Raw genomic sequence first — 57,671 nt, forward strand, 5'->3', positions numbered from 1 at the left:
ATCTTTAAACCCTGCTTTCAGGCCAGCTAAAAAAGCATCGGCACTTTGCCCGGTACGCACCTCTTTGGTAATGCCCACCCTTAGCTTTGGCGCTACGCTAAAAACCTGCGGGTAATGTTTAAACATCCGCTCGCCTATGCCCTGTAATTCGGTACGCCCCTCGGCCGATATGGATTTTATCTGGCCGCGTTCAACCTTATCCAGCGCCAGCACCATTTGTTTTAACTTTTTACCATCATTGGTTAAAGCCTTTGCGCTATCGGCCTGCATTAACAGCCTATAGGCGTAGGCGGTAGTTACATCCTTAGTTAAATGCCTGGCGCCATGCCTGCCCACATAGTTAATAAATACCGGCGCATAACCTGCGGGGGCCGCCTTTACTTTATCAGAGGGGGCTTCGTAAAGCGTTTTGGTACCTAAATAATTGTAGCCACACTTTTGCGCTTTACCGGCAAAGGGCAAAAGCAACAGGCAGGCAAAAGAGCTTAGTTTAATATATCTGGACATCATAAGGTATGATACAAACAAACTCAGGACGGCAAAACCATCCTGAGTTACGTTTTTATTTGTACGGATAAACCTTAGTGTTGGTTACCGGTACCATCACTTTGGTAAGCACCTATATCTTTACCCGGCAGCATAACATTGGCCCCTAAGGCACCGGTTGAAGTTACCGCTTTTAAGGGTGCAAAATCGGTTTTGCCTTTACCTATGGCCGGAGAACCTGGCTGCAGGCGGAAGTTAGATGCACCAACAGTTAACAAATATAAAGGCTGCGCCGTATATGATACCGCCCCGGTTTGTGTACTGTAATCAAACTTATCTACATCAAAACCATAAAATAAGGGATTGTTTTGCTTGGCGGTGCCATGTATATCGTTAGCTTTAAAAGTAGATACCCCATCGGTTGCCCTAAACTGGGCTACAATACCGGCCGAGTTGCCATAATCGTAATTATTATTGTAGGCAATGTTAGGCAGATCGGCATCGGTAGTAACCCGCAAGCCAAAACGGCAGTTTACCATCAGGTTATTGTAAACCAGGCCACGTGCCCCCTGCTCGTAATTGATAGAGCCGCCACGGCCGGTTTTGGTTTGGCGCCAGCCACCGTTAATGATGGTATTGTTATACATGTTTACGTTACACTGTATTACCGTGGTACTGGTGTTGGCCGCCTTAAGCGAGTTGGTAGCCGCGCCTATACAAAGGTTATAAGCTAAATCGCCTACGGTACCGCTTTTCATGTTAAAGAACTCGCCGCCGGCTTGCCCGCACGATTCAAACGTGTTGCGCATAATACTGATATTGCCGCCGGTAGTACGTATGGCATCATCCTTACTGCCGTAGATCCAGCAATCTTCCATAATAAAGTTTTTGTTCAGGTTGGCAAACAAGATCAGGTAACGCGGATCGCCTGATGCATATGGCGGGTTACCAATGCCCGACGGGCCGCCGGCGAACTCGATGTGCGTCCATTTTAAAATCAGATCGCCGCCCTTATATGGGTTGGGCTGATTGGGATCGGGTGCGGGTGCCGGGGCGCAAACTATACCACCCCAAAGGCCGGCAAAAGCGTTAGCCTGTATGCGTTGCGCATCGGGCACTGTTATCCAGTTTGGGTCGGTTTGTGTACCTAAACTAATAAAGGTGCCGTAAATAGTTAATTGCGGGCTTTTAGCCGCCGATGTACCATCGCCTATGGCAATAAGCTTCACGCCGCTTTGCATTAGCAGGGTATCGCCGTTGTTTACGGTTACATCGCTTTTAAAATAATACGTTTTACCGCTTACCATGGTGCCTTTTACACTGCCTTTCAGTGTGTCGGATGTGATAGCCGCGCCGGCTTCAACCGTAGGTTTCGAGATATTTACAACTTCCTTTTGATGGCAGGCCGACAGCAAATACATGCTGCTGATAATAAGTGCCAGGTTAATAATTCTTTTCATATCAGTATGGGTATATGAGTGTAATACTTTTATAATTTATAGCGTAAACCAAGCAGGTAAGTCTCTCCGTACCTATCGCGGCGCACAAATACGTTTTTACCGGGCGTTTGCAGTTCAACAGGCAATACGGTTGAAGCCGGATTGTATGCCCTGTGTAGTTCTAACTGAAAAGGTGTATTTAACAGGTTGGCCGCTTTTACATAGCCGTAAAAATGCTTGAACAGTTTTTTCTCCACCGAAACATCCAGCTGCGTTGATGCCTTTTGCCAGATATCATTATCCAGATAAGGCGATACCGAGTTAATGCGCGAGCCGGTGTATACCACTGCTATCTGCGCATCTAAACCTGCCTTGGCGCTTTTGTATAGTAAGGATATGTTGCCGATGTTTTTAGATTGGCCTTGTAACGGACGGGTTTGCATTTCAGCGCGTTGGGTTAAAAAGCCGCTGGCATCGCGGTAACGCACATATTTTGAGGTAGTGATCTTTGAGTTAGTGAACGTATAATTTGCCCTGATACCAAAGTTGTGTACATACTTGGTAAAATCCAGCTCGAAACCATAGTTTGTGCCGGTACCAAAATTATTGGCCTGTAACGAATAACCGGTAGCGCCGCCTGTATTTGATGTAATGGCAAACTCAATAGGATTATTAATCTGCTTGTAAAAAGCGCCTACTAATAATTGATCGAGCCCTTTAGGGAAAAACTCGTAACGCAGATCGTAGTTATCGGCGGTTACGCGTTTCAGATTGGGGTTACCGATCTCGGTATAATCGGCATCCGGGTCGCCGCCGGTATGTGGCACCAACTCGTAAAAACCAGGGCGACTGATACCCGAATAATAGCTTAGGCGCAGGTTTTGCTTATCATCCAGCTTATATTTAAAGGCAAGGCTTGGCAGCACATCATAATACTGGATATAGCCTGTTGTACCTGCCAGTTTTTGCGACGCGCCGGTTTGCCAGCTTTGGCGGGTATACTCGGCACGTACGCCGCCAACCGTTTGCAGTTTACCTATCTGAAATTTAAACTGGCCATAATAAGCGCCAACTTTCTCGTTAAACACATAGTTCAGTGCATCGTCCGATGTACCCTGGGTATTGAAGAGCTGGAAGGTATTATTATCAATATTATCAGCTACGGTTTGGGTTGATGGCACCGGCCTCAGGCTGTAGCTATCGTAAATGCTGGTACGGTCTTTATCGCGAAACATGCCGCCCGCGCTAAAATCTACATCGGTGCTGAATAATTTTGGCGTGTAGGTAAAGTTTAAATAAGCTGCTTTATCCCTGTCCGAGTTTTTGGCCCAAACATGTTGCTGCCCGCCCAAAGCATCAAAGGTAGGGGCTATCTGGGTGCCGTTAGGCAATACACCGGTTGATATTTCCAGGGTAGCACGGTCGGGCTCGTTAGCTTCGGCTTTTGAATACACCAGCGACCAATCGGCACGCAGTTTATCCATTAAAGTATGGTTACCTTTCAAAGTCAAGTTATAGATCTGCTGAACGCTGCGCGCGCTCCGTTCGTTGATCTTTACACGGCCTACCCCCATGCCGGTACGGCCCAGCACCAAATCGGTATCTGATGCAAAACGGTATTGGTTTTGGGTAAGGTTAAGGTATGCGGCATACAGGTCTATCTTGTTATTACCATCAAATTTGTAATCAGCCTTGGTATGGATACCAGTACGCTGTTGTTGGATGCTATAAACGCGGCTTTCAATATCCGAGACCACGGGCTCGTTATTGGTACGGTCTACATCGGTACCAAAATAAACGCTGTTGTTACCACGGTAGGTGTTTTGGTAGCTTAATGCTGCCAGCACACCCAGTTTTTTATCGGCGGTACGCCCACCCACGGTTAAGCCCAATATAGTTGATAGCGGCTTGTTTGAGTTTACTTTATAACGGTTGGTACTAAAATCGGCATTGGTTGCCAGGTAGCTATTGCCGTTGGCTATACGTGGCGATGAATTGGCTGATGAGTGGTTAAAGTTAATAAAGTTCTGATCAAGCACAATTTGTGAATAACCCGCACCAACATTAGCATTAACGGTAAAATTATCTGGCGCATCTTTTAATACCAGGTTCACCGCGCCGCCAATAGCATCAGCCTCCATATTGGGGGTAAGTGATTTGTAAATCTCCAGGCGGTCAATAATATCTGCCGGGAAAATATCCAGTGGTACATAACGGTTCTTGTTATCAGGACTGGGGATTTTAACGCCATTGATCAGCGTACTGATATAACGCTTCTCCATCCCGCGGATGATGGGATACTGGGCTTCGCCATTGCTGCTGCGCTCAACCGATACGCCCGATACACGCTGCATTACGTTGGCTACCGTAATATCCGGCGATACCTCAATGGTACGGGCCGATACGGCATTCAGCACCTGGTCGGCACGCTGTTCAATACGGCGGGCAGCCTGGTCGCTTCCGCCGGCACTGCGACCGCCAATTACAACTTCCTTTAAATCGTTCCCTTTGGCTTCCAGTTGCAACCTTACAGTGACGATAGCACCATCGGTTACAGTTACATCTTTATCTTCATCCTTATAGGAGATGTATTTAGCCTCCACCTCGTACTGGCCGGCGGGGATGTTTTTAAAAGTAAAACTGCCATCTAAACCAGTGCTGGTTGCAGCCTTAAAATCTGTTTTTTTGTTTTTGATATGTACAGTGGCGCCAATGAGTGGTTCGCCACTTTTTTTATCGGTAACATTTCCTTTAATGATACCACCGGCATAGGCAAAGCCGGTTAACAGGAAAAGTATAAAAAGTGGGGTAAAGATTCGCTTCATATTATACGGTTGAATTTCCCAGCAAAGGAAAACTAACAGTATAATCAAAACATCAAATAGCGATTAAGCTATTGTTAGATAAACTTTAAAAGCAGGTTTAAAACCAGCTGCTAATTAACATTAAAATAAAGTATCGGTTAAGGCAGTGTTAACTACCAGCCTTCCTGACCGCGATTGGTTAAATGTTACGTATACCGACAAATAAATCCCCCGTGCAATTTATTCAACCGAAACGGTTAAACCTTCCTGCTGAAGGATCTTGCGGTAGATCTCTACTTCGGTGAACGAACCTTCCAATATGGCGCACTTGCCCTCGTTATGTACCTTCCAGGCAATTTTTTGGGCCTGCGGTTCAGAATAGTCCAAATATTTGATCATACAATGGATCACATGGTCGAATGTGTTATGATCATCGTTCCATAATATCAGGCGGTGCATCTCCTTTAGCCCCGCCAGTACTTCCTCAAGCGTGAATGTTTCTTCTTGTACCTCTGTTGGCATATGTAAAAGCAAAGTTACTTAAAAAGCAACAATAAATATGTTAAAATAGTGTTGATACAGCGCATAAACAACGATTTTTTTGTTCAGCAGAAATTAAACTAAATACCCCAAACCCACCCCGACATGAAAATGCCCTTATCTTTTATTTGTACGATCAGCCTTTTCTTTTTAATGGCCGCTTCGGTTAATGCGCAATCAAAAACACAAGCCAATACATTACAGCCGCCACCTGCTGGTGTTAAAATAGACGGCGACCTGAAAGACTGGGGCGATAGCCTGCGCTATTATAACGAAGAGAAAAAACTAAACTACAGCCTGGCTAATGACAATGAAAATATTTACATGGCTATCCGCATCAGCGATCATACCGAACAGGTCCGCATTTTAGGCGCGGGTTTAACGCTGAGCATTGATACTAAAGGAAAAAAGAAAGCCGCCTATACATTAACCTTCCCCGTAGCGGAAACAGGTGCAGACAATAAAACGGCGATGGAGGCTCTGGCCCGCCGCAAGCCCGGCGAAGAGAATGTTACCCAGGAAGACCGCGACGCGCTGTTACGTGCCCGCTTAACCAAACTGCGCGATATTAAAGTAAGCGGGTTTAAGGATATAGAGGGTGAGATGATCACCACTACCAATACCTACGGTATCCGTGCGGCTATTAATTACGATGCCGATGGTTACCTGATTTATGAAGCATCCGTCCCGTTAAAATTCTTCGGCGATTTTAAGGCTGATAAAGACCAATGGGCCTTTAACTTTAAAATAAACGGCCTAACCAAACCCGAGCCCGGCCAGGGTGGCGGCGGACAGCGTGGCGGTGGCGGCCCCGGTGGTATGGGCGGCGGAATGGGCGGCGGCGGAATGCGTGGCGGCGGCCGACGTGGCGGCGGTGGTGGCGGCATGCGCCCTTCAGGCGGCGAAAACCAATCAACCGACAGGGCCGAACTTTTTAAATCAGTTGATTTTTGGGAAAAGTATTATATCAACGCCGCCCGTTGAAAATAAGCAATGCATAGCCCACTAAAGGAGTAGCGGGCTATTGCATTGCTTTACCTGTCCTGGTGTAAACTCAGGCGGTTTCCGTCAGGGTCTATCACCGCGGCAAATTTACCCCATGGGGTTTGGTCTATCTTGCCCACAGTAATTCCCTTAGCCGTCAGTTCTTCGATTTCCCTGGCCAGGTCATCCGTTTTAATAACCAATCCGTTAATGCAGCCCGGCGGCATATTATCAAACCAGGTTACCAGCGTAATGCTCACATCACTGCCGGGAAGGCCAAGCTGCACCCATTGGCTTCCTCCTCCAAACGGCGCCTCTACCAACAGGCTGAACCCTAATTGCAAATAAAATTCTTTTGAGCGGGCCTGGTCGGTCACCGGGATAGAGATAATTTCAATTGATTTCATGGTATTAGTTTCGGATGATTTACTCTACTTTATATCTAAAAACCTGCCGGCCTAAATTACCATCGCTGTCTATTCCCTCTATTACTACCCTGTAGGTGCCTTTGCCATCGGCGTTAAAAAACGCAACGGAAGCATTGCCTTCCTTATCGGTAACGATATTGGGTTTCCAGTAAATGGTGGTGCGCAGGTCGGCTACATTGGCATTGGTTTTGGGGTCGTCATACTTGGGCGCATAAAACTCCCTTGAACGGTAGTACCCTTTAGGCGCGTAGGTAACAATGCCCGGCGCGTACCGCACCAGGTCTGAACTTGACCCGCCCCTTTTTGTGGTGATCACCAGCACGCCGCCGCTGCCCCGCATTCCGTACATGCTGGTGTAGGCAATGGTACGTAATACTTCCACGCTTTCCACATCCATCGGACTAATATTATCCAGCGTAAAATCTTCAGACATGGTCATCCCGTCGAGCACAATCTGCATTGGCTTGTTGGGGCTCCGGGTAGAGTATGCCATACCCTCTCTGAATATGACAAAGCTTGCCCGTCCCTGCAGGCACATTTCCAGCGTTGGGCAACTGGATAACTGGTCGCTTTTGATAACCTGGTCGGCATTGCCGGGCCCATTAAGGTTGCTGGAATTTTCAATAGGCAATTTCTTTTTCTCGGTAATCACCACCTCTTTTAAAGCGGTTACATGGTTACCCAGGCCGTACTTTAACTGTTCCTGATACTGACTTTTACTGTTTTTCAGGTAGCTGCTTAATACACTGCTGGTACTTACCTGTATATCGGGCGCGTTTTTATTTTTGGTAACAATGGGGATGCCTGCGTTATCCAGCTCAATCTCAACATCCTTGCTGTTTTTAGCTGTACGCGCCTGCACCACAAACTTGATACTATCTTTAAACACCAGGTTCTTAAATGCGAAACGGCCCTGGTCGTCCGCAAGGGAATCCATTAAAAAGAAACCTCCCGAAGTGGTAAAGATGGTCACCTTAGCCTTAGGCACCGGCTTGCCCCCGCTGGTTTTTATAGTGCCGGATATGCTGAGCGATTTTTCGGGCTGGAAAGCCTGCGCCGGGAAGGCATCGTTCAATACCTGTTTCCATACAAAGCGGCGGTATCCCTGAGTAAGCATCAGCGCGTCCAGTTCGGCCTGTGTTTGTTCGGTTGGGTTTGTAAAGTAGTAATTAGGCTTTTCTACATAGCCTTTCAGGTCGGATGTAAGCAGCAGATGGCTAAGTATGGTGGTTTCCGCGCTTTCATCAACCGGCACTTTTGTTTCATCCGTTACCGCTACCGAAAAACTGCCCACTATGGGCTTGTCTGCCGCGTCTTTTGCACTAAGGCCCAGTTTTACCTGCTGGCGCGGACCATAGCTTTGCTTTTCGGTTGTTATAGCCAGTTTAAGCAGATCGGGGTTTTGTATAAATATAATACGTTCGGCCAAAGGCTCGCCTTTGCCCGAGAATAAGGTAAACTGCACGATGCCACTGGGGAAACGGCTTTTTGGTATCACGGCCGCGAAAGAACTCTTGGTAATTTTGGTTTTTGCCGCGTAATAAACTTTCCCGCTTTGCTGTGCCACCACGCTAATCTCGTCGCCCTGGTCCACCAGGGTTTGGCTGGCCCCTATCCTCATCATTAAATTGGCGGCATCAGTGCTGATCACGCTGAGCGTATAACCCACATCGGCCGCCACGGGTAAGGCTACCGTGCTTTCCGAGCCATCGGCCATCGTTAATACCGCCTTGTAGGTTTTACCACTCTCGGGCGCAAACACTACATAACCCATACCAAAATGCGATGAGCCTAACCTGGCTACATCGGTATTGGTATTATCCTTCACAATCCCTTTAATATCAACACCCAACCCATCGGCCCCGGTAGCTTTAAACGCTACTTTACCGCGCAATCCGTTCACCATATTACCGCCTTCGGGGAAAAACTGCACATCTACTTTATCCGATGCCGCCTTTATGGCCAGTGTTTGTGTACTTGTTTTTTTATCGTCGTATTTTATGCTGGTGATAATACGGCCGGCCTTTAACATGCCCGGCATGTTATTTACAAAGCTTACGTTCAGTACGCCGTTAGCATCGGTTACGCCCTTGCCCTTGGCTATGCTCCTGAAATCCAGCTGAACATCATAACTCACCTCCTTATTGGCATAAGCAATCCCATTTAAATTGGTATAGGTAATAGCAGCGTTTATTTTTGGCTGCCCGTTTTGCGTAGTATACTGGTAGTTTACATTGGTAAAAATATTATTGTTTACCGAATTGCCGATGACAAAGGTTTTATCAAAAAAATACTCGTCGCCGGCGTTGCGCATATAATTGGTATAGGCGCGGATACGGTAATTACCGGCTTTCAGGCTATCGGGCAGGGCAAAATCGCCCCAGGTTACGCCGTTAGATACGGGCAGTTTTACCGATTGCTTAACCGAGTCCTTTTCGTTAATAAGTTCTACATTCAGCACCGCGCTCAGGGCCGATAGCTGATGCTTTTCGCCAATAGTGATATAGGCTTTAAACCAGATATCCTCGCCCGCGGCGTAAAAAGGCTTGTCCATATGCAGGTACACTTTTTCCTGCGGATCGGTATCGGTCCATTTACTCAGTTGGGTAATGATCTTTTTAATGGGATCGTCGTCCGCGCGGACAAAAGCAAACATTACCGCAACACACAAAACAGCAATAATGCCGGTGATTATTTTTTTAGGCTTCATTGGTAAAAATAAATACTAATCTACGCAAAAATTAGGGTAAGAAGTTACAGGAAAGCTTTTGATACTGAACGAATTCATTAATTCTTCATGCGCCTCTAATATTCGCCCGCATAGGGTTAACACAACTTAACACAATTCGGCAATTTTTCGACTCAAACATTTGACAATCAGAATATTAACTTTTTATCGTGTTAACCCTAAATAAATCATTATTTTATTCATGATAACTTGGCATAAGTTACTCATTTACAAATAATTAACACAGATCAAGCAGTCGCAAGGTGGTTTGTGGTAACGCCGGGGTGGTTATACTGTGTTGCTCTGCTGATCGGGGATTGTTCGCTATCGCTCACCATGACGGGGTGTTCATACACACGCTTAAAGTCCCGACGGGATTTCATAACTCAGAATGACAAACTATATAATATAATAAACGATAAGCACGCATCAGTGATTTCCTAAAACTTATTCTTCCACATCATACTCTCAACCGGACGGGTGGTAGGGTTATTGTATTTGGCGTTATCCTTACTGTTGTACAGGGTCTCAATATCGCCCTCCACCACAAAATAGATCAGCTGACCAATGGGCATACCGGCGTAAATGCGTACGGGTTGCGCGCAGGAGATCTCCAGCGTCCAGGTATTGCAAAAGCCTACATCGCCCTTGCCGGCGGTAGCGTGGATATCTATCCCCAAACGGCCCGTGCTCGATTTGCCTTCTAAAAAAGGTACGTGCTTATGGGTTTCGGTGTATTCCACCGTTACGCCCAGGTATAGCGTACCCGGTTGCAGCACAAAACCATCCTTAGGGATCTCGAACGAGTCTATCTCGTTATGCACTTTGGCATCCAGTACGCGGCTGCGGTAATTGGCCAGGTATTTGCCTAAATGCACATCGTATGAATTGGTTCCCAGGCACTCGCGTTTAAACGGTTCGATGATAATATTACCCTTATCAATCTCTTCTAAAATGCGCTTGTCTGACAAAATCATATTCCTTGGCTTGTGCTGACTAAAATAGAATTATTTGGAGTAATTTTGCCATGCTAATTGTAATTAATATTTATGGCTATAGCCTACAGCAAACAGATAGATGACGATACCGAATTCGCCCTGTGGAAAATAGAGGAGAATGCTGAAGACCTGTACGCCCAACTGCAATTAGATGAGGGCGAAAAAGCCTTTGTAGAGCAACTGCGCCACGGCAAACGCTTTTTACACTGGCTGGGTACCCGCGTATTATTACGCACCATGTTGCGTACCGACGAATATATCGACTGTAAGATTGATGCCCATGGCAAACCTTACCTGGTTAACCTGCCCTATCATATCTCGCTCAGCCATTCGTTTGATTACGCCGCGGTAATGATCAGCAAAAAAGCCCCTGTTGGGATTGATATTGAACAGATCCAACAAAAGGTAGAACGCATTGCCCCCCGCTTTTTAAACCCGGGCGAACTGGCTGCCGCCATGCAGGATACACATCGGGTAAAAGCCCTGTACGCCTATTGGTGCGCTAAGGAAGCGGTGTATAAATGCTATGGCCAAAAAGAGGTTTCATTTGCCGATAATATCAGTTTGCAGCCATTCGGCTTCACGCCGGAAGGCAGCATACAGGCACGATTAGAAAAAGGGGATATAAAGTTAGATTACACCGTGCGGTATTTACAGTACCAGGATTATATAGTGGGCTACGTTAAGGGAGAATGATATGAAAAACAAACAGGTATTTTTCCACGATTGGGGGATGGTTGATTACCAGGAAGGCTGGGATAAACAGGAGGCTATTTTCAGCGAAACTGTAAACCTGAAGATTGCCTTGCGTAACCAGGCCTTAGCCATAGCCGGTGATGAGCCTGCCGAAGAAACGCTGACGCCCAATTATTTGATATTCTGTGAGCATCCGCATGTTTATACCTTAGGCAAAAGCGGCCACCCCGAAAATTTATTGCTGGACGAGCAGGGCCTGAAGGAAAAGAAGGCCACCTATTACCAAATTAACCGCGGCGGCGATATTACCTATCACGGGCCGGGGCAAATTGTGGGTTACCCGATACTGGACCTGGATAACTTTTTTACCGATATCCACCTGTACCTGCGCACGCTGGAAGAGGCTGTAATACTAACTCTGGCCGATTATGGCCTGCAAGCCGGCCGCTATCCCGGTTATACCGGTGTTTGGTTTGATGCTGATAATGACCGTGCCCGCAAGATCTGCGCGCTGGGCGTACGCTGCAGCCGATGGGTAACCATGCATGGTTTCGCCTTTAATGTAAACCCCGATCTGGATTATTTTAAAAACATTGTACCCTGCGGTATTGATGATAAGGCCGTAACCTCCATGCAAGCCGAGCTGGGCCGCGAGGTAGATATAGATGAGGTTAAAAAAATCCTAAAGCACCATATTTCCGTACTTTTTGGTATGGAGATAGCAGGATGAAAACTTTATTTTTAATATGTATAGGGATAGGCACTTTATTGTCCTGTTCAAAAACCATAGCGCCAATACCCGAGGATATTACCAACGCACCTGTTAACATACCAATTATGCCTGCTGTAACACCTAATACCATCAGTTATCTTGCCCTGGGCGATTCCTATACCATTGGCCAGTCGGTTGATCAAAAAGATTCGTTCCCATACCAGTTGAGCGCTAAACTAACTAACTATGGCGTACAGCAACCCACTATTATTGCCCAAACCGGCTGGACCGCCGATAACCTGATAGCTGCCATTAACAGCAGCGGCATAACAGCCAATAAATACGATATCGTTACCCTGTTGATTGGGGTGAACGACCAGTACCAGGGCTTAAGCCAGGCCAATTACCGCATTAAGTTTGTGCAATTACTCAATACTGCCATAGGCTTTGCTAAAGGCAATAAAAACCGCGTGTTTGTAGTGTCCATTCCCGATTATGGCGTTACGCCATTTGCCAACGGCGCCGGGGCAACCATCGGTCCGCTGATCGATCAGTTTAACGCGATAAATAAAGAGGAAAGCGATAAGGCGGGCGTAAATTATATCAACATTACCCCCATATCCAAACAAGCCGCTACCGATAAAACCCTGACCGCTATTGACGACTTACATCCGTCGGCAGCCATGTACGCGTTGTGGGTAAATGCGATTGCGCCGGTGGTGATTGAGAAGATTAAGAGTTAGACTGCTAAAATTGCTACCCCATATTACACTTTTAACAATAAAAAACTTCCTACTAACAGGGCTATGCTTAACCCAATTAATATTTTCATTGTTAATCTATCTTTAGTGCCTCCAACCCTGTCTTCGATTTTACTACGGTATCTATAAAGAACGCCTTTACCGGCAGTAAGAGGAATAAATTCCGGTAATTAATTACAACGCTGACCAAGAAGAGAATTGAGAGAATGCAACAAAGCACCTAACAAGCACTGGTGCTATATGGTATCAAGGATAAGAATAAAACACCTGTAAAAAGCTAAATTATTTAAATCCCTTAAATGCTTTTTTTAAAGAATCTGTTATGGATTTCTTAGCTTCTTCTGCAAAGACCACTTTGGCTTTATTTAAAAGTGTTGCTCTAAATTCCTCACAGCAGCATTTAAAATCAAGTTTTGAGCCGTTTACGGCTATTACTGAATGCTTGTGATGCATTGGACAACTCAATCTTTCTAACTGAGTTTTAATTGATGATAATGATAATCCCATACTCTAATATACAGGAATTGCTAATATAAGTAGCTAAATGTTTATGACTTACCCCGTTGTTAATAAGTTCTCTGTAGTAACTAATACTATTAGTACTAAATTTACATCAACCAATTAGCAATGTTGTTGATTGTAATTAAACGCCCAATGAGTGTAGTTAGAAAAGTCGGTAGAGATTCAGGCAATGGTCAATTTGTCCCTATTAAGGAAACAGTTAAACATCCTCGGACAACAGAAGTTGAAAAGATAAGATACCCATCTCCTAAGAAATAAGCTGGTATTCTTTCAAACTAAATTTTATGGAAATTAATTAACTGCCCCTCACGAAGAGTAAGGGGCTTTTTTTATGCTAATTACTTGCCATGTAGAGCGGATAAAAAATATGTTTGTCAGGGAATACCAATGTGAGTTTACCGCTTGTAAATGAAAAGAAACCATCCCCGCCTACAATTTCCAAATTGTTATTATTTAATTTGCAGGTAAAAGTTTCGTATAATTCATTATCCGCGTAACACTTAACCTTTATCGGAGAATACCGAAAACATTTAAATCATAATTATGGAAACTATTACTATAAATATACCTGCACCAGATTTTGACTTCTCAGAATTAACTGAAAGAAAAGCACAAGAGGTTTGCCAAGACGACTTAGATTCATACGCATTATTATGCTTTGGTAACCAGAATTCAGATGACTATCGTAAACTCAAATGGAGACTTGAAAGTTATTTTATTGAGTTGCCCGATGATTCACAACGATTGAATTATTTATCATTTATATTAACTCATTTAATGGATGAAACAAACGAACTTAAAAGTCAATTTGAACAGAAGCAGATGAATGAGCCAACCTATAAAGATTTACTTAATCAGTTAAATGCAGCTAAACTATTCTTCTATATTCAAGCTAAAAGTATTGGTTATAATTTTAATAAAGATGCTTTCTCAATCGAAGAAATTGCTAATATCAAAACTAAGCTAACTCAAATAGTTGATACATTAGAACAATTGAAGATGGGTCAAGAAATCATTTACGACAGATTTGATGAATTTGAACACGAAATCACTTCGTTAGAAACAGATTTTATATTTGGCAAGAAAAAATGGTATCAAAGGTTAACGGGGGTTTTAGTAGATTATTTGGGGGAAGAAACAGCCAAACAAATTTTAGATGCATTAAAGCCTTTATTGAAAGACCTATTTGTTACCAAATTACCAAAGTTATTATCTTCACTTTAGTTCAAAGGCAAATATGTCCCCGCCTGTAGGATATTCAACGATATAACCCTGTTTTTCCAATTCAATCAAAGTCTCGTCTAATTCCTCGTTGGTTAGATTAGTTTCTTTTTTCAATGTGATGAAGCTGGCAGAACCCTTATTATTATTACCTGCAAGTAATTCGAGTTGGCTTAACACTTTACCTAAATTGTCCATATTCATATCAAATAACAAAACTAATAACAAATAATAAGTTTTTGCAAATTTACTTTATCGTAACTCTTAATTCTCTTCTTGGTCAGCATTGTCATTAATTACCTAAATTCCCTATCATTTATATACCAAAATGCTAACCTGATGATGTGATACAGGAAGAACATCAATAAAGGAAAAACTGATAAAAAGTTTATATTGTTAATTAATAAAGCTAAACTCAAAAGTAACCATACAATAGAAAAATAAATACTTCTAAACCTTAAACCAAAATGTGTAGTTCCGATAAAATTAAAATTTAGGAGAGCTATTATAATTGTTAAAGTCTCTCTCGTTTTTTCAACCTTAACCATGTTTTGTGCAATCACTAATCCGGTAAATGCTACAATGTATAGTAGATCTTGCCAACTTAGTTTTCTTATTTCTAAATGAAATATGGTAAATCGGCGCATTTTATTAAATTATTCGAAGTAATAGAAGATGCTCAAACAACTTGCTCTGTAGCAGCATCTTTAGTGTCGGCCTGCAATGCCTTCTTGATCTCTTTTAGATCGGTCTTGAGCGTATTTAGATCAATAGATAGTTCATTCATAATTTCACCGCCCGATTCTTTAAGCAGGATAAGGTCGTACATCAATTTTTGCCGGTTAGACAATAGATTGAACCGGGATTTTGCCGGTTTCTTCGATTTACTTTGCTCAATTTCCTTTATCCAATCATCAACCCTGGCCATTTTCAGCCTCACGCTGGCAGACAGGCATACTAAAATAAGGATCACTAAGGTTAATACCCCTAACGAATAGTTGCTCCATAACCATTTAGGTTTTAACCCATCAATGGTGAAAGCAATTGAAAAGCACAATAATAGCACGGCCGCTAAATCCAGCTTCCTGCGATGTCGATATAATCTGTTATTCATTGTTTATCCTTTAACACTCCCTGCTATTTCCGTTATCGCTTTTACCAGCTTATCCAAATCGGCAATGGTAGTGTACACGTGCGGGGTAATGCGCACGCAGCTAATGTTTTCTAATACGATGGTGGTGGTATGGATCTTATACTTGCTAAACAGCGCGCTATCCAGGTCACCGGGTTTCATGCCATCAATACTTACGCCGCAAATAGCGCATGAATACTCGGGCTTTAACGAAGTGTGCAGCTTTACACGCGGTACTTTTTGAACCCTGCTGGCCCAATAATTTTTGAGGTAACGGATCCGGTCTTCCTTGCGTTTGCTGCCAATAGCCAGCTGAAAATTAACAGCTTCGCCTATCCCCTGTTCTATCGGAAAGCTGCGGGTACCGATGTTCTCGAACTTGCGGATATCGCCGCTAAGCGGATTATCATCGCACAACAAAGTCCACACCTTGCTGATCTTCTCTTTTTTGATCCACATCATCCCGCTGCCAATTGGGGCCGACAGGAACTTATGCAAACTGGTGCCAAAGTAATCGCAATTGAGGTCGGGGATCTTAAAATCCAGCAGACCGAACGAGTGCGCGCCATCTACAATTACCTCAATACCTTTGGCATGGGCCATATCGCAGATCTTACGCACCGGCATAATTTGCCCTACCCAGTTAATAATATGGGTTACGTGGATCAGTTTAGTCTTGGGTGTAATGGCATCGGCATAGGCTTTTACTATTTGCTCATCATTCTCAATCGGGAAATCAAAACTGATCTGCTTGTAAACAATCCCCTCGCGCATTTGGCGCTGCAAATAAGCCTGCCGCATGTGCGGGTAATCCTGCCGGGCGCCTATCACCTCGTCGCCCTTTACCAGCGGCAACCCGAAAATGATGGTATTGAGTGCCTCGGTGGCGTTACGGTTTACGGCAATTTCTTCGGGCGATGCACCGGCCAGCAGGGCCAGTTTCTCGCGCAGGGGTTCGCGGCCCTGATCAAGGATGCGCCACATATAGTACGATGGGCCCTCGTTAGCCAATTTATTATACCGCTCTACCGCCTCCTGCACCACAATGGGCGATGGCGATACGCCGCCGTTATTGAGGATCATGATATTAGTGCTTACGCTGTAAGCCCGCTGGATCACACCCCAAAAGTCTTCATCCTGCGCTACCTGTTCGGGTGTAAGGTGGGCAATCCGTTGTTCGGCATTGCGCCAGGCTTCAGCGTGGGCCTGGTTAAACAAGCTGGTAGCCGAAAAAGCGCCCGTAAGCACGGCGGCCTGTTTAATAAATGAGCGGCGGTTGTTGGTCATGTGAACGAATTTAGGATATTGCCCGGTATAAAACAAGTGCTGCCGGTCAGGCCAACAAATGGTCATACAGGAATCATCAACTCCACAGGTTCGTTCGAAATATCATCGCGTTTAATTATCAGTGCCCGTTTAACCATACTCCCTTACTTTTTAGCTAAAGTATAGGTAGCCTTCAGATCGGTAGGACTAAATATATCGCTTCCAACAGGCGAAACACTGATACTCGTAAGGCCACCGCCGCCGCCACCACTAAGTGATGAGCCACCTACAACAATAGTCCCCTGTGGTAATTTTTCACCGTTCACAATAATGCTGTAATCAAACGCTGAGTTTTCATCCAGCAAATGTTTAATATATTTTAGCGGCAGGCAGTATTCAAACGTCATGGTACGCGTATTATCGGTTAATACGGCGGCTTTTAGTCCAAATTCGTTGTAGATCGAAACATCCGGATCGGTTATGTCGGTAAAGCCTTCTATCGCTATTTTCTTGGCCGATTTACCCAGCCATTGGTTAACTACAGCAACTACGCTATCGGTATTATTATTTTTATCGCGCAGCGGAAGCACAATTTCTGTCCGTTCGTTTAGGGTAACCAGCGGGTAGGTCATTTTAACAGGCTTTATTTTTTTATCCTTGTGGCTTTTAATAACCAGACTAATCCCGCCGTAAAATATTTTACCAATGCCGTGGGTAGGATCAGCCTGTATGGTTAAGTAAAGGTTCTCCTCATCGTTGGCCATTACGTAGGTGAGTAATGTTGCCGAATTATAAGCCTGGAATTTACCAGCCCATTCGGTAGGTTTGCCATCTGTTTTCACATTAGCCGGCGCATATATCGCTCCCTTTTGTTCGGATGGCAGTTTTTGCGCGGTAACATTTAATGTAATGCCCAGCAGCAGGGCGGTAAACAGGTATGGTTTTAAATAATTAATCTTCATGATAAATTGATTTTAATGGTTAATAAAATAGCACGAAGCTAAACTACGAAACATTCGTAATAAACTACGAACTTTTCGTAGTTTATTACTGTAACAATTTTATGGGGTATAGGGCTGGGGAGCAACAGGTATAGTTACCGTGCGTATTGTTCTACCATTCCCGCTACAATCCGGGCGGTTTCATCGGGAAAGTTTACTTTGATGTTGTTATCGGCAGCGAGCCAGTTGTTTAATGCAAGGCCAAAATGATCGTTAATTTCATGCACAACCGGCACGCCCAGCTTTGAAGCTGCCAGGGCATTGCATTGTTGCTCGTACTGGCCCTTCATGGGTATCATCATTACTTTTTTACCCAGGTAAAGCGCTTCGGCCGGGCCTTCAAAGCCGCCGCCGGTAAGCAGGCCGCTGCAACTGGCCAGGCTGTTATTAAAGCTTTCGTTATTTACGGGCATAATATGCACATTGCCATCGCGGTAAGCGGTTTTCTGCCGCTTGCTGAACACATGCCACTCTACATCCGTTTTTTTAAGGTGATGGGCTAAAAACTTATCATCATAAGCGGGCAGGTAAACCGTGTAGTGGCCTTTATCGCTGGTTTGCATAGCTCGGATCTCGCTGCGGATAACCGGGGTATGGATAAAATCAGCATAGCGGTCGAAATGAAAACCGATATGATAGGTAGTGGGCGAATAATGCTTAAAAATAAACTCCGCGAAGCCTGATTTACCCACGCGGGGCGTATTTGGCGATACAAACGAGCATTGATGGCTTAAAGATACCGATGGGATCCCCCTTAGCTTGCAGGCCCAGGCGCTCACCGGTTCAAAATCGTTGACGATGAGATCGTATTGTTTTAGCGGCAACTGGTACATATCTTTAAACAGGCGTGGTAGATTCATCAGCTTAAAGGTGGCCCAGTTATCAACCCCGCCGGTAGTACCAAACACAAAGCTAAAGCCATGAAATTTATATTTAAGCGGTTGCGATAAGGATACTTCTGCCTCGGTACCGCTTACCAGCAGGTCAACATCGCCATACTGCTGTAGCAGCGGCACAATTTCGCGCGCGCGGCTGATATGCCCGTTTCCTGTACCCTGTATGCCGAATAGAATTTTCATTGGTTGATATAGTGGGGCAATATAGGAAAGAATTTGTTTGGGTTTGATGATGATTTAACCACAAAGGGCACAAAGTTTTTTCGCAAAGGTCACAAAGAAAAACAGGTAAATGATTTAAGTAATGCCTTTGTGAACTTAGTGTTTATATTCTTTGTGGGCTTTGTGGTTAAATTGCCCACACTGTTCCTATCTACACCTCCTGCCTGAAGCGCTCCAGCAGGATATTTACATCCAGTTTGGCTTCCAGGTCTTCGGTGTCGGTTTTATCGTCCTCGTCGGGTTCGGTGTTAAAATCTTCGGGGCGATAATTGAAGATCTTCCATTCCTTGTTATGATATTCCAATGCGCTCAGGCTTTCCACCCAATCGCCCGAGTTAAGGTAAAGTACGGATCCGGAATCTTCTGTCGACTGTATGGTACGGATCTCGGCGTGATGGATATGCCCGCAGATCACATAATCGTAACCTTTATTTACGGCCAGGTCGGCGGCGGTTTGTTCAAAAGCGTTGATAAATTTTACGGCGTCCTTAAATTTAGCCTTTACCTTTTGCGAGAAACTCATTTTAGGCCTGCCTATTTTAGTCAGCAGCCAGTTGGTCAGGCTATTGATCAGGATCAGGGTATCATAGCCTACGGCCCCCATTTTGGCCAGCCATTTGGAGTGCTGCATGGTTACATCGAACACATCCCCATGGAAGATCCAGGCTTTTTTGCCATCCACATTCAGCACCAGCTTATTCAGTAACTGGAAGGTGCCCAGGTTAAAATCGGCAAACTTGCGCAGCATTTCATCGTGATTGCCGGTTAGGTAATATACAGGGGTGCCTTCGGTAATAAACTTCATAATGCGGCGCATTACTTTCATGTGCGCCTCGGGCCAGTACGATTTGCTGAACTGCCAGATATCAATAATATCCCCGTTAAGGACGAGTATTTTGGGCTTAATGCTTTTCAGGTATTTCAGCAGCTCTTTAGCGTGGCAGCCGTAAGTGCCCAGGTGCACATCGGATAGGATGACGATATCTACTTCGCGCTTCGCCATTAAAATTGAGGGGGTGTTTGTCCGCCCGGCTTAAAAAACCGGTATAAATAAATATGGGGTATTTGCTGCCGACTATTCGTCTTCGTCGTCCTCATTGGTTTTAAACTCATATGGGCTGGCGTAAAACAGGAGTACAAACAACAGCAATCCTACAACAAGCAGATAATCAAAATGCATATCTAACAAATTTTAACAAAGTTCTTATTCTTAAATTATTATAGTGTTAAGACTGTGTTAAATGTTAAAAGTAACACTAATGCGAAAATTTATTTTCGATCCGCTGTAATTGTTTTAAATGATGTTGCAAATGGATGCGGATAAACTTAAGCCATTGCCCGGCATTCAGCATCCCCAGGCGCGGGTGCTTAATACGTCCGTTGTTTTCGGCGCCGCGCATTAACGGTATCATATCATCCAGCCGCTGGCGGCATTTAATGATCATATTGCGGGCTTCTTCCTTACTGATCTTAAGCGCCGGCATTTTTTCGGTCATTTTGTTAGGTTCTTTAAGCCGCGCTCCCGGTGGAAACATCCCGAAGAACAACACCAGTTTACCTAACCAGTTAGCTTTATCGGTAGTAGGCTTGCAATTACTTTGCGTGCACCGCTCTAACGCGATAGTTGATGCCAGGGTAGCCTGCATAATATGCGAATACACCTCGGCGTATGACCAGCCGCCGCCTGGCGGGGTTTCCGTAAACCGTTCATCGCCCACCTTATCTATCCAGGCACGATAGGTATCTAAAACAGCTTCGGTCTTTTTACGCTCGGCGGCTATCTTCATAATATCAAAGTTAACTCCTTTAAATGAGTTATTTGCAAAGGCACTTCATCGGGTTTTTCTAACCCCATCGGGTTAAAATAAATGGCATCTATGCCAAAGTTAAGGGCGCCCATTACGTCGGCTTCCAGGCTGTCGCCTATCATCAGGCTTTCGGCTTTGGTGGCCCCGGCCAGGTTAAGCGCGTACTGAAAAATGGCCTGATCAGGCTTATTGGCCCCCACCATTTCGGATACCACCACATGCTGAAAGTATTTGCCGATACCCGTGTTATTGATCTTTACCGACTGCGATTCCTTAAACCCGTTCGAAATTAAGTGCAGGGTATATTTAGCCTGCAGATATTCCAGTGTTTCGTGCGCGTGGGGGAACAGGTTGGTTTTAGTGGGGCAAAGCTGCACATAGGCATCCTCAAAGCCATGCGGCATTACATCAGGATGTACGCCCAAATCAAGAAAAGTTTGTTTAAAGCGTGCCTCGCGCAAGGTTTCTTTAGTGATATTGCCCAAATGATATTCGCGCCAAAGCTTGTGGTTATTGGCGGTATAGGTTTCGATAAATATATCGGCTGAGGTTAGGCCGATATCATTGAGCCGGTGGATCACAAAAAGCTCATGCAGGGTTTCCTCGGCGTTTTTATCAAAATCCCAAATGGTATGGTCAAGGTCGAAGAAGATGTGGGTGTATTTTTTCATTTCGGGTATCAAAACCCTGTCATTGCGAGGTACGAAGCAATCGCACACCCAAAGAGCGGTTTTGCATCGTTCGCGATTGCTTCGTACCTCGCAATGACAGGGTGGTTATTTCAAGACAAAATTGCGAAAACAATTTCGCAATTGACATTCCGACTTCCGCATTTTCCTACACCTTCTCCCCAAACGCCAGATCTCCCGCATCGCCCAAACCGGGGACAATGTAGGCCTTGGATGTCATTTCTTCATCAACCGCGCAAACCCACAGGTGGGCTTTGGGCAGGTTGGCACGCACGTGGTCAATCCCTTCGGTGCTGGCAATAACGGCGGCTATGTGCAGGTTTTTAATATCGTAAGTGGCCAATAGTTCTTTGCATACCTGTACAATACTTTGCCCTGTGGCCAGCATGGTATCGGCTAATATCAGGGTACTGTCATCTAAATTTGGGGTGCTGATATGGTCTATCTGGATCACAAAATCGCCGCTCTTTTTCACCTTACGGTAAGCCGTGATAAACGCCCCCGGCGATTGATCGAAAAAATTCAGAAAGCCTTGCTGAAAGGGCAGCCCGGCACGCAGAATGGTACCGATAACCGGTTGCTCGGCCGGGACGTTTACATTGGCAATACCCAGCGGGGTTTGCACTTCAACTTCGGCATATTTTAGCTTTTTGCTGATCTCGTAAGCCAGGATCTCGCCTAACCGTTCCTGGTTGCGCTTAAAGCGCAGGCGGTCCTGCTGGATGTTTACATCGCGCAGCTCGGCCAAAAATTTGTTGGCTATGGTATTGGTTTTATTTAGGATGAAAAGCATTTGTTTGTTTATCAGTGATTAGAGATTAGTTAATTAGTGATTGGTGTGCCCATATAACATTATCTGCAATTTAATGTTCAATACAAAATAAAGACAATACTACTGACATAGGGTTGTCGTTAGCTATCGCTTTATTTGTAAGGTGATACGAAATGGTGTTTAACAGCAATGTAAAACTAATCACTAATTAACTAATCTCTAATCACTAAACCGTATTTTTGTTTAATACATGGATTTTAAGCTCACCTCGATATATAAACCCACCGGCGATCAGCCCGAAGCTATCCGCCAACTGGTGGAAGGCGTTAATAATGGCGACCCGTTTCAAACCCTTTTGGGCGTTACCGGATCGGGTAAAACCTTTACGGTGGCCAACGTGATACAGCAAACGCAAAAGCCAACGCTGATATTAAGTCACAATAAAACCCTGGCCGCCCAGCTATATGGCGAAATGAAACAGTTTTTCCCCGACAACGCGGTGAATTACTTTGTATCGTACTATGATTATTATCAGCCCGAAGCTTTTATCCCCAGCAGCAATACTTATATTGAAAAAGACCTGCAAATAAACCAGGAGATAGAGAAGCTGCGTTTGCGCACCACTTCGGCATTAATGTCGGGGCGCAGGGATGTGATCGTGGTATCGTCCATTTCGTGCATTTATGGTATGGGTAACCCCGAGGATTTTGCCAACTCGGTATTTAAATTTGCGGTAGGCACGCGCATTAGCCGCAACGCCTTTTTGCACCGTATGGTAGAGATATTATACGCCCGCACCACCGCCGATTTTAAACGAGGTACTTTCAGGGTAAAGGGTGATAACGTAGAGATCTTCCCGGCCTATATGGATTATGCTTACCGCGTTTCCTTTTTTGGCGATGATATTGAAGAACTGAGCACCTTTGACCCGGCCAACGGTAAAACCATCGAAAAGATGACACACATGGTGGTTTATCCCGCTAACCTGTACGTTGCCCCGCGCGAGCGTTTTACGCAATCTATCTGGGCCATACAGGAAGAACTGGAGATGCGCAAAAAGCAATTTATTGCCGACGGCCGTTTCCTGGAAGCCAAGCGATTGGAAGAACGAACCAATTACGATCTGGAGATGATCCGAGAGTTAGGGTATTGCTCGGGCATCGAGAATTACTCCCGCTTTTTTGATGGTCGCGAGCCGGGTGCAAGGCCTTTCTGCTTATTAGATTATTTCCCCGAAGATTACCTGATGGTGATTGACGAAAGCCACGTAACCGTGGGACAGATCCGCGCCATGTACGGCGGTGACCGGTCGCGTAAGATCGCTTTGGTTGATTATGGCTTCCGCCTGCCTGCCGCGCTGGATAACCGTCCGCTTAACTTCCAGGAGTTTGAGCGGCTGGCCCCGCAAACGCTGTATGTGAGCGCTACCCCCGGAGATTTCGAACTGGAAAAATCGGGCGGTGTGGTGGTTGAGCAGGTGATCCGCCCGACGGGATTATTAGACCCTGTAATTGATGTGCGCCCGGTGATTAACCAGGTAGATGATCTGTTAGACGAGGTTGATAAAACCATTAAAATGGGCGACCGTGTGCTGGTAACCACCCTCACCAAACGCATGGCCGAAGAACTGGCTAAATACATGGACCGCCTGGGTATCAAATGTCGCTATATCCACTCGGAGGTGAAAACCTTGCAGCGTGTAGAGATTTTGCGTGGCCTGCGTTTAGGCGAGTTTGATGTATTGATAGGGATCAACTTACTACGCGAAGGTTTGGATTTACCCGAAGTATCGCTGGTCGCGATTTTGGATGCCGATAAAGAAGGCTTCCTGCGGTCGGAGAAATCGCTGATCCAGACCATTGGTCGCGCTGCCCGTAACGACCGTGGTCGGGTAATTATGTACGCTGATAAGATAACCGACTCGATGCGCATTACCATGGACGAAACTAATCGCCGGCGCGATCTGCAAATAGCTTATAATACCGAACACGGCATAACCCCAATGACGGTAGGCAAATCGCGCGAGGCTATCATCGAGCAAACATCGGTGATGGACTTTATAGGCGGGGTACAAAAAGCGTATGTGGAGGCCGATTCGGTAATCAACGCCCTGGCCGCCGACCCGATCGTTCAGTACATGAGCAAAAAGGACCTGCAAAAATCTATCGATAATACCAAAAAAGAAATGATGGCCGCGGCCAAGGATATGGACTTTTTATTAGCCGCCAAACTGCGCGATGAAATGTTCGCGCTGGAAAAAATGATGCTGGAAAAATTTTAATTAATGTGCAAATATGCAGATACGAGGATGTGCAGATGATTCTTTCATACGCACATATGCATATTTGCACATTCGCACATCAAGAACACATTTGCACATCCTTAAATATCACATTTGCACGTTTAATTCGTTAATAACTTATATTTGCACACAAAACTAAAATCAGATGATACTTATCCGCTTTCTGATCATATCCATTTGTATACTTTACATTATACGCAGCCTGGTACGCTGGTTTTTACCATCCATACTACAAAGCGTAATTAATAAAGCCGCGCAGCAACAGGGCCATCAGCAAAATTACCAGCAGCAACAACAGCGTAAGCCCGCCGAGGGGTCGATTAAAATTGACCATATCCCGCAAAATAAAAAGAACTCGGTCCCCGATTCTGAAGGCGATTTTGTAGATTACGAGGAAATTAAATAACCTACAACCATGTTACCCGAAGAACTTTATAAACGCAGGCATTACGGTACGCCCGAATCCATTATACTAATTATAGTTAATTATGTGGTAATGGCGGTAGCGATTGAAGTATTTGCCATGTGTACCAAAATCAACTGGTTTTTTTGGGTAATTGTGGCCGGTCTTGCTTTTTATAATTATTACACCATCCGCCGTAACCGCGACGAGTACGCTAAAAATAACATCATTGGTTATGTAGCCAGTCTGGCGGGTTTAATACTCATGTTTGTCCTGTTCAGACTGAAGGCGCAGCCTTGCTAATAAAAATCCGGAAAGTTTAGACAGAGGATGTCACCCTGAGCCTGTCGAAGGGTCGTGCGTAGGCCTGCCCACCATGGTTCGACAAGCTCACCATGACACCCTACCCGCTATCTGTCGTGCTGCTTGAGCCTTTTTTAAGCATTTCCCTACCGCGTTAACTATTATAATTCCTATTCTCGCTCAAATTTCTATTTTTGAGGATTATATTATCATTCAAAAACTCAAATGAATAACTGGTTCAAGCAAAATGGTGTCCACCTGGCCATCATCGGGATTTTTTTAGGAATCTGCTTTTTTTATTTTACACCTGCCTTTAATGGAAAAACGCTTGGACAAAGCGATGTTGTAGGAGCGCAATCCACCCAAAAAGAAATAAACGACTACAAAGCCAAAGGCACCACTATTTTGTGGACCAACCAGATATTTGGCGGTATGCCCGCTTTCCAGATATGGGCGCCGTATCCCAACAATATTACTACCTGGGTGGTTGGCGGCCTAAAGGCCACATTCCCCAATCCGGTTGATACTGTATTGCTTTTAATGCTGGGAGCCTATTTACTGTTCTGCGTTTTAAAGCTTAACCCATGGCTTGCGGCAGCAGGTGCCATAGCCTTTACCTTCTCATCCTACAACATTATTTTGCTGGTGGCGGGGCACTCAAACCAGGCTTTCGCTATCGCGTTTTTTGCGCCTATACTGGCAGGGATTATACTAACCTTGCGTGGCAATTACTTTACAGGCGGTGCGTTAACCGCGCTTTTCCTGGCCATGGAGATCAGGGCTAACCACATCCAGATGACCTATTACCTGATGCTGGGATTGGCCATTTTATTAGGTATTGAGCTTTATCATGCCATTAAAACTAAAACCACTGCGGCTTTTTTAAAATCGATGGCATACCTGGCGGGTGCATTAGTGCTGGCCTTATTAGTTAACGCATCGAGCTTATGGAGCACTTACGAATATAGTAAGGATAGCTATCGTGGTAAATCAAACTTAACCAAACACACCAAAGCGCCTAAAGACGGCCTGGATAAAGCTTATGCTTATGATTGGAGCCAGGGTGTGGGCGAGTGCCTTACTTTCCTTATCCCTAACGCTTACGGCGGTGGTTCGGGTACCGAAACGCTTGATCAATCGTCAGAAACTGTTAAAACCTTTGTAGCTAAAGGCATCCCTGAAGACCAGGCTTTAGGCGCCACCCAGCAGATCTCCAACCTGCAGGGTCTGTCCCTATACTGGGGCAACAAACCAGGCACGGCCGGCCCATGGTATTTTGGCGCGGTTATCTGCTTCCTGTTTGTATTTGGTTTAATTGTAGTGAAAAACAGGTTAAAGTGGTGGATACTTGGCACGGTTGTATTAACTATGCTGCTGTCTTTCGGTCGCAATTTCCCTTATGTATCCGACTTGTTCTTTAACTATTTCCCGCTGTATAATAAGTTCCGCGCCGTTGAATCTATTTTGGCGGTAGCCAGCTTATGTTTCCCTATCCTGGCCTGTTTAGCCGTTCAGGAGATCATTACTACAACTGATAAAACCGCCATCTTTAAAAAATTAAAGATCGCGCTTTATATCACCGGCGGTTTAACGCTGATCATGATCGCTATGCCCGATGCCATTCTGGATTTCCGCTCGTCCGATCAGCCGGCGGCAGTTGCTAACCTGGCCCGCGCGTTAAATAACGATACTGCTTTTGCCACCACCATAGCCAACGCTTTAACCCGCGACAGGATTGCCCTGGAACGCGCGGACGCTATCCGTACCCTGGTATTTATCCTGATCACGTTTGTTTTGATCTGGGCATTCATCAAACAAAAGATCAATTTAACCATGGTATCTGTTGCCCTGCTGGCATTGGTGCTGATAGATATGTGGCAGATAGATAAACGTTATTTAAAGGAGACCAGTTTCCAGGAAAAAGCAGATGCCGAAGCCTTAATAAAACCACGTGAAGTTGACCAGTTTATCCAAAGAGATACCGACCCGGATTTCCGTGTATTTGACGCATCGGCTAATTTAAAATACGATATGTTTAATCCGTTCTTCCATAAATCCATAGGCGGTTATTCAGCAGCGCGCTTAAAACGTTATGACGAACTGATAGATAACCAGTTTACCAGCGGTGTTAACCAGGATGTGCTGGATATGCTGAACACCAAGTATATTATTACTACCGACCCTAAAACCGGTACTGCCAGCATGCATGTTAGTTCCACCGCTTGCGGCCATGCCTGGTTTGTAAAAAAGGTAAGCTTTGCCGAAAACGCCGACCAGGAAATGCAGGCCATCAGCGCCTTTTCGCCAAAAGATGAGGCGATGGTTGATCAACGTTATAAAGGCAGCATTGATGAAAAAACATTAGGTACCGACCCCGCGGCGACGATCACTTTAACCAGTTACGCGCCCGATCATTTGGAGTATCAAAGCGGTTCAACGGCTTCACAAGTGGCTGTATTCTCTGAAATATATTACGAAAAAGGCTGGAAAATGCTGATAGACGGCGTAGAAAAACCCTACTTCCGTGCAGATTACGTGTTGCGCGCCGCGCAGATACCTGTAGGTAATCATAAAATTGAGTTTATTTTTCATCCTACCTCCTACTATGCCGGCGAAAAGGTATCCCTGGCAGGATCCATCCTGTTAGTATTAGCTTTAGGTGGCGCTGCCTATAGCGGCGTTAAGAGGAAGAAATAAGCTGATTAGATCCACAGATAAAAACGAAGAAAGCCGCTTAAATTAAGCGGCTTTCTTCGTTTTTGATTTTTGGGGTTATTCCTTTTCGGTGCTGGCGCCCTGGTTAATCGAGCCTTCAGCAATCTGGGTTAGCAGACTATCTGTTTTTTTCTCTTCCTGCAGGGTAGCATCCAATATTTCGGCCGCTTCGGTATAACCTAATGTAACAGCTAAGGTTTTTAAAGTACCGTACGATGCAATTTCATAATGCTCCACCTTTTGCGCGGCTGATATCAGGCCGGCATCACGGGTCATGCTGCCATCTTCAGTGTCTTTTATAATTTCCTGGCCTTCCTCTATCAGGCCTTCCATAGCCGGGCATTTTTTGGCTACTGCTTTTTCACCTATCGAGTCAAACACATTTTCCAGGCGGGTAATGTGGTTTTCGGTTTCGCCCTGATGAGTTTCAATCGCTTCTCTTAACTCATCAGATGTGGCGGCTTTAGCCATTTTTACCAATGCCTTGGCTAAGTGTTTTTCGGCCCAATAAATATCCTTTAATTCGTCGATAAATAATTCGTTCAGGGCCGATTCTGTTACCTTGGTTGTTGATTCGGGTTGTGTTGATCTTGATGTTCTCATGGTTTGTTATATTTAAGTTTTGATGTATGATAATAACCACCAAACACAACTTTAGTTTTTAATTATTTCTTAAAACTTAAATAAATTTCTTCCAGTAGCTGTTTTCGATTTTTTCAATTAGCTATTATATTTAAAAAGCAACCCGTTAATTAAGGCTTATTCTAATTAGCCTATTGTTATCAATACCGTATCCAAGGTTTTTCAGCGGAAAGCTGATGCCTCTTAACGTTTCAAATTCTGTAATATCTGTTTTAGCCGTCCAGGTGCTGCCGCCATCCACAGTAGTATATATACCCGGATAGTAATGGCCAAAATCACCACCTGAATAAGAGCCTAAACCAAACCCTACACCTTGTTGGGCATCAATAAACTGCAAGTAGAAGATATTGGCAAATGAGTTTGACAATTGCTGCCAGGTAACCCCGTTGTCGGTAGATTTGATTACCTTTTGCTGCCCCGAAATATAGGTGTACCCATTGCCTGTAGCTATAGCTGCATATCCGCTTGTGGCTGTTGTGGTAGCGACCTGCCAGTTAGCGCCGCCATCGGTAGTTTGTAAAATTTTATTGTGGAGGCAGGTAACGTAGCCATGTTGGGAATCGGTAAACTTTATATCGCTCATAATACTACCAAGGTTTGCAAAAGCGGTAGGCGACCAACTTAAACCGGCGTTGGTAGTTTTATAAATGGTATTATAACTGATGCAAAATCCCACGGTTGGGCTTGTAAAGTAAATGGCACTGATCAGCGTTGGGTCAATTACGTTAAGCTTAACCCATGTTTGCCCGCCATCGGTAGTACGCAGGATATATCCACCCGGCACTACGCAACCGCTACCAGCGCAAACGCTTTCGCCCCCAGTGGCAAAACCGGTAAGCGCATCTGTAAAAAAAATGGCCCTTACAGCCGTATTAACCCCTGTATTTTGGCTAACCCAATTTTGGCCTGCATTTGTGGTTTTATATATCCCACCGTTTACGCCGCCAACATAGCCCACCTGTTCGTTCAGGAAATGTACGGCATTCAGGGTTTCGGTAATGCCGGTTGTAATTACCCTGGTTTGTACATTAAGCGGTGTAGAAACGGAATCGGGGGTTTTGTCTTTTTTACATCCTGGTACGATCAGGAAAAGCACGATAATAATACACGCTGTTTTATAAAATTTGTGCATAACAATTTAAGTAGGTGGTGTAAATAATGGGGTGATACTTTTTAACTACCTATACGCACTGATTGTGGATTATGCTACAATGCAAAGGGATAAAACATGGTATATGACTTTATAATATAAGCACATATATCAGGCCCCTTTTTTACTACTTAAACTTTGCATCAATTGATCGTACAGATCATCGCTTTTAGTTTTACGTGGCTTTAGTTTTTTAATAGTTGGCCGTTTACCTTTTGCTTTGGCATGGATGATCTTGAGCAGTTCATTGTGGTAATCATCTTTAAATTTCGATACGTCAAATTTCTCGGCATATTGATTGATCAGGGCCAAACCCACCTCCAGTTCTTTTTTACTGACCTTTACATTTTTGGCCACGTTCAGGTCTTCGGCGCTGCGGATCTCCTGCCCAAAGCGGATGCGGGTTACCACCATCACATCATCAACCGGGTGTACAATACACAGGTTTTCGTTATTGCGCAATACAAAGCGGGCCAGCCCGGCCTTTTTCGATTCTTTCATGGCCTGTATCAGCAGCGAATAGGCTTTATTGTTTTTGGTATCCGGTTCGGCATAATAGGAGGTTTCATAAAACATGGGGTTCACCTCGTCTATATCAACAAAACTTTCTATTTCGATGGTCTTGCTTTTCTCGGGCGCGGCGTCTTCAAAGTCCTGTTCCTCCAGCACTATGTAATCGTCGTCCAGCTTATAGCCCTTCACAATTTTATCGTAAGGTACCTCCTTATGGGTATTTTCATTCACCCGTTGAAAACGGATACGGGAATGATCGCGACCATCCAGCATATCCAGATCGAGCGAGCTTTTTTGTACTGCCGAATATAATTTAACGGGGATGCTAACTAACCCAAACCCAATAGAACCTTTCCATATCGATCTCATAACGCGCTGATGTTGATTTGGTATAACCAACGAAACGGTTAAAGAGTTTGGAGTTCATCTAAATCTCACAAAAGCACAAGCAATAGGTTTAATTATCAGAATTACTTATTTTTAATAAACTGACTTGCACAAGCCCATTTAACAACCTAAAAAATGAATTACTCAGCAATTGCCTTTACCAATGCGGTAAAGGATCTACAGGAAAAATATGGCAGCCGCGCCGGTTACTTACGCAGGGAGGCACAGCATTATACGGATGGCTTTACAGAAGCTGAGATAGATTTTATTGGTCAGCAGGATAATTTTTACATGGCTACTATTAGCGAAAGCGGTTATCCATATATCCAATTTCGCGGGGGACCGAAAGGTTTTTTAAAAGTGCTTGACCACGAAACACTTGGTTTTATTGATTTTGGCGGCAACAGGCAATATATATCCGCAGGTAATTTGGCTACGCATAACCAGGTTTCGTTGTTTTTGCTGAACCAGGCAACCAGGGAGCGGTTAAAAATATTTGCTAAAGCTACCATCCTATCTATTGATGAAAACCCTGAACTATATGAACAGCTTAACCTGGGCGAGTATTCATTTAAGCCTGAAAGAATAATTATTTTAAAGGTTAGTGGCTACGACTGGAATTGCCCGCAACATATTACTCCGCGGTATACCCTTGAAGAAATGCAACAGGGGTTTGAGCAGCAACATGAGTACATCAAAAAACTGCAAAAAGAAAACGCCGAATTAAAGGCGCGCTTAAAAATTTAATACCTAAGATAATCTTCAGCAAAACATTATCCTCTCCCGGGCGAAATCTTATACGCGTGATGAGTTGCACGTATAAGATTTCTCTTTCGCCCTTCCGCTCAGACCCATTCTTGCTCTATCGAAATAACATAGGGTTAAAAAAATAGCGAAGAGCCTACCCATGCAAAGCATTACTGTAGGTTCTTCGCTATCGCTCAGAATGACAAGATAATATGGGCTGCCTTACTTACCAGCTACCCAGGTATTATTCTTCATATCGGCATCCATAAATATGCCGCCCTCAAGGGTGATATCTTTAACCTCTTTAGTAGTTTTAATCTTTACTGAAATATCTTTCTGATCCTTTTCCCAAACTGCAGGGGTTTGATGGAAAGACTCGGTAGTACCGTCGGTATAATTAACATTTACATCAAACGGGGCGGCAAAGCCGCCAATGTTTTTAATAGCCAGGGTATAACCGCTGCCCGATTTATCGGCACCTGTTAAAGCCAGGTCTATATATGATGGCGTGAAGAACCAGTTGTAAAAGAACCAGTCCAGTTTTTTCCCCGATCCGGTTTTCATCGAATTAAAATAATCCCATGGAATGGGGTGCTTACCATTCCAGTTATCCATATAGGTGTGCAGCGCTTTTTTAAACAGCTTATCGCCCAGCAGATCTTTTAAAGCCAGGTAACTTAAAGATGGTTTACCGTAAAAGTTATTGCCCGCGCCAAATTTCGTATCGGGCGATGGGGTAATGATAGGCATTTCCTGTGTATGCGGACGGGTAGCCCAGCCTACCACACGGAATTGTTTGTAAAAATTATCTGCCGCTTGTTTGCCTTTCTCTTCAATACCTATCAGGTATTCCAGCGTGGTGGCCCAGCCTTCGTCCATAAAGGCGTAATAGCTTTCGTTAATGCCCATATAAAAAGGGAAATAGGTATGCGCCTGCTCGTGGTCCTGCACCAATTGGGCAAAGCCAAGATCTTTTTCGTGGCTATCGTTTACCATCATGGGGTATTCCATATCGGCAAAGCCTTGTACAGCGGTGCTTTTTGAAAATGGATACGGCACACCCGGCCAGTTACGCGAGAACCAGCCCAAAGCATAACGGCTAAATTGCACCGAATGGTGAAAATCATCAGAGGCATCGGGGAAGGCTGCCTGCACACTTGCACGGCGGTTTTTGGCATCATCAACCAATACACTTCCTGCATCCCAAACGTAAGTATTACTTACAGCCAGGGCTACATCGGTAATATTTTTGCAGGTAAATGTCCAGGTGTTGGCCGCGTTTTGAGCGGTCACCTGTTTACCAGCTACATCCTGCGCGGTTGCCACGTGGATGGTAGAATCGCTGGTCATTGATGTAGCTAAACGTTTGGCATATTCAGGCTGTAAAACCTGAGTTGGGTTTTGCAGATCGCCGGTGGCCCATACAAGATAGTTTTTAGGTACGGTTACGTTAAGGGTATAATCGTTAAAGTCGTTATAAAACTCCAGTCCGCCGGTATGCGGTTGTGTATCCCATCCTTTATAATCATCATATACCGATACGCGTGGGTAAAAGTAAGCCAGATAATAGGTAGTTGAATCAATAAAGCCTTCGCGGCCGCGGCCATTTGATAATTGATAATGCCAGGTGATGTCCATTTTTACCGAGTCGTGTGGCATTAAGGCTTTACTTAAGGGGAACATGTAGTTGGTGGTGTTAGCCGCGTTATTGTCCCAGTCGGCTTTTGTGCCGTTAACCAGTATCTTATCTACCTGGATCCCGGCTTCAGGGTTTGCAGCACCTCCCCGGCCGCCAGTGCGGTGCATGTTCATGATCAGTTTCATGTTCAGGCTTTTCAGCGTATCGGGACTGTTATTAAAATAGGTGATCTGCTCTACACCGTTAATCAGTTTATTTGGCGGCGACATGCTGATCGATATATTATACCGGCCATGGTTTTGCCAAAAGTTTTTGCCGGGCTTGCCGCTTTCGGTGCGGGTGCCCTTAGTATAGGCGCTTTCGATATGGGCCGGCATGGTTAAGGTTTGCGCGTTTGCCCCTAAAAGCGCAACACACAAAAACGAGGATAGGAGTATTGATTTTAACATACGAACTGTTTTTGAAGATAATATCAGGCTAATATAAGAAAGAATAGCCTAAACCGATAAGCAGATTTTCAGTTCCCTCCCACTGGGAGGGGTGCGGCTGATAGTGTAGTGGGAGGGAGGGGTTTCTGCACATTGTCAAGAAACCCCTCCCTGCACCCTCCCCGTGGGAGGGAATCGCACATCCCTTGCTTTTTCTAAGCAATCGGGCTCAACTCAAACAACCCGGCCAGCAACTCGTAACTTCGCAGCCTGTCTTCAAAATCTTCGGTAATGGTCACGGCCATCAGTTCATCCACATCATAACTTTCGGCTAATTGCAATAGGCGTGTTTTTACCATCTCGGGACTGCCCGCTACCACACGCTGGCGATTATAGCGCATCCGGTCCTGCTCGGCATCGGTATAAACCACATCCTTCACATCATTGTAGGATAGCGGTGTGATCACCCCTTTTTCAAATTGCAGGAAACGGGCATCCATCACCGCCTTATGCCGGGCTACCTTTTCGGGATCGTCGGAACAGAAAACAAAGATGGCCATATTAGCTTCGGGCCGGGCCAGGTCCTGCGAGGGCTGAAACCTGTCGCGGTACACTTTAACCGCCTGCGGGCCACCCACCGGGTTAATAAAATGCGCGAACGAGAAACCCATGCCAAAATGGGCGGCAAACAAACCACTTTGTCCGCTGCTGCTCAGCAGCCATTGAGCGGGTACGGTATCAACCTGCGGAATAGCACGGATGCTGCGCTGTATGGTACCGGGATCGGCCGTATCATGCAGGTAATTTTGCAGGTCCATCAGTTGCTCCACAAAGTCCTGCTCGCGGAACTGGTTAGACGGGTTGAGTACACTGGCCGTAATGCGGTCGGTACCCGGCGCGCGGCCCATGCCCAGGTCTATCCGGCCCGGCGCCAAAGCTTCCAGCATGCGGAAGCTTTCGGCTACCTTCAATGCGCTGTGGTTAGGCAGCATAATCCCGCCCGAACCCAACCGGATAGTTTTGGTATGCGCGGCCAAATGCGCCAGTAATACATCGGGCGACGACCCGGCCAGGATGCCGGTGTTATGGTGTTCGGCCACCCAATAGCGGGTATAGCCCAATTTTTCGGTCAGTTTGGCCAGTTCAATAGTTTCCTGAACGGCCTGTATAGCGGTAGCCCCTTTGCGTACCGGCGATTGGTCGAGCACGCTGAGGCGGATATTTTTTGTACTCATCATTAATATATGAAATACAAATGTAGGTAAGGGGTTGTGGATGGATTGTCAGGAGGTGGATTATGGCAGTGGGGTGATATATTGATTAAACGTGTGCCGTATTCGAAGTAAAATTTCACTAATTTTAAATATTAGATTTTACTATGATAGAAAAAAGTTGGTGGCTGGAAGACGCTACTGCAATTCAAAAAGAATCACCTTATACATTCTACAAACCATCTGATACAATTATTGAAAAATTAAAGGTTGGAGATATTGTGAAATTGATCTTTGGGTTTAAATCCGACGATCCTACTTTACCCATAGCCGAACGCATGTGGGTGATTATTGAAAGTATAAATGGGGGATTATTTTCAGGAAAATTAGACAATGACCCTTATCACATTAAAGACCTAACAGCAGGTGATACAATACCCTTTAGTAAAGAACATATTATTCAATACGATACTATTGATGAATTGGATATTGTAGACGAGAATGATGATGATTTAGAGCCATATTTCAAGAGATGCTTTGTGTCTAATCATATATTAAATGAAGATTACCCAGTTGGCTATTTTTATAAGGAAGAACCAGAAAACGAAAAAGAAACCGGATGGACTTTTTTAAGTGGTTGCGAATCTCAGGAATATGTAGATAATAGTGATAACCTACAATATATAGCCATAGGTAAGGTTTTAAATTTGGATGATAGCTTTATTCATTTATTAGATGCGCCGGTAGGTTCTGAATTTGAACGGGACGGCGATACGAATACTTTTCATCAACTTTTATAGCAGGCAAATGAAACCCCAACTCATAGGCATTGCCCCGCAACTCCGTGTACCCGATGTAGTTAAAACAGCCGACTACTACATCCACGTATTAGGCTTTAAACTCATCAGCTACTTCCTTGATCCGCCGGTGTATGCTATGGTGGAGCGCGACGGTTTCCAGGTTCATTTTGGAAAAGCCCCTGCCCACCAATTGCATACCAATCTGGTAGCCGGCAGCGAGGTAACCGACTTTGTGATCTGGGTGCCCGAAATCGAATTGTTTTACAATGAGGTAAAGTCGGCAGGTGCCGATATCAAACAAGAAATTATGCAGCGCAGCTACGGCCGCGAGTTTTTGATCAGCGATTGCGACGGTCACGTAATTATGGTTTGTGATTAATAATCTGATAGAGATTTTTTGCAACCATTTTGCTCACGCGCATTATACAAGCAGTTGTGCTACCCCGCAATATTGTTACAACAAATTATTTTCAATATCTTAACTTCGTCATACCGAAAAAATTAACTGATTGTCATGATAAAAAAAATCACCAACCTTTTACTGATCGTGTTGCTTTGCTGCGGCGCGGCGATGGCCCAGGGCACTAACACACTTTCGCAGGCATCGCTTGATGCGCAATACATCAGGGACCATTACACCAAAATGGAAAAGTACATTACCATGCGCGATGGTAAACGCCTGTTCACCTCCATTTACCTGCCTAAAGATCAAACGCAGAAATATGGTATTGTAATGACCCGTACGCCGTACACGGTTTCGCCTTATGGTACCGACATGAAGGGCACGCTTGGCCAAAATATGTTGTTTGCCAGGGAAGGTTATATTTTTGTGTACCAGGATGTTCGCGGCCGGTATATGAGCGAAGGCGATTTTGTAAATGTACGGCCTCAACTTGGCGAAAAACATGGCCCGAAAGATATTGATGAAAGCACCGATACTTACGATACCATTGATTGGCTGGTTAAAAACCTGCCCAATAATAATGGCAAAGTAGGCATTTTAGGTATCTCCTACCCTGGCTTTTACTCTACAGCGTCGTTGCCTAACGCGCATCCGGCGCTAAAAGCCGTATCGCCGCAGGCCCCGGTTACCGAGTGGTTTAAGGGCGATGATTTTCATCACAAAGGCGTATTTTTTGAAATGGATGCTTTTGCATTTTTAACCGGCTTTGGTGTACCGCGCCCTAAGCCGATACTCCCAGCCGATATTAAGAACCAAATAAGGGTTAATGTAAAGGATAATTATAAATTTTACCTGGAGCAGGGCGCACTGCCAAACCTGAAAAAGAATTTCCTTGGCGATTCGGTAAAGTTTTGGAACGATATGATGGACCATCCCAACTACGATTCGTTTTGGAAAGCCATGAATATTTTGCCGCACTTAACCAATATTAAACCTGCGGTAATGACCGTAGGCGGATTTTTTGATGCCGAAGATGCTTATGGCGCGCAGGAAGTTTACAAGGCTATAGAAAAACAAAACCCGCAATCGGTTAAAAATACGCTGGTATTAGGGCCATGGTTTCACGGTGGTTGGGAACGTGGTGACGGGGACTTATTTGGCGATCAGGATTTTGGACAAAAAACAAGTGTATATTACCGGGAGAACATTGAACTGCCTTTCTTTAACTATTACCTGAAAGGTAAAGGCACCCTGGATTTGCCCGAGGCTTATATTTTTGTTACCGGCAGTAACCAATGGCATAAATTTGAAACCTGGCCGCCCAAAAACACGACCGAAAAAACCCTGTACCTGCAACAAAATGGCAAGCTAAGCTTTACCAAACCAACCTATGCCGATAGCTTTGACCAATATGTGAGCGACCCTGCCGCACCCGTGCCTTATCAGGATGGCATACAAGCCCGCCGCACCCGCGAGTACATGATAGACGATCAGCGCTTTGCTTCGCGCAGGCCGGATGTGAAAACTTACCAGACAGATGTACTGACGGATGACATCACCCTAACCGGCCCGCTGATGGCCGATCTGTTTGCATCAACCAGCGGTACCGATGCCGATTTTGTGGTGAAGCTGATCGATGTTTTCCCGGACGATGCGCCAAATCCGTCGCCGAACCCTAAAGGCATTATCATGTCGGGTTACCAGATGTTAGTGCGCGGCGAGATCTTCAGGGGTAAGTTCCGCAACTCGTACGAAAAACCGGAGCCATTTGAGCCCGGCCGGATAACCGAGGTAAAGTACGATTTGCCTGATGTTGGCCATACCTTTAAAAAAGGCCACCGTATTATGATCCAGGTGCAAAACTCCTGGTTCCCGCTGGCCGACCGTAACCCTAACCAGTTTATGGATATTAATAAAGCTACCGATGCCGATTTTAAACCGGCAACCATGCGTATATTCCATGATAAAGCCGCGCCGTCGAGTTTGAAGATTACGGTGCTGGAGAATTAAGCCAAATAAATTACCATAGCGAGGGGTTTTGCCTCTCGCTATTTGATTCTAAATATAGAATGCCAAAGCTCCGTTTGCTTTTACTACCTGGTTTGTTGTTGAGCAGCACACTAATTTCCTTTGCGCAGTTAAAAATAACTACGCTCGATAAAAAGGATATACCGGCAACTATCAAATACGCCGGCCATATCATTAATGCGGTACGGTATACAGATGTTGCGGGTGATCATTTAGTGCTAACTGCCGAAACGGGATTAACGCCATCGAAAGATAAAGAAATTGACGGCAGGGATGCTGCCTTGTATGCCTATCATTATAAAGTTACCGGTAACGATTTTAAACTGACCTGGCAAACCTATGATTTTATAAAGGACTGCCCTGTTGATTTAGCTGCCAGGTACTTACCAAATACTTTTGCCATTACCGACTTGAATAAAGATGGAAAGGCTGAAGTATGGCTAATGTATGTAACCGTTTGCCACGGCGATGTAAGCCCAAGTAACATGAAGATAATTATGCACGAAGGCGATAAAAAGTATGCCGTTAGAGGTGAAAATCGTGTGATGGCAACGGACAAGGATTTTGTGGGTGGCAAATACACCTTTGATGATGCATTTAAAACAGGCCCCGAAGTGTTCAGGCAATACGCTGCTAACCTTTGGAAGAAAAACATCATGGAAACATGGAAATAGATTTAAACAGATAAATTTGAAAATGAAAACAAAATACCTGTATCACATTGCTTCGATACTTATTGCAGTATTTGCTTTTGCAAGAAACGCGCAGGCGCAATTATTAACCCCTCGCGCGAATTTCACCCGTGCCGATTCGCTGCATGGCAACCAGAACGCGCCTTTGCGCACCTGTTACGATATCAATTACTATCACCTGGATGTGAAGTTTGATATCGAAAAGAAATTCATCAGCGGCAGCAACCTGTTTAAATTCACCGCTACACGCGATATGAAGAAGCTGCAATTTGACCTGTTTGCCAACCTGAACATCGATAAGGTGGTTTACAAAGGCAAGGAGCTACCCTATAAACGCGAGTTTAACGCCGTTTTTCTGGAACTGCCTAAAGACATTGTTAAAGGCACTAAAGATGAGTTTACGGTTTACTACTCGGGTAACCCAACTATTGCCAAACGCGCCCCCTGGGATGGCGGTGTGGTATTCGCTACCGATTCGCTGGGTAAACCATGGGTGGCTACCGCCTGCGAGGGTGTGGGTGCCGCTATCTGGTGGCCTAACAAAGACCAGCTGACCGACGAGGCGGATAGTATCCTGATCAGCATCAGCGTACCAACCGGGTTAAAAGATGTATCTAACGGCCGCCTGCGCAAGGTAACCGACCTGAAAAACGGCTATACCCGGTTCGATTGGTTTGTATCGCAACCCATTAACAACTATAACGTGGAAGCCAACATAGCCGATTACGCGCATTACAGTGGCATCTACATGGGCGAAAAGGGCAAGCTGGATATGGATTTCTGGCCTTTAGCCTACAACCTTGATAAGGCTAAAAAGCAATGGGGCGCCAATGTTACGCCCATGCTAAAGGCTTTTGAATATTGGTTTGGCCCCTACCCGTTTTACGAGGATAGCTACAAACTGGTAGAAACCCCTCACCTGGGGATGGAACACCAAAGCGGTGTGGCCTATGGCAACAAATACCGCAACGGCTACCTCGGCCGCGATCTTTCGGGCACGGGCCATGGTTTAACCTGGGACTTTATAGTAGTGCACGAAAGCGGGCACGAGTGGTTTGGCAATAACATTACCGATAAGGACAATGCCGATATGTGGATCCACGAAGGGTTCACCAATTATTCCGAATCGCTGTTTATCGAACATTCTACCGGCAGCAAACTGGCCGGGCAGGAATATGTGCACGGTACCCGTCGCGGGATAGCTAACGATGAACCTATTATCGGTATCTACGGTGTAAACAAAGAGGGCAGCGGCGATATGTACCCCAAAAGCGGCAACATGCTGAATATGATCCGCACCATCATTAACAACGATGAAAAATGGCGCGGAATCCTGCGCGGGTTAAACAAAACCTTCTATCACCAAACGGTAACAACCGAGCAGGTGGTAGATTATATTAACACACAAGCCGGCATAAACCTGACCAGCATTTTTGATCAGTACCTGCGTTATAAAAACATCCCTGTACTGGAGTTCCGTTTTGAGAACGGCCGTGCAGTGGCCCGCTGGATAGCTGATGTAAATGGCTTTAACATGCCCGTACGCATCCGCGCCAAAGGCGGCGAGTATAAATTTGTTAACCTATCAACCCGCTTTGCCCCTGTTGAGCTGGCCGGTTTAACCAAAGAGAATTTAGAGGTGGATACCTTTAATTATTATATCGGGGTGCTGGTAGATTGATGTCCCCCTTAATGCCACTAAAAAGCCCGGCGTGTTTGAAAACACGCCGGGCTTTTTACTTACCATCCCGTCATTGCGAGGTACGAAGCAATCCCCGGCAGGCAGAGTGGACTTGCAAAGTTGACCTTAACACCGAGGATTGCTTCGTACCTACCCATGACGTAGCTGTTTTAAATACCATGTCATTTCGAACGAACCTGCGGAGGTAATGGGTTGGGGTGAGGAGAAATCTTATACGATTTACCTATCGCGCGTACAAGATTTCTCTTTCGCCCTCCCCGCAACCCCTGCCCTTGCTCTATCGAAATGACATCGTGGTTTTAACGTCATCCACATCTTCAAAGTCCCACCGGGATTCTAAAACTCGCAATGACAATCCCTTATCAACCCAACTTCGCCAACATGCCTTTAGGCAGTTTCGCCTTAACCAATTCGTACGATTGGCGGATATAATGCTCCCATTTATCTTTGCTAAACCGGTCTTCCGCGCTTACAAAGATCCATTTATACCGGGCCACGTAAGGAGCGGGGATAATATCGGGCGTAGTGCTTAACTCTTCAAACTCATCATCCTTTACTTTAAACGATACCCCAAACGGACCGGTTAACCCGGTTACGCAAAACATTTTAGCGCCAATGCAAAAGCAAAGGTCGTTGCCCCATTTTACGTCCTCGGTAACGGATGGCAGGGACAGGCAAAAAGTGCGGATTTGTTCGATGTTCATAATCTAAGGTAAGTAAAGTTTTGCTGTTGCGGCCGTAGCCGTGGCGATAAACAGTTCCCTCCCATGGGGAGGGGTGCGAAGGGTTCCGCGTTGGGAGGAAGGGGTTTATACGGTTGCATGGTGATCAAACCCCTCCCTACACCCTCCCCGTGGGAGGGAATCGCACAGGTCTCCCGCTTTCGAAAAGCCCATAAACAAAAAAATCCCGGCATCGCGCCGGGATTTTTCATTTTTTGGATCTATAATTTAAGTTTACACTTAAGCGTAACTATTTAACATTACCGGCATTACCAGCATCAGCACGTCTTCGTTTTCGTCGCCGCCTTGTGGTAATAATAGTCCGGCCCTGTTAGGGGTACTCATGTGGAGGGCTACTTCTTCGCCGCTCAGGTTTTTTAACATTTCTATTAAAAAGCGGGCGTTAAAGCCAATCTCCATATCATCGCCTTCGTACTGGCAGTTCAGGCGCTCGTGCGCCTCGTTGCTAAAGTCAATATCTTCTGACGAGATATTTAACTCGCTGCCATTAATTTTCAACCTTACCTGGTGCGTGGTTTTATTGGCATAAATAGCCACACGGCTTAATGAACCTAAAAACGCCTGGCGGTCAATCGTCATCATATTAGGATTATTTTGCGGGATAACCGCTTCATAATCCGGGTAACGCTCGTCAATTAAACGGCACACTAAATTAATGTTACCAAATTTAAAGAACGCGCTGGTATTGTTATACTCAACCGATACATTCACATCTTCGGATGGCAGGGCCGATTTCAACAGGTTCAAAGCCTTTTTAGGAAGGATGAACGATGTAGCGCTTTCTGCTTTAGCATCCTTACGGCGGTAGCGTACCAGTTTATGCGCGTCGGTAGCAACAAAGGTGAACGATTGCGGGGTTAACTGGCAAAATACACCTGTCATTGCCGGGCGCAATTCGTCATTACTCACCGCGAAGATGGTTTTGTTGATCGCCTCGGCCAATACCGATGACGGCAGGTTAACCGACGAGCCATTTTCTACTACCGGGATCTTCGGGAAATCGTCGCCGTTTTCGCCGCTTAGCTTGTATTTACCATCGCCTGCATTTATCTCAATAGCGAAAGTTTTATCATCAACCGAAAAAGCGATAGGCTGCTCAGGTAATGATTTTAGCGTATCCAATAAGATGCGCGATGGTATAGCTATGCGGCCGTTTTCCTTTGCCTCGCTTAACGTAAGGGAGGTGGTCATGCTGGTTTGCAGGTCGGTGGCCGAAATGGTCAGGTTGCCATCTTTTATTTCAAATAAAAAGTTTTCCAGGATCGGCAATACGGTACTGTTGCTAAGCGCACCGCTTACTGATTGTAGTTGCTTTAGTAACGTAGACGTCGAAACAATGAATCTCATATGAAGGATTTAATCTACCAAAAATATAAAAAATTAGTGCGCATACTTGCGCTTCCGCAAATAATGTTGAAAAATAGCGAATATTAACACCAACAGCAACGGTCCCACGGTATTTATCACCTGCCAGTACAGCTTTTCGTTCTTTATCCGGGCACGGTTAAGCAGCCGCAACTGGATCTCTTTGTTACGCAAGGCAATCAGTCGGGCATCGCCGGTCAGGTAATCGGCCAGGTTAAGCAGCAGGTTGCGGTTACCGTAATTGGTGCCCGTGTAATGATCAAAGCCTAAAGGGTAAGGCGTACCATCTTTGGCTATCTGATTTTTAAAAATATCCCCATCGCTTAACACCACCATTTTTGTGGGTTTGCTGGCCGCCAAAGGCTGTATCTGCCCGGTGAACCCTTCGGGAACAGGCCTGTTTAAAAAGGTAGACTTAAAACTCCCTTCCAGTAGTACGCCCACTGTTTTTGGCACACTCTGGAAAGTGGCCGGATCGGGATCCTGCTCCAGCAACTGCAGCGACAGCATGTATGGCGTATTAAACGTTTTATTAAATGGCGATGAGGTAAGCAAAATGGTTTTACTTACATTTTTTATACCGATGGTATCAATCGTACTGGCAAATTCGCTGCGGATACCCTCCAGGTTTTTAACCGCAGGATGTTTGGACATGGGTAAAAACAGCGGGTAAAACAACCAGTGCAGCATTTGGATCTGCGGGTTACCGCCTGTGCCGCCCGTGGTAATGGGGATTTCGGCGCAGTTCATATCGGCAATCAGGTCGTAATTTAAACGCACGCCGTAGGTGAATAGCTGATCGTCCAGGTTTAGTTTTTTAGGAAAAGCCAGTTGCTCGCCGCCATGGCCGCGCAGGCTGTCCAGTTCGGCGCTCACCTGGTCAAGGCTCCATAATATACGGCCGCCGTTCATCAGGTATTGGTCTATCTTAAATTTCTCTAATTCGGTAAAAGGCAGATCGGGTTTGGGGATAATGAGCAGACTGATCTTTTTCAACCCGTCCATCGATATCAGCTTTAGATCAACCCGGCCCACATCAAAGCCATCCGTTAATACGCGGCGGGCATCATACATTTGCAGGTCGGTTAACTCGTTATGGCCTTCGGTAATGCCAATGCGCTGCCTGCCGGTGGTGGTTATTTTTTTAATGGCCGATGTAAAAGCATATTCCAGGTTTTGGATGGAGTAATTCAAGGCTTCTTCATCGCTTGCGCCTTCGCGGGTTTGCAATAATCCCACAGGTAACTCGATATTATTGGCGGTCACCATGGCCGCCGGGAAAATGATCTTTTGGCTTTGCCCGCTCTCCGTTTTCACGCTCAGGTTAATGGGATCGATACCGCGGCCTTTCAGGTTTTGTATTACGGTATCCTGTTCACTTTCGGCCAGGTTTTTCAGCGGGTCTACTATATCAAACTGCAGTTTACCGTGACTGTAAGCCTGTAAATCGCTCAGCATATCGCGGGTGGCATATTGCAGGCGTTTCATCCCGGCAGGGAAGCCGTCGCCTTTTAAAAACACGGTTACCCTAACCGGCGTGGTTAAGCTGTCCATCACGTTGCGGCTGATGGCCGATATGGTATAGCGTTTCTCCTTAGTAAAATCAATCCGGGTGAAAGAGACTTTGGATAAGATGAGTAAAACGATCAACCCGGCTAATAAAGCGCCGGTTGCTTTAACATTAATTTTCTTCTGCCTTTGGCGAATAAGGGCAAACAGCGTAAGCGCGATAAAAATAGCAGCAAGGATGATAAAGTAAGCCAGATCGCGTGTATCCAGCACACCGCGGCTAACCGATTGATAATGCTCGGTAATCCCTAAATATTGAATAGAATAATCCTGTAAGGAAAGCAATCCGCTTAGCGAATCGAACCCGCTGAAAATGAAGAAGCAAAGAAAAACGGCCAGCGCAAAAGCGATGATCTGATTTTTGGTGATAGCCGAAGCAAAGATGCCAATAGCCGCAAAACCGCTGCCTAATAAGAACAGACCGATATACGACCCGATGACGCCGCCGGTATCTACATTGCCCTGTGGGGTGCCTAAGGCATACACCGTCCAATAATAAAACAGGGTAGGTAACAAGGCACAAAGCAGCAATAATACACTGGCAAAATACTTGCCTAAAACAATCTGCACATCGGTTAACGGGCGGGTTACCAGCAACTCAAAAGTACCCTCTTTCCGTTCTTCGGCCAGCGAACGCATGGTAATGGCGGGCACCAGGAACATGAACAGAAAAGGCGCTATGTTAAACAGGCTGTCCAGCCCGGCGTAACCGTAATCCAGTATACTGCTATCGGGGAATACCCATAAAAAAAGGCCCAGTACCAGCAAAAACAAACCGATGGTAACATAAGCAACCAGCGAGCTTAAATAGGACGTAATTTCTTTCCTGAATATCTGATACACCTTGAATACGCTATGAATGCCGAAATTACAAACAAATTGCTTAGATAGAAAGTACCGGCCAGGTTAATTGTGTACATGGGGTATATAAAACAAACAGGCGCCTGTAAATGCAGGCGCCTGTTAACAGAAACACTTATGAAAAAACAGTTAATATACCATCACATCAAACACCAAACCTATTGATGATATAGTGAGGTAAAATTGCGCAAAGCATAGCCGCGCACAAAGCAAGCATCGGTGAATGGGCCTTTTGTATGGATGAACGCGGTAAATGCGGCATTATGCAGATATGCACGGATGGAAAAACCGACGCACTTTCAGTAAACATCTGACGGTTGTTTACAGGCCGCTAATCGTCATCATCATCTGTATCATGGCCGGCCATTTTATGCGGATAAGGCTTCTTAGGTTTGGCTGCATGCCAGATGATGCGGTTCATCAGGTCATCGTTACCGCCATCAATATGGGCAAACTCGGGCCTTAACGACATTTTTGCAAAATACAGGTCCTTCCCTTTCAGGGCGGATAATTTGGCATTCATTTCGTTAAGCGGGACCTGGTTGGCTACATGGGTATAAATAAAGTTATCGGGCCGCTGGCTAAAGCAGGTGAACATAGGCAGGGCCGTAGCATCAATGGTATTCATAGGCGGGATCCCTAAAATTTGCTCAATAGTGCGTACCATACAGGTTTGATTATAATTGGTATGCACGGTTGATTTAAGCCTGCTGTAGGGACTAATAACAAACCCTGTAGTACGATAAGCCGATATATGGTCCCACCCGGCTTGCGAATCATCCTCCGTCACAAATATGACCGTGTTTTTCCAGAAACGGCTCTTGCTTACCGCTTCCACAATGCGGCCCAGGGCCAGGTCATTATCGGCCACCATGGCACGTGGCGTAGGCAGGCCAGGGCTTGTGCCCCCGGTATGGTCAGACGGTAAACTCATGATCATCAATTGGGGGAGTTTGTCGCCGGGTTGTCTCTCATATTCATTTAGTTCCTTAATAAACGCGGTTGCCCTCACCTGGTCGTTAATCTCGTGGTTATCATATCCCGGGTAATTAGGGGATAGCAGGGGCCGTACCCGTGCAATAGTGGTGGTATTGGTAAAGCTAAACGGTTTACCAGCCAGGTAATCGTTATAGATCTGTGTCCAGGTCATCCCCTTTTTAAAATGCGGGGTGGCCGCTTCGCCATAAATGCGCACGTTTTTACCATGATCGGCGGCGTTATTCCAGATAAAGCCTTTTTTATCGTACACTAATGCATCTGTTTGTGTATGCGGATAACTGCGGAACCAGCCACGCACGCTTTTTTCCACGTAATCGGTCACCATGGCGGCATCTGTCCACTGATGCCCTTCGGCCGATGATTTACCTGAGGCGTAATAATTATCCAGCAGTAAAAAATCTTTAGCTATCTGATGCTGATTAGGGGTAATTTGCTCGCCAAAAATGCATAGGTCGGGGTTGCCGTTGCCGGCTTTCATATCGCCTAAAACCTGGTCGTAAGTGCGGTTTTCTTTAATAATATAAATCACATGCTGAAATACAGATGGCTCCCCTATCCGCTCGGGAACAGGCACCGGGGCGATATTTTTACGGGGCAGCAAGCGGGCTAACTGGGCACGGTAGGCCAGGTTCAGCTGGTTTACCCTTTGTGTGTAATCAGCCAGTTGCTGATCATCCGGCAGGGGAATAAACGAAATAGTGGCCAGTTGCCGGTGCGAATTAAAAAAATCTGTTTTAGTAGCAGGCACATCTGTCGGTCGCCTTTTCATGTCTTTGCCGTTCAGCCTCGATCCTTCCCCTTCCAGGTTGGTTACCAGCAGGGTGTTATTTTTAATAGCAAGGCCGCCGGGATAAGCTTCGGTAGGGATAAAACCTTTGAGGCTGCTATTGCCCGAGCCATGTGTGGCCGCCTTGCTGCCTAAATGAATAACCGCCACGGCATTATCCAATCCGTTGGCTACATACAAGGTATTGCCATCCGCGCTTAGTGCCAGCGCGTTAGGCGTATCGCCAATAAAACCCTTATCGCCGGCGTGCAGGCTTACATCAATGGTTTCAATAACCCTATTATCCGCCGTCCTGATCACCGAAATATTATCACTATTACCGTTAGCTACATAAACCTGCTGGCCATCTGCACTTGCAATTACATCGTTAGGGTGCAGGCCGGTCGCCATTTCTTTGATCAGATTGCCGCTCCCGCTTTCAAAAACAGATACCGTGCCGCGGGTAGTGGCACCCGTTTTAGGATCGGTATAAACCTTGCCATAAGGCACCCCCGCGGTTTCGCGCCCGACAGTATCGGTAACCTGCGGACCGCCCCAATTGGTTACATACAGTTTATCACCGGCCTTTGCCAGTCCGTAAGGCGCTACGCCGGTTGCTTTGCTCCATATTACAGCTTGCTTGTCCCAGTCTATTTTAACCAGTTGGTTATTGCCGTTTAAAACTACGTACAAGTAATTTACTCCGTTTTGTTTATCCATCAGCAGCTCGTTAGGCAAAGCCAGCGGCGATTCGCCCTCGGGCTTAAAAGCAAAGCTTTTGTTAACCGATAATTTTTGCCCGTCCCATCCCGCTTCCAGTACATACGATTGGTGATTACCGCCATTGGCCGCGCTCCACAAGATCTTAATTTCTCCCGTTTTTGTTTGATAAACCTCCAGGCCAGAGAAGGTGCTCATCATCCCCCGGTATTTGGTATCGGCTGTATACAGCCACCTGTCGGTTATCTTTTGGGTTTCTATATTCACTATGGCTATACCGTACCTGTCTTCCACTGCCATCAGGTTGGTGCCGGGTATCGTTTTCAGATCAAGGCTATGATTTTCCTGGGTTTCCTCGCCGTAACGCAAAACGGTACCGGCCGGGTCAATGATGCGGTTATAGGGCATTAATAGCGGCAATGCGGTTTGGTGCAGGGTGCTGTCGTCGTAACTGCTATGCTGGTTTACCTGGCCGGCATTGCTCATAGCAGGTGTACGCCTGGGCTGATGGCAGGCCGCCAGCAACAAGGCCGAAACTATAACAACAGGGGTAATGCTCGATCGTATCATTTATTAAATTTTATGATGGCATAATTTTACGAAAAAGAAAATAAGGCAGCGAATTAGCCATACGGATTGCATATTATTTTATCATTAAAATTAAAGAAGCTAACCAGTAAACTGGTTTGATTTAAACACAAAAAGCCGTCAAAATTGACGGCTTTTTGTGGAACAGGCAGCTATTAACGCGATTCATTATAAACTCCAAACTCGGCAATTGATGGTGGTTTATTAAATGTTTGAATAGCTATGCGCACTTTTTCAGCGCTAACTTTTTGAAAGCGGTGAAGCTTCATCCTATCCAGGTTTTCGCCCTCGAAAATTGTTTTCCAGGTTTTGTTTGCAAAGTATTCCAGTTTATACTTTTTAATATTAGTGGCACTTTCAAAAACCGTGATGGTATTAAAGGTTTGAGGGGTTTTGAAATCAATTTCATACCAGGGTTGCTTTACTTCCGGATTAGATTGCCATGACGAATGGAAATTATCATCATTGGCAAAATCCATAATATCCATATCATCGCTCCAGCTTGAATTGGATGGCTGATTTTTAGCCAGGTTGCTGGAAATAATAGGGGCGCCCGTATTTTTAAATTTTGCCGGGGCGCCTTCATTTTTGTAATACGTTCCAATTTCTTTCAGGGCGGCAACAGCATTATCATCAAACAGGCCATCGCGATTGGGGGCCGCATTCAAAATAAAATTGCAGTTTGCTTTGTTCAATGGTATTAAGGTTTCGTTAACCAGTTTGGCCGGATCTTTCACTGCCGTTTCGGGGAAATTGGTTTTCCAAAACCAGGAGCTTTGCAAAGGCAAACAGGCCAAAGCCGGCATTTGGTTGGTTTCTTTAGATAACCGCTGCCCTGCCCCCATCTCGTAGGTTTTGATATCTGTATAATAAAGCCCGTCCGATGGATATTTGGCGCCATTTAAATCCATCAGCACACAGTTTGGCTGAATAGATTTAACCAATTTATAGATCTGCTCAAACGGAATATCGTCATAAGAGATCCTTGACCATGGCGCATCCCAGCCATCGATAATAAGCGCCTCAATTGGGCCATAATTAGTCAGCAGCTCGGTAATTTGCTTTTTCACCATATCAATGTGCCTGGGCTTAATTTCGTGCGGGCGCAGTTTATGATGGGTATCTAATATGGAATAGTACAGCATTACTTTTAAACCATTTGCCCTAAACGCTTTAACAAACTCCTTCACTACATCCCTTTTAAAGGGACTATGCATTACGCTATAATCTGTTGTTTTGGTATCCCAGATACAAAAGCCGCTGTGGTGCTTGGTTGTGAGGCAGCCATAACTCATATTTGCCGATTTTGCCGCTCTGGCCCATTGGTCGCAATCCAGTTTTTGGGGATTAAATACGGCGGGGGATGCTTCGGGATCGGGCCAGTCCTGGTTAAAATATGTTGGGATGTTGAAATGGATGAACATGCCAAAACGGAGGTCTACAAACGACTGCTGCAGTTCTGAAAGCGGGCGCCGGGCTTTAGCCGTAGTTTGCGCGTACAGCTTTATGGAAAGAAAAGAACACAAGAAAAATGCGGCGATGACGGTTTTTGTTTTCATAAGTAATGTTAAAGCAACATAATACTCAATTTTTAATAAATATGAAATATAAATTATGATTGAGATTCCCCTATGGCCTTTGTGGTTAAATTCGACTGCAATTGTGGCTAATTTCTGACCCAATAATTGTATTTTTGCACCTCAAAATACGATACTAATGAGCCAGAGGACTAAAATTAAAGCATTGTTAACCGGCACACAAACCGGCACCGAAGTAACTGTTAAGGGATGGGTACGCGCATTCCGCCAAAATAGGTTTATCGCTTTAAATGATGGCTCAACCAATAATAACATCCAGATTGTTGTAGATTTTGAAAACACCGACCCTGCGCTGCTGAAACGCATTACTGTTGGCGCGGCTATCAGCGTAAGCGGCATTTTAACGCCATCGTTAGGCCAGGGGCAAACCGTAGAAATACCGGCAACAAGTATTGAAATATTAGGCGATTGCGACCCGGAAGCTTATCCTATCCAACCCAAAAAACACAGCCTGGAGTTTTTAAGGGAAAATGCCCACCTGCGTTTCCGCACCAATACTTTTGGCGCGATATTCCGTGTGCGTAATACCCTGTCGTTCGCCATACACCAATTTTTACAGGAGCGTGGTTTTGTGTACCTGCATACCCCGGTAATTACCGCAAGTGATGCAGAGGGCGCCGGCGAGACTTTCCACGTTACCAATTTCGATCTGGAAAATATCCCTAAAGATGATGCCGGCGAGATCGATTACAAGCAGGATTTCTTTGGTCGCGCTACCAACCTTACCGTATCCGGTCAGTTGGAAGGCGAGCTGGGCGCTATGGCGCTGAGCGATATTTATACCTTCGGCCCAACTTTCCGTGCCGAAAACTCTAACACTACCCGCCACCTGGCCGAGTTTTGGATGATTGAGCCCGAAATGGCTTTCTATGATCTGAAAGACAACGCTGACCTGGCCGAGGCCATGCTGAAATACGTGATCAGTTACGCGCTGGATAAAAACCGGGACGACCTGGAGTTTTTAAGTCAACGTTTGGCCGATGAAGAAAAGCAGAAGCCACAAAACGAACGCTCGGAAATGAGCCTGCTGGATAAGCTTCAGTTTTGTTTGGATAACGATTTTGAGCGCATCACTTATACCGAAGCTATCGATATCCTGCGCGAATCATCGCACAATAAAAAGAAGAAATTCCAATACCTTATTGAGGGCTGGGGCGCCGATCTGCAATCGGAACATGAGCGTTATTTGGTAGAGAAACACTTTAAAAAACCGGTGGTACTGACCGATTATCCTAAAGAGATCAAATCCTTTTACATGCGCCAGAACGAGGATGGCAAAACCGTGGCCGCCATGGATATCCTGTTCCCGGGTATTGGCGAGATCATCGGCGGTTCGCAACGCGAAGAGCGCCTGGATAAGTTGGAACAACGCATGGACGAGTTAGGCATCCCTAAGGATGAGCTTTGGTGGTATCTGGATACCCGCCGTTTCGGTACCTGCCCGCACGCCGGCTTTGGCTTAGGCTTTGAGCGTTTGGTGCTGTTTGTTACCGGTATGGGCAACATCCGTGATGTGATCCCTTTCCCAAGGTTCCCGAAGAACGCGGAATTTTAATGGAGTGATTCCACCGATTAGGAATTGATTTCACCGATTATAAAAAAGCGCCCCGGTAACCGGGGCGCTTTTTACTTTTATGCTTATTCTCCAATCAACTAATCTCTAATCATTCCCGCAGGGCTTACCACCTGCCATGGCCACGGCCCCTGTAATAACCGTTATGACGGCCATTATCGTGCCTGTAGTAGCTACGGTAAACCGCCGGGCGACTATAGTAACTGCGATAAACTACCGGGCGGCCATAATACCTATGATAAACTACCGACTGATAGTAGGGCTGATAAACAGGTTCGGCATAATATACCCGGTGCATTGGGTAATAATTACCGGCGCTTACATGTACGCCGGGCGTGTTTACGCTTACATGGAAACGGGTTTGTGCATGAGCTAAAGTAAGCGAGCCTATTGTTAATATTAAGGCTGCAAATATTGATTTCATCGTTTTCATAATCCTATTTTTAGTTAAATAATTAACCGCTATTTGTATATATAGACGATAATTATGCCAAAAGGTAAAATGCGGATGGGCAAAAATTGGCTTACGCACTGAAAATCAGGAAGATTTTTTGTTAAAAAAGGGTAGTTAATTACCCCTACGGTTTTAAAAAATTGTATCATTAGGGCAACAATCCCGAATAGTATGAAAGGCGTAAAGGTATACCTGATCTTAACCGTATTAGTGGCGTTTATTAACCTGCCCGGTAGTTTAGCGCAGCCCAGGGCCAAAAAGCTAACGGCTGCCCTTATAAACCAAACAAAAGATGATAAATTACTGCAACTTGTTTTTGATAACCTGATCTCAAAAATGGCAAAAGACCTCTCTGATGAATACCCGGTTATAATATCGTTAAACAAATCGCAGCAAGCCATTTACATGATTGGGGTATTGCAAGCCGAGGTAGAGAATGGCGGCTTTAACCAGTACTATTATAACTCGGCCGGGAAATTTGCAAAGCTAACACCCGGCGCCCTGATGCTGGTGGGCGCAAACCGGTTTGCCCAATTGGTAAGCCGGGCCAACAAAACATTTGAAACTGAAAACAAGAATATCAAAAAGCACCAGGACGGTACACTGGAGGGTTTCAGCAAATCGTACAATAACAATCCGCTGAACAAGCTTGATAATGAATTTTATGCCCTGGAAAAGAAAGAAAATTTAGAGTCTCTGCAAATTGCTTATATCAGGAAGCATAAAGAGGATTTTACAGATAAGTAAGGCTGTTAAACCGCCATGCCGTTACGGTTAATTTGTTTTTTTTATAAAAGGCTTTGTTTAGGCAGGCAATATTTTATATTTGACACTAAGTATAGCGTATCGCCGTTTTGATACAGAATGGCTGACGGTACATAACAACAAACATTTTGCACATTTAGTGGTTTAATTGCCATTTAAAAGCATAGCATCTTCATGAAAAAACGGATCGCCATTTTTGCTTCGGGATCAGGCTCGAATGCTCAGAAAATAATGGAGCATTTTAAACGCAGCGCCGATGCCGAAGTTGTACTGATATTAACCAATAACCCGCAGGCCTATGTGCTGCAGCGGGCTGATAATTTTGAGATCCCCACCCACATTTTTACCCGGGCCGAATTTTACGATACCGACGACGTTATTAAATTATTGAAAAACCTGCAGGTAGATCTGATTGTGCTGGCGGGCTTTCTTTGGCTGGTACCACCATCGTTATTAAAGGCTTTCCCCAATAAAATCATTAATATACACCCGGCCCTGCTGCCCAAATACGGCGGTAAAGGCATGTACGGCGATCATATCCACAAAGCCGTACTGGCTGCGGGTGAAGAAGAATCGGGCATTACCATCCATTTCACTAACGAACACTTTGACGAGGGCGAGATCCTTCACCAGTCTAAATTTAAAATTGAACCCGGCGATACGCTGGAGGTGATTAAATTTAAGATCCAGCAGTTGGAGCATCACCATTTCCCAAGGGTGATAGAGAATTTGTTGAAGAAAATGAAGAGTTAGGAGTGATTTCTTTCTCGTTAGTTGGTTCGTCTATGTGTATTCCTACGGTAAGACGTTAAATCAAAATACTACAGAACTGTGAATTATGCGATAAACAGTCAACCTATCTTTTTTGATCTTAAATACAATGACCCAATCATTATAATGTCCGCAATTATAATTTAAACGAGCTAACGCTGCATTATTGCAAAGCGCATATTGAACATTTGGTTGCGCCAGTTTTTCTATCGCTTTTTTAAATTTATCAGCGTATCTCTTGCCGCTACCTGGAGTATTTTTCGACTCGACAAATTCAGCAACAGTGTTTATTACAGCAGTTGCTTTAGGATAAACTATAATTTTCAACTATGACTGGCTGGCGGTTGGTCTGAATATTTAGCAAATGCGACCTCAATGTCTACCGGTTCTTCATCATCATCAAGCATCATGTATTCTGTTAATTCAGCATCTGTTGCCTTTCTTCCAAATCCAAATGCTGCATCTTCAACAGTCAGCACCCTATGCTCATCTGTTTTAACAGTTAAGCCATGCTCTACCGCAAACTGAAGCAACAATTGGGTTGTTTGTTCCGAATCCGATTCTATGGTTACAATGGTCATTATACTAAGTTACAAACTTTCTGTTATAACTCAAAAACAGAGGGCAAATTGTAAATCCAATCATTTACCAACCCATACAAACACGGTTGAACAACCTTCAATACAAAGGATAGGACCATTAGGGCTCATTTGCAAAGTATCGTGCCTGATGGTATAGCGATAGTTTTGCCAGGTGGTTTTATCTCTTTTGGTTAGGGTTAGGTTTACACTGTCTTTTAAGGTATAAGTGGTATACCCGTTAAAGGCTGTGCCCGCTACAGAACCATCGTTATTAAACTGCACATAATCGTAATCGGCTTTTACGGGCACCGGCGTGTAAAACATGGCCGAACCGTTACTCATGTAGTTGCCAACCAGCTTCCATTTACCTTTAATTGTGATAATGGTTGTTGCATTATCCTTTTTACAGGCGCCTGCAAAAAGGGTTATCAATAAGGCCAGGGCTAAAATATAGGTTTTCATATCGCGGGTTTATAATCATTACGTTTTCAACTATTTAATTGCTACAATGTTTAATTGTATTTTTCTTAAAAAAACTAATCTTCAATCACAAATCTCTAATCTGTAATCCCTACCTTTGCGGCTTAAAAAAAGCCCTGCCGATGAGCCAGTCTGTCCAAATAAAAAATGCTTTAATATCAGTTTATTATAAAGATAATCTTGAGCCTATAATTCATGCCTTAAACCGCCTTGGTGTAACCATTTATACCACCGGCGGTACCGAAACATTTATCAAAAGTTTAGGTGTGGATGTGATAAAGGTAGAGGACCTTACATCGTACCCATCCATCTTGGGCGGGCGTGTAAAAACCCTGCACCCTAAAGTATTTGGCGGCATTTTGGCCCGCCGCAGTTTTGAAGGCGACCAGCAGCAGCTGGCCGAATACGCCATCCCCGAGATTGACCTGGTAATTGTAGACCTGTACCCTTTCGAAGAAACGGTAAAATCGGGCGCCGGGCAGGATGACGTGATCGAAAAGATAGATATCGGCGGTATTTCGCTGATCCGCGCGGCAGCTAAAAATTTTAAGGATGTGGTGATCGTTGCTTCAAAAGATGATTACGGCACGCTGGAAAACCTGCTAACCACACAGGAAGGTACCACCACTTTCGATCAGCGAAAAACCTTCGCGGCAAAAGCATTCAATATTTCATCCAACTACGATACCGCCATCTTCAACTATTTTAACCAGGAAGAGGCCGAGGCGATCCCGGTATTTAAACAGAGCATACAGCACAGTAAAGCGTTACGCTACGGCGAAAACCCGCATCAATCAGGCGTATTTTACGGCAATCTTGATGCCATGTTTACCAGTTTGAGCGAGAAGGGCAAAGAACTTTCGTACAATAATCTGGTAGATGTTGACGCTGCCGTGGCTTTAATAGATGAGTTTACCGAACCTACCGTAGCTATTTTAAAACATACTAACGCCTGTGGCGTAGCCACGCGCCAATTTATTAAAGAAGCCTGGATAGATGCCCTGGCCTGCGATCCTGTTTCTGCTTTCGGTGGTGTGATTATCACCAATGCCGAAATAGATGCGGAAACCGCCGCCGAGATAGATAAGTTATTTTATGAAGTGTTGATAGCTCCGGCTTATACCGATGAGGCTATAGCTATACTTACTGCCCGTAAAGGCCGCATTGTGCTGGTTCGCCAGCCGGTTGAGTTGCCGGTTAAGCAATTTAAAACCTTGCTGAACGGAGTGATAGAGCAGGATAAAGACCTGGTAATTGAAGGCCCGGCTGATATGAAAACCGTTACAGAACGCCAGCCGACAGAGCAGGAATTAAAAGACCTGTTTATTGCCAATAAGATTGCCAAAAACACCAAATCTAACGCCATTGTACTGGTTAAAAACAACCAGATGCTGTCCAGCGGTGTGGGTCAAACATCGCGCGTGGATGCCTTGCAACAAGCCCTGGCTAAAGCCGCGGCATTTGGGTTTGACGTTAAAGGTGCTGTGATGGCGTCAGAAGCCTTTTTCCCGTTCCCGGATTGTGTAGAAATTGCTGCCGATGCGGGTATTATTGCTGTGTTGCAGCCCGGTGGTTCTATCAAAGATCAACTATCTGTAGATATGGCTAATCAAAAAGGGATCAGCATGGTCACTACAGGTATACGCCATTTTAAACATTAATACATTACACCAATTGAGGTACACGAATTTCACGAACTAAGCAAACCGGGTGCGAATTTTCACTGATCAATAGGCACTAATTTCACAAAATTTGAGTTATTAAAAATACTAATTCGGGGCAATTAGTATAATTCGTGAAATTCGTATCATTAAAACTTAATTCGTATTCATTATTAATTAATTCGTTTTCATATTCGTAACATTACTGTTCATATTTAGTTAGATTTGCAGATTATTTCGAAATACACACCACATGGGTTTATTTAATTTTTTCACACAAGAGATTGCCATAGATCTGGGTACCGCAAATACCCTCATTATACATAATGATAAAGTTGTAGTTGATGAACCGTCAATTGTAGCTTTTGACCGGACAACAAATAAAGTTATCGCCATAGGCCGGCAGGCCATGCAAATGGAGGGTAAAACCCACGAGAATATCCGTACCGTACGCCCGCTGAAAGATGGTGTAATTGCCGACTTTAACGCGGCCGAGCACATGATCCGCGGTATGATCAAGATGATCAACAAAGGCAAAGGCTGGTTTTTCCCCTCGCTGCGTATGGTGATCTGTATCCCGTCGGGTATTACCGAGGTAGAGAAACGCGCCGTGCGCGACTCGGCCGAGATTGCCGGCGCTAAGGAGGTTTACCTGATCCACGAGCCAATGGCTGCCGCGGTAGGTATCGGTATCGACGTAGAGGAACCTATGGGCAACATGATCATCGATATCGGTGGTGGTACTACCGAGATAGCAGTTATCGCTTTATCGGGTATCGTATGCGATCAATCCATCCGCGTAGCGGGTGATAACTTCGACTCGGACATCGTTCAGTATATCCGCCGCCAGCATAATATTATGATTGGTGACCGTACTGCCGAAAAGATCAAGATTGAGGTTGGCGCGGCACTGCCCGAACTGGCCGATCCACCGGCTGATTTTGCCGTACAGGGCCGTGATTTGATGACCGGTGTACCCAAACAGATCACCGTATCGTATACCGAAATTGCGCATTGTTTGGATAAATCTATCTCCAAAATAGAGGAAGCGATATTAAAAGCTTTGGAAATTACCCCGCCCGAACTTTCGGCCGATATTTACCAAACCGGTATTTACCTGACAGGCGGCGGCGCCTTGTTACGCGGCTTAGATAAACGTATTGCCGCTAAAACCAAGCTACCCGTTCACGTCGCCGAAGACCCGCTTCGCGCCGTAGTACGCGGTACCGGTACAGCGCTTAAAAATATTGGTAATTTTAAGTTCCTTATGCAGTAATTTTTTAGAGATCAGAGATTAGTTAATTAGAGATTAGGCTTTAAATGTACTATCCCAATTAACTAATCTCTAATCTCTGATTAACTAATCACTAACAAGATGCGCAACCTCCTGATATTTATCACTAAGTACAACGCATTCTTTTTATTCCTGATTTTTGAGATCAGTTCGCTGGTTATTTACGTCAAATACAATTCGTTTCAAAAGGCCACCTTTATTAATTCAACCAATCAGATTACAGGCACCCTGTACGCGCGTTCGGATGAATTGAAAAGCTACCTTTCCCTGCGCGAGGTGAACGATCAACTGGCCCGCGAAAACGCCGCGCTGCGCAATCAGCTAAAATCATCTTTTTATGTAGATACGCTGGCTAAGCATATGGTTAGTGATACGGCCTATAAACTACAGTACCAGTATATCACCGCCAAGGTGATCAATAATTCCATTAACCACCGCAATAACTATTTGACCATAGCGCGCGGATCAAACGATGGTATTGCTGTAGGCATGGGCGTTATTAGCGGTAACGGAGTAGTTGGGGTGGTTAGGGTGGTAGATAAGCATTTAGCGCTGGTGCAATCTGTTTTACACAAGGATACCCGTTTAAGCGCTATGCTGGTTGATAATAAAGCCATTGGCTCGTTAATTTGGGGCGATGACCTTGATCCGCACCGCGCCCAGCTGATAGATGTAACCAACAACGTTAAACCACATATAGGCGAACAGGTAGT

The 57,671-nt window shown here is 45.1% G+C and carries 52 protein-coding genes (2 of these 52 running past the window's edge); 21 read left to right on the plus strand and 31 right to left on the minus strand.

What is annotated here, in order from left to right:
* From AC07M6_RS20955 to AC07M6_RS20970, 4 genes are all read right to left on the minus strand, one after another.
* Positions 1-510, minus strand: the beginning of a protein-coding gene (locus AC07M6_RS20955) for a histidine-type phosphatase (RefSeq protein ID WP_494892844.1). The gene continues 840 nt to the left of window position 1, outside the view; 510 of the gene's 1,350 nt are visible here — the first part of the coding sequence; the start codon lies at positions 508-510; its stop codon lies beyond the left edge, outside the window.
* A gap of 71 nt (positions 511-581) precedes the next feature.
* Positions 582-1,946, minus strand: coding sequence for a hypothetical protein (locus AC07M6_RS20960; RefSeq protein ID WP_494892846.1), 1,365 nt, complete (start codon positions 1,944-1,946; stop codon positions 582-584).
* A 29-nt stretch (positions 1,947-1,975) separates the two neighbouring features.
* Positions 1,976-4,750 (minus strand): TonB-dependent receptor, encoded by a 2,775-nt coding sequence (locus tag AC07M6_RS20965; RefSeq protein WP_494892848.1) that lies wholly within the window; start codon positions 4,748-4,750, stop codon positions 1,976-1,978.
* Between the two features lie 219 nt (positions 4,751-4,969).
* The gene (locus tag AC07M6_RS20970) at positions 4,970-5,251 is read right to left on the minus strand and encodes an ATP-dependent Clp protease adaptor ClpS (RefSeq protein ID WP_494892850.1); all 282 of its coding nucleotides are present in this window, start codon (positions 5,249-5,251) and stop codon (positions 4,970-4,972) included.
* Between the two features lie 123 nt (positions 5,252-5,374).
* On the opposite strand from AC07M6_RS20970, the gene AC07M6_RS20975 reads away from it, so the two are divergent.
* Entirely contained in the window at positions 5,375-6,253 is an 879-nt protein-coding gene (locus tag AC07M6_RS20975; protein WP_494892852.1) for a hypothetical protein, read from the plus strand.
* A gap of 50 nt (positions 6,254-6,303) precedes the next feature.
* Here the strand turns inward: AC07M6_RS20975 and AC07M6_RS20980 are convergent, their stop codons facing one another.
* From AC07M6_RS20980 to dcd, 3 genes are all read right to left on the minus strand, one after another.
* Positions 6,304-6,660, minus strand: coding sequence for a glyoxalase superfamily protein (locus AC07M6_RS20980; RefSeq protein WP_494892853.1), 357 nt, complete (start codon positions 6,658-6,660; stop codon positions 6,304-6,306).
* A 19-nt stretch (positions 6,661-6,679) separates the two neighbouring features.
* On the minus strand, positions 6,680-9,391 hold the full coding sequence (locus AC07M6_RS20985; RefSeq protein WP_494892854.1) for a carboxypeptidase-like regulatory domain-containing protein: 2,712 nt from the start codon (positions 9,389-9,391) through the stop codon (positions 6,680-6,682).
* 458 nt (positions 9,392-9,849) lie between these two features.
* A complete protein-coding gene (dcd, locus tag AC07M6_RS20990) occupies positions 9,850-10,386 on the minus strand; it encodes a dCTP deaminase (RefSeq protein ID WP_494892855.1) in 537 nt (178 codons plus the stop codon).
* Positions 10,387-10,458: 72 nt separating this feature from the next.
* Between dcd and AC07M6_RS20995 the strand changes: the two genes are divergently transcribed.
* The 3 genes from AC07M6_RS20995 to AC07M6_RS21005 are packed head-to-tail and all read left to right on the plus strand — an operon-like array spanning position 10,459 to position 12,558.
* The gene (locus AC07M6_RS20995) at positions 10,459-11,103 is read left to right on the plus strand and encodes a 4'-phosphopantetheinyl transferase family protein (protein ID WP_494892857.1); all 645 of its coding nucleotides are present in this window, start codon (positions 10,459-10,461) and stop codon (positions 11,101-11,103) included.
* A gap of 1 nt (position 11,104) precedes the next feature.
* Complete coding sequence (gene lipB, locus AC07M6_RS21000) at positions 11,105-11,833, plus strand: lipoyl(octanoyl) transferase LipB (protein ID WP_494892859.1); 729 nt, start codon at positions 11,105-11,107, stop codon at positions 11,831-11,833.
* Positions 11,830-12,558: an SGNH/GDSL hydrolase family protein gene (locus tag AC07M6_RS21005; RefSeq protein WP_494892860.1), complete on the plus strand. Its 729-nt coding sequence runs from the start codon at positions 11,830-11,832 to the stop codon at positions 12,556-12,558. Before lipB ends, AC07M6_RS21005 begins: the two co-directional genes overlap by 4 nt.
* 300 nt (positions 12,559-12,858) lie before the next feature.
* Here AC07M6_RS21005 and AC07M6_RS21010 read toward each other — a convergent pair whose 3' ends face one another.
* Positions 12,859-13,083, minus strand: a complete 225-nt coding sequence (locus AC07M6_RS21010) for a hypothetical protein (protein ID WP_494892861.1) — start codon at positions 13,081-13,083, stop codon at positions 12,859-12,861.
* 558 nt (positions 13,084-13,641) lie between these two features.
* Between AC07M6_RS21010 and AC07M6_RS21015 the strand changes: the two genes are divergently transcribed.
* Positions 13,642-14,322, plus strand: coding sequence for a hypothetical protein (locus tag AC07M6_RS21015; RefSeq protein WP_494892863.1), 681 nt, complete (start codon positions 13,642-13,644; stop codon positions 14,320-14,322).
* Here the strand turns inward: AC07M6_RS21015 and AC07M6_RS21020 are convergent.
* The 9 genes from AC07M6_RS21020 to upp form a co-directional block, all read right to left on the minus strand.
* The gene (locus AC07M6_RS21020) at positions 14,314-14,523 is read right to left on the minus strand and encodes a hypothetical protein (protein ID WP_494892864.1); all 210 of its coding nucleotides are present in this window, start codon (positions 14,521-14,523) and stop codon (positions 14,314-14,316) included. The two genes, AC07M6_RS21015 and AC07M6_RS21020, sit on opposite strands and share 9 nt — an antisense overlap.
* 475 nt (positions 14,524-14,998) lie before the next feature.
* Complete coding sequence (locus tag AC07M6_RS21025; RefSeq protein WP_494892865.1) at positions 14,999-15,433, minus strand: hypothetical protein; 435 nt, start codon at positions 15,431-15,433, stop codon at positions 14,999-15,001.
* A 3-nt stretch (positions 15,434-15,436) separates the two neighbouring features.
* The gene (locus AC07M6_RS21030; RefSeq protein ID WP_494892866.1) at positions 15,437-16,738 is read right to left on the minus strand and encodes an aminotransferase class V-fold PLP-dependent enzyme; all 1,302 of its coding nucleotides are present in this window, start codon (positions 16,736-16,738) and stop codon (positions 15,437-15,439) included.
* A 143-nt stretch (positions 16,739-16,881) separates the two neighbouring features.
* Positions 16,882-17,679, minus strand: a complete 798-nt coding sequence (locus tag AC07M6_RS21035) for a hypothetical protein (RefSeq protein ID WP_494892868.1) — start codon at positions 17,677-17,679, stop codon at positions 16,882-16,884.
* Positions 17,680-17,813: 134 nt separating this feature from the next.
* Positions 17,814-18,797, minus strand: a complete 984-nt coding sequence (locus AC07M6_RS21040) for a glycosyltransferase family protein (RefSeq protein WP_494892870.1) — start codon at positions 18,795-18,797, stop codon at positions 17,814-17,816.
* A gap of 190 nt (positions 18,798-18,987) precedes the next feature.
* Positions 18,988-19,839, minus strand: a complete 852-nt coding sequence (locus tag AC07M6_RS21045; protein WP_494892872.1) for a UDP-2,3-diacylglucosamine diphosphatase — start codon at positions 19,837-19,839, stop codon at positions 18,988-18,990.
* Between the two features lie 253 nt (positions 19,840-20,092).
* Positions 20,093-20,623, minus strand: a complete 531-nt coding sequence (locus AC07M6_RS21050; RefSeq protein ID WP_494892874.1) for a DinB family protein — start codon at positions 20,621-20,623, stop codon at positions 20,093-20,095.
* Entirely contained in the window at positions 20,620-21,315 is a 696-nt protein-coding gene (locus AC07M6_RS21055; RefSeq protein WP_494892876.1) for a YjjG family noncanonical pyrimidine nucleotidase, read from the minus strand. The genes AC07M6_RS21050 and AC07M6_RS21055 overlap by 4 nt, the downstream gene beginning before the upstream one ends.
* A gap of 166 nt (positions 21,316-21,481) precedes the next feature.
* Positions 21,482-22,126, minus strand: a complete 645-nt coding sequence (gene upp, locus AC07M6_RS21060; RefSeq protein ID WP_494892878.1) for a uracil phosphoribosyltransferase — start codon at positions 22,124-22,126, stop codon at positions 21,482-21,484.
* Positions 22,127-22,355: 229 nt separating this feature from the next.
* Between upp and uvrB the strand changes: the two genes are divergently transcribed.
* The 4 genes from uvrB to AC07M6_RS21080 all read left to right on the plus strand — a co-directional run bounded on the left by uvrB (position 22,356) and on the right by AC07M6_RS21080 (position 27,810).
* Complete coding sequence (gene uvrB / locus AC07M6_RS21065) at positions 22,356-24,386, plus strand: excinuclease ABC subunit UvrB (protein WP_494892880.1); 2,031 nt, start codon at positions 22,356-22,358, stop codon at positions 24,384-24,386.
* Positions 24,387-24,552: 166 nt separating this feature from the next.
* Positions 24,553-24,813 (plus strand): DUF4834 family protein, encoded by a 261-nt coding sequence (locus AC07M6_RS21070; RefSeq protein WP_494892882.1) that lies wholly within the window; start codon positions 24,553-24,555, stop codon positions 24,811-24,813.
* A gap of 9 nt (positions 24,814-24,822) precedes the next feature.
* Positions 24,823-25,113 (plus strand): hypothetical protein, encoded by a 291-nt coding sequence (locus tag AC07M6_RS21075; protein ID WP_494892884.1) that lies wholly within the window; start codon positions 24,823-24,825, stop codon positions 25,111-25,113.
* A 225-nt stretch (positions 25,114-25,338) separates the two neighbouring features.
* Positions 25,339-27,810, plus strand: a complete 2,472-nt coding sequence (locus AC07M6_RS21080; protein WP_494892886.1) for a hypothetical protein — start codon at positions 25,339-25,341, stop codon at positions 27,808-27,810.
* Positions 27,811-27,885: 75 nt separating this feature from the next.
* Here AC07M6_RS21080 and AC07M6_RS21085 read toward each other — a convergent pair whose 3' ends face one another.
* The 3 genes from AC07M6_RS21085 to ku form a co-directional block, all read right to left on the minus strand.
* Positions 27,886-28,431 carry a YciE/YciF ferroxidase family protein gene (locus tag AC07M6_RS21085; RefSeq protein WP_494892888.1) on the minus strand — a complete coding sequence of 182 codons (546 nt, stop codon included), beginning with the start codon at positions 28,429-28,431 and terminating at the stop codon, positions 27,886-27,888.
* Positions 28,432-28,576: 145 nt separating this feature from the next.
* On the minus strand, positions 28,577-29,602 hold the full coding sequence (locus AC07M6_RS21090) for a WD40/YVTN/BNR-like repeat-containing protein (protein ID WP_494892890.1): 1,026 nt from the start codon (positions 29,600-29,602) through the stop codon (positions 28,577-28,579).
* A gap of 129 nt (positions 29,603-29,731) precedes the next feature.
* Complete coding sequence (gene ku, locus AC07M6_RS21095) at positions 29,732-30,502, minus strand: non-homologous end joining protein Ku (protein ID WP_494892892.1); 771 nt, start codon at positions 30,500-30,502, stop codon at positions 29,732-29,734.
* A 153-nt stretch (positions 30,503-30,655) separates the two neighbouring features.
* Between ku and AC07M6_RS21100 the strand changes: the two genes are divergently transcribed.
* The gene (locus AC07M6_RS21100) at positions 30,656-31,267 is read left to right on the plus strand and encodes a pyridoxamine 5'-phosphate oxidase family protein (RefSeq protein WP_494892894.1); all 612 of its coding nucleotides are present in this window, start codon (positions 30,656-30,658) and stop codon (positions 31,265-31,267) included.
* A 222-nt stretch (positions 31,268-31,489) separates the two neighbouring features.
* On the opposite strand, the gene AC07M6_RS21105 is transcribed toward AC07M6_RS21100, so the two are convergent.
* A complete protein-coding gene (locus AC07M6_RS21105) occupies positions 31,490-33,355 on the minus strand; it encodes a M1 family metallopeptidase (RefSeq protein ID WP_494892896.1) in 1,866 nt (621 codons plus the stop codon).
* 194 nt (positions 33,356-33,549) lie between these two features.
* Entirely contained in the window at positions 33,550-34,572 is a 1,023-nt protein-coding gene (locus tag AC07M6_RS21110; RefSeq protein WP_494892898.1) for an LLM class flavin-dependent oxidoreductase, read from the minus strand.
* Between the two features lie 140 nt (positions 34,573-34,712).
* Here AC07M6_RS21110 and AC07M6_RS21115 point away from each other — a divergent pair, with 140 nt between their 5' ends.
* The 5 genes from AC07M6_RS21115 to AC07M6_RS21135 all read left to right on the plus strand — a co-directional run bounded on the left by AC07M6_RS21115 (position 34,713) and on the right by AC07M6_RS21135 (position 40,149).
* Positions 34,713-35,345, plus strand: a complete 633-nt coding sequence (locus tag AC07M6_RS21115; protein WP_494892900.1) for a DUF2185 domain-containing protein — start codon at positions 34,713-34,715, stop codon at positions 35,343-35,345.
* 7 nt (positions 35,346-35,352) lie between these two features.
* On the plus strand, positions 35,353-35,724 hold the full coding sequence (locus AC07M6_RS21120; RefSeq protein WP_494892902.1) for a VOC family protein: 372 nt from the start codon (positions 35,353-35,355) through the stop codon (positions 35,722-35,724).
* A gap of 192 nt (positions 35,725-35,916) precedes the next feature.
* Positions 35,917-37,758: a CocE/NonD family hydrolase gene (locus tag AC07M6_RS21125; protein ID WP_494893183.1), complete on the plus strand. Its 1,842-nt coding sequence runs from the start codon at positions 35,917-35,919 to the stop codon at positions 37,756-37,758.
* Between the two features lie 59 nt (positions 37,759-37,817).
* Entirely contained in the window at positions 37,818-38,450 is a 633-nt protein-coding gene (locus AC07M6_RS21130; protein ID WP_494892904.1) for a M949_RS01915 family surface polysaccharide biosynthesis protein, read from the plus strand.
* 22 nt (positions 38,451-38,472) lie between these two features.
* Positions 38,473-40,149, plus strand: a complete 1,677-nt coding sequence (locus AC07M6_RS21135; protein ID WP_494892906.1) for a M1 family metallopeptidase — start codon at positions 38,473-38,475, stop codon at positions 40,147-40,149.
* Positions 40,150-40,532: 383 nt separating this feature from the next.
* Here the strand turns inward: AC07M6_RS21135 and AC07M6_RS21140 are convergent, their stop codons facing one another.
* From AC07M6_RS21140 to AC07M6_RS21160, 5 genes are all read right to left on the minus strand, one after another.
* Positions 40,533-40,874: an MmcQ/YjbR family DNA-binding protein gene (locus AC07M6_RS21140; RefSeq protein WP_494892908.1), complete on the minus strand. Its 342-nt coding sequence runs from the start codon at positions 40,872-40,874 to the stop codon at positions 40,533-40,535.
* A 258-nt stretch (positions 40,875-41,132) separates the two neighbouring features.
* Positions 41,133-42,260 carry a DNA polymerase III subunit beta gene (gene dnaN / locus AC07M6_RS21145; protein ID WP_494892910.1) on the minus strand — a complete coding sequence of 376 codons (1,128 nt, stop codon included), beginning with the start codon at positions 42,258-42,260 and terminating at the stop codon, positions 41,133-41,135.
* Positions 42,261-42,293: 33 nt separating this feature from the next.
* The gene (gldG, locus tag AC07M6_RS21150) at positions 42,294-44,690 is read right to left on the minus strand and encodes a gliding motility-associated ABC transporter substrate-binding protein GldG (protein ID WP_494892912.1); all 2,397 of its coding nucleotides are present in this window, start codon (positions 44,688-44,690) and stop codon (positions 42,294-42,296) included.
* 349 nt (positions 44,691-45,039) lie between these two features.
* The gene (locus tag AC07M6_RS21155; RefSeq protein ID WP_494892914.1) at positions 45,040-47,763 is read right to left on the minus strand and encodes a bifunctional YncE family protein/alkaline phosphatase family protein; all 2,724 of its coding nucleotides are present in this window, start codon (positions 47,761-47,763) and stop codon (positions 45,040-45,042) included.
* 173 nt (positions 47,764-47,936) lie between these two features.
* Positions 47,937-49,340: an alpha-L-fucosidase gene (locus tag AC07M6_RS21160; RefSeq protein WP_494892916.1), complete on the minus strand. Its 1,404-nt coding sequence runs from the start codon at positions 49,338-49,340 to the stop codon at positions 47,937-47,939.
* 157 nt (positions 49,341-49,497) lie between these two features.
* On the opposite strand from AC07M6_RS21160, the gene asnS reads away from it, so the two are divergent.
* The gene (gene asnS / locus AC07M6_RS21165) at positions 49,498-50,934 is read left to right on the plus strand and encodes an asparagine--tRNA ligase (RefSeq protein WP_494892917.1); all 1,437 of its coding nucleotides are present in this window, start codon (positions 49,498-49,500) and stop codon (positions 50,932-50,934) included.
* Between the two features lie 124 nt (positions 50,935-51,058).
* On the opposite strand, the gene AC07M6_RS21170 is transcribed toward asnS, so the two are convergent.
* Positions 51,059-51,385, minus strand: coding sequence for a hypothetical protein (locus AC07M6_RS21170; RefSeq protein ID WP_494892919.1), 327 nt, complete (start codon positions 51,383-51,385; stop codon positions 51,059-51,061).
* Positions 51,386-51,577: 192 nt separating this feature from the next.
* Between AC07M6_RS21170 and AC07M6_RS21175 the strand changes: the two genes are divergently transcribed.
* A complete protein-coding gene (locus AC07M6_RS21175) occupies positions 51,578-52,153 on the plus strand; it encodes a DMP19 family protein (protein WP_494892921.1) in 576 nt (191 codons plus the stop codon).
* 192 nt (positions 52,154-52,345) lie between these two features.
* Positions 52,346-52,924: a phosphoribosylglycinamide formyltransferase gene (gene purN, locus AC07M6_RS21180; protein ID WP_494892922.1), complete on the plus strand. Its 579-nt coding sequence runs from the start codon at positions 52,346-52,348 to the stop codon at positions 52,922-52,924.
* 60 nt (positions 52,925-52,984) lie between these two features.
* On the opposite strand, the gene AC07M6_RS21185 is transcribed toward purN, so the two are convergent.
* The 3 genes from AC07M6_RS21185 to AC07M6_RS21195 are packed head-to-tail and all read right to left on the minus strand — an operon-like array spanning position 52,985 to position 53,985.
* Positions 52,985-53,269 (minus strand): type II toxin-antitoxin system RelE/ParE family toxin, encoded by a 285-nt coding sequence (locus AC07M6_RS21185; protein ID WP_494892923.1) that lies wholly within the window; start codon positions 53,267-53,269, stop codon positions 52,985-52,987.
* Positions 53,266-53,523, minus strand: a complete 258-nt coding sequence (locus tag AC07M6_RS21190; RefSeq protein ID WP_494892924.1) for a hypothetical protein — start codon at positions 53,521-53,523, stop codon at positions 53,266-53,268. The genes AC07M6_RS21185 and AC07M6_RS21190 overlap by 4 nt, the downstream gene beginning before the upstream one ends.
* A 60-nt stretch (positions 53,524-53,583) precedes the next feature.
* Positions 53,584-53,985: a hypothetical protein gene (locus tag AC07M6_RS21195; RefSeq protein ID WP_494892925.1), complete on the minus strand. Its 402-nt coding sequence runs from the start codon at positions 53,983-53,985 to the stop codon at positions 53,584-53,586.
* A 140-nt stretch (positions 53,986-54,125) separates the two neighbouring features.
* Here AC07M6_RS21195 and purH point away from each other — a divergent pair, with 140 nt between their 5' ends.
* The 3 genes from purH to mreC form a co-directional block, all read left to right on the plus strand.
* Positions 54,126-55,664, plus strand: a complete 1,539-nt coding sequence (gene purH / locus AC07M6_RS21200; RefSeq protein WP_494892927.1) for a bifunctional phosphoribosylaminoimidazolecarboxamide formyltransferase/IMP cyclohydrolase — start codon at positions 54,126-54,128, stop codon at positions 55,662-55,664.
* 253 nt (positions 55,665-55,917) lie between these two features.
* Entirely contained in the window at positions 55,918-56,940 is a 1,023-nt protein-coding gene (locus AC07M6_RS21205) for a rod shape-determining protein (protein WP_173413238.1), read from the plus strand.
* Between the two features lie 99 nt (positions 56,941-57,039).
* Positions 57,040-57,671 carry the 5' portion of a rod shape-determining protein MreC gene (gene mreC / locus AC07M6_RS21210; protein ID WP_494892929.1) on the plus strand. Its footprint extends 202 nt past the window's final position, so the window shows 632 of its 834 coding nt (coding positions 1-632); it begins with the start codon at positions 57,040-57,042; the stop codon falls past the right edge of the window.

The sequence above is a fragment of the Mucilaginibacter sp. GW821-FHT07H05 genome (genome assembly GCF_059418485.1).

Coding starts and splice junctions, on each gene's coding strand:
- AC07M6_RS20960 (WP_494892846.1), bottom strand. CDS start 1,946: ATGAAAAGAATTATTAACCTGGCACTTATTATCAGCAGCATGTATTTG.
- AC07M6_RS20965 (WP_494892848.1), bottom strand. CDS start 4,750: ATGAAGCGAATCTTTACCCCACTTTTTATACTTTTCCTGTTAACCGGC.
- AC07M6_RS20970 (WP_494892850.1), bottom strand. CDS start 5,251: ATGCCAACAGAGGTACAAGAAGAAACATTCACGCTTGAGGAAGTACTG.
- AC07M6_RS20975 (WP_494892852.1), top strand. CDS start 5,375: ATGAAAATGCCCTTATCTTTTATTTGTACGATCAGCCTTTTCTTTTTA.
- AC07M6_RS20980 (WP_494892853.1), bottom strand. CDS start 6,660: ATGAAATCAATTGAAATTATCTCTATCCCGGTGACCGACCAGGCCCGC.
- AC07M6_RS20985 (WP_494892854.1), bottom strand. CDS start 9,391: ATGAAGCCTAAAAAAATAATCACCGGCATTATTGCTGTTTTGTGTGTT.
- dcd (WP_494892855.1), bottom strand. CDS start 10,386: ATGATTTTGTCAGACAAGCGCATTTTAGAAGAGATTGATAAGGGTAAT.
- AC07M6_RS20995 (WP_494892857.1), top strand. CDS start 10,459: ATGGCTATAGCCTACAGCAAACAGATAGATGACGATACCGAATTCGCC.
- lipB (WP_494892859.1), top strand. CDS start 11,105: ATGAAAAACAAACAGGTATTTTTCCACGATTGGGGGATGGTTGATTAC.
- AC07M6_RS21005 (WP_494892860.1), top strand. CDS start 11,830: ATGAAAACTTTATTTTTAATATGTATAGGGATAGGCACTTTATTGTCC.
- AC07M6_RS21010 (WP_494892861.1), bottom strand. CDS start 13,083: ATGGGATTATCATTATCATCAATTAAAACTCAGTTAGAAAGATTGAGT.
- AC07M6_RS21015 (WP_494892863.1), top strand. CDS start 13,642: ATGGAAACTATTACTATAAATATACCTGCACCAGATTTTGACTTCTCA.
- AC07M6_RS21020 (WP_494892864.1), bottom strand. CDS start 14,523: ATGAATATGGACAATTTAGGTAAAGTGTTAAGCCAACTCGAATTACTT.
- AC07M6_RS21025 (WP_494892865.1), bottom strand. CDS start 15,433: ATGAATAACAGATTATATCGACATCGCAGGAAGCTGGATTTAGCGGCC.
- AC07M6_RS21030 (WP_494892866.1), bottom strand. CDS start 16,738: ATGACCAACAACCGCCGCTCATTTATTAAACAGGCCGCCGTGCTTACG.
- AC07M6_RS21035 (WP_494892868.1), bottom strand. CDS start 17,679: ATGAAGATTAATTATTTAAAACCATACCTGTTTACCGCCCTGCTGCTG.
- AC07M6_RS21040 (WP_494892870.1), bottom strand. CDS start 18,797: ATGAAAATTCTATTCGGCATACAGGGTACAGGAAACGGGCATATCAGC.
- AC07M6_RS21045 (WP_494892872.1), bottom strand. CDS start 19,839: ATGGCGAAGCGCGAAGTAGATATCGTCATCCTATCCGATGTGCACCTG.
- AC07M6_RS21050 (WP_494892874.1), bottom strand. CDS start 20,623: ATGAAGATAGCCGCCGAGCGTAAAAAGACCGAAGCTGTTTTAGATACC.
- AC07M6_RS21055 (WP_494892876.1), bottom strand. CDS start 21,315: ATGAAAAAATACACCCACATCTTCTTCGACCTTGACCATACCATTTGG.
- upp (WP_494892878.1), bottom strand. CDS start 22,126: ATGCTTTTCATCCTAAATAAAACCAATACCATAGCCAACAAATTTTTG.
- uvrB (WP_494892880.1), top strand. CDS start 22,356: ATGGATTTTAAGCTCACCTCGATATATAAACCCACCGGCGATCAGCCC.
- AC07M6_RS21070 (WP_494892882.1), top strand. CDS start 24,553: ATGATACTTATCCGCTTTCTGATCATATCCATTTGTATACTTTACATT.
- AC07M6_RS21075 (WP_494892884.1), top strand. CDS start 24,823: ATGTTACCCGAAGAACTTTATAAACGCAGGCATTACGGTACGCCCGAA.
- AC07M6_RS21080 (WP_494892886.1), top strand. CDS start 25,339: ATGAATAACTGGTTCAAGCAAAATGGTGTCCACCTGGCCATCATCGGG.
- AC07M6_RS21085 (WP_494892888.1), bottom strand. CDS start 28,431: ATGAGAACATCAAGATCAACACAACCCGAATCAACAACCAAGGTAACA.
- AC07M6_RS21090 (WP_494892890.1), bottom strand. CDS start 29,602: ATGCACAAATTTTATAAAACAGCGTGTATTATTATCGTGCTTTTCCTG.
- ku (WP_494892892.1), bottom strand. CDS start 30,502: ATGAGATCGATATGGAAAGGTTCTATTGGGTTTGGGTTAGTTAGCATC.
- AC07M6_RS21100 (WP_494892894.1), top strand. CDS start 30,656: ATGAATTACTCAGCAATTGCCTTTACCAATGCGGTAAAGGATCTACAG.
- AC07M6_RS21105 (WP_494892896.1), bottom strand. CDS start 33,355: ATGTTAAAATCAATACTCCTATCCTCGTTTTTGTGTGTTGCGCTTTTA.
- AC07M6_RS21110 (WP_494892898.1), bottom strand. CDS start 34,572: ATGATGAGTACAAAAAATATCCGCCTCAGCGTGCTCGACCAATCGCCG.
- AC07M6_RS21115 (WP_494892900.1), top strand. CDS start 34,713: ATGATAGAAAAAAGTTGGTGGCTGGAAGACGCTACTGCAATTCAAAAA.
- AC07M6_RS21120 (WP_494892902.1), top strand. CDS start 35,353: ATGAAACCCCAACTCATAGGCATTGCCCCGCAACTCCGTGTACCCGAT.
- AC07M6_RS21125 (WP_494893183.1), top strand. CDS start 35,917: ATGGCCCAGGGCACTAACACACTTTCGCAGGCATCGCTTGATGCGCAA.
- AC07M6_RS21130 (WP_494892904.1), top strand. CDS start 37,818: ATGCCAAAGCTCCGTTTGCTTTTACTACCTGGTTTGTTGTTGAGCAGC.
- AC07M6_RS21135 (WP_494892906.1), top strand. CDS start 38,473: ATGAAAACAAAATACCTGTATCACATTGCTTCGATACTTATTGCAGTA.
- AC07M6_RS21140 (WP_494892908.1), bottom strand. CDS start 40,874: ATGAACATCGAACAAATCCGCACTTTTTGCCTGTCCCTGCCATCCGTT.
- dnaN (WP_494892910.1), bottom strand. CDS start 42,260: ATGAGATTCATTGTTTCGACGTCTACGTTACTAAAGCAACTACAATCA.
- AC07M6_RS21155 (WP_494892914.1), bottom strand. CDS start 47,763: ATGATACGATCGAGCATTACCCCTGTTGTTATAGTTTCGGCCTTGTTG.
- AC07M6_RS21160 (WP_494892916.1), bottom strand. CDS start 49,340: ATGAAAACAAAAACCGTCATCGCCGCATTTTTCTTGTGTTCTTTTCTT.
- asnS (WP_494892917.1), top strand. CDS start 49,498: ATGAGCCAGAGGACTAAAATTAAAGCATTGTTAACCGGCACACAAACC.
- AC07M6_RS21170 (WP_494892919.1), bottom strand. CDS start 51,385: ATGAAAACGATGAAATCAATATTTGCAGCCTTAATATTAACAATAGGC.
- AC07M6_RS21175 (WP_494892921.1), top strand. CDS start 51,578: ATGAAAGGCGTAAAGGTATACCTGATCTTAACCGTATTAGTGGCGTTT.
- purN (WP_494892922.1), top strand. CDS start 52,346: ATGAAAAAACGGATCGCCATTTTTGCTTCGGGATCAGGCTCGAATGCT.
- AC07M6_RS21190 (WP_494892924.1), bottom strand. CDS start 53,523: ATGACCATTGTAACCATAGAATCGGATTCGGAACAAACAACCCAATTG.
- AC07M6_RS21195 (WP_494892925.1), bottom strand. CDS start 53,985: ATGAAAACCTATATTTTAGCCCTGGCCTTATTGATAACCCTTTTTGCA.
- purH (WP_494892927.1), top strand. CDS start 54,126: ATGAGCCAGTCTGTCCAAATAAAAAATGCTTTAATATCAGTTTATTAT.
- AC07M6_RS21205 (WP_173413238.1), top strand. CDS start 55,918: ATGGGTTTATTTAATTTTTTCACACAAGAGATTGCCATAGATCTGGGT.